Annotated in this window: 42 protein-coding genes and 2 pseudogenes (1 of these 44 running past the window's edge); 16 read left to right on the forward strand and 28 right to left on the reverse strand. The window is 64.1% G+C overall.

Annotated elements, in window-relative coordinates; all coding sequences use genetic code 11:
* Nucleotides 1-212: 212 nt before the first annotated feature.
* From DMX12_RS06625 to DMX12_RS06640, 4 genes are read right to left on the reverse strand one after another with little or no spacing between them, the layout of a single operon-like run.
* Nucleotides 213-2,165: an acetyl/propionyl/methylcrotonyl-CoA carboxylase subunit alpha gene (locus DMX12_RS06625; RefSeq protein WP_110676742.1), complete on the reverse strand. Its 1,953-nt coding sequence runs from the start codon at nt 2,163-2,165 to the stop codon at nt 213-215.
* On the reverse strand, nt 2,162-2,977 hold the full coding sequence (locus DMX12_RS06630; protein WP_110676744.1) for a gamma-carboxygeranoyl-CoA hydratase: 816 nt from the start codon (nt 2,975-2,977) through the stop codon (nt 2,162-2,164). The genes DMX12_RS06625 and DMX12_RS06630 overlap by 4 nt, the downstream gene beginning before the upstream one ends.
* A 4-nt stretch (nt 2,978-2,981) precedes the next feature.
* A complete protein-coding gene (locus tag DMX12_RS06635) occupies nt 2,982-4,589 on the reverse strand; it encodes a carboxyl transferase domain-containing protein (RefSeq protein ID WP_054912215.1) in 1,608 nt (535 codons plus the stop codon).
* Between the two features lie 15 nt (nt 4,590-4,604).
* Nucleotides 4,605-5,768, reverse strand: coding sequence for an isovaleryl-CoA dehydrogenase (locus tag DMX12_RS06640; RefSeq protein WP_029886664.1), 1,164 nt, complete (start codon nt 5,766-5,768; stop codon nt 4,605-4,607).
* A 323-nt stretch (nt 5,769-6,091) separates the two neighbouring features.
* Between DMX12_RS06640 and DMX12_RS06645 the strand changes: the two genes are divergently transcribed.
* The gene (locus DMX12_RS06645; protein ID WP_110676746.1) at nt 6,092-7,774 is read left to right on the forward strand and encodes an AMP-binding protein; all 1,683 of its coding nucleotides are present in this window, start codon (nt 6,092-6,094) and stop codon (nt 7,772-7,774) included.
* 87 nt (nt 7,775-7,861) lie between these two features.
* On the opposite strand, the gene DMX12_RS29415 is transcribed toward DMX12_RS06645, so the two are convergent.
* Entirely contained in the window at nt 7,862-8,023 is a 162-nt protein-coding gene (locus DMX12_RS29415) for a hypothetical protein (RefSeq protein ID WP_009686375.1), read from the reverse strand.
* 142 nt (nt 8,024-8,165) lie between these two features.
* Between DMX12_RS29415 and DMX12_RS06650 the strand changes: the two genes are divergently transcribed.
* The 3 genes from DMX12_RS06650 to glgB all read left to right on the forward strand — a co-directional run bounded on the left by DMX12_RS06650 (nt 8,166) and on the right by glgB (nt 15,814).
* Complete coding sequence (locus DMX12_RS06650; RefSeq protein ID WP_110676749.1) at nt 8,166-10,184, forward strand: alpha-1,4-glucan--maltose-1-phosphate maltosyltransferase; 2,019 nt, start codon at nt 8,166-8,168, stop codon at nt 10,182-10,184.
* A 102-nt stretch (nt 10,185-10,286) separates the two neighbouring features.
* The gene (gene treS, locus DMX12_RS06655; RefSeq protein WP_110676751.1) at nt 10,287-13,607 is read left to right on the forward strand and encodes a maltose alpha-D-glucosyltransferase; all 3,321 of its coding nucleotides are present in this window, start codon (nt 10,287-10,289) and stop codon (nt 13,605-13,607) included.
* A complete protein-coding gene (glgB, locus tag DMX12_RS06660; protein WP_110676753.1) occupies nt 13,604-15,814 on the forward strand; it encodes a 1,4-alpha-glucan branching protein GlgB in 2,211 nt (736 codons plus the stop codon). The genes treS and glgB overlap by 4 nt, the downstream gene beginning before the upstream one ends.
* Before the next feature lie 55 nt (nt 15,815-15,869).
* Here the strand turns inward: glgB and DMX12_RS06665 are convergent, their stop codons facing one another.
* A complete protein-coding gene (locus tag DMX12_RS06665; RefSeq protein WP_110676755.1) occupies nt 15,870-16,778 on the reverse strand; it encodes an autotransporter outer membrane beta-barrel domain-containing protein in 909 nt (302 codons plus the stop codon).
* Between the two features lie 188 nt (nt 16,779-16,966).
* Between DMX12_RS06665 and DMX12_RS29820 the strand changes: the two genes are divergently transcribed.
* Nucleotides 16,967-17,092 (forward strand): hypothetical protein, encoded by a 126-nt coding sequence (locus tag DMX12_RS29820; protein WP_256598404.1) that lies wholly within the window; start codon nt 16,967-16,969, stop codon nt 17,090-17,092.
* 90 nt (nt 17,093-17,182) lie between these two features.
* Here DMX12_RS29820 and glgX read toward each other — a convergent pair whose 3' ends face one another.
* From glgX to DMX12_RS06700, 7 genes are all read right to left on the reverse strand, one after another.
* Nucleotides 17,183-19,336, reverse strand: coding sequence for a glycogen debranching protein GlgX (gene glgX, locus DMX12_RS06670; protein ID WP_110676757.1), 2,154 nt, complete (start codon nt 19,334-19,336; stop codon nt 17,183-17,185).
* Nucleotides 19,337-19,491: 155 nt separating this feature from the next.
* Nucleotides 19,492-19,773, reverse strand: a complete 282-nt coding sequence (locus DMX12_RS06675; protein ID WP_110676759.1) for a DUF2934 domain-containing protein — start codon at nt 19,771-19,773, stop codon at nt 19,492-19,494.
* 17 nt (nt 19,774-19,790) lie between these two features.
* Complete coding sequence (locus DMX12_RS06680; RefSeq protein WP_110676762.1) at nt 19,791-22,565, reverse strand: malto-oligosyltrehalose synthase; 2,775 nt, start codon at nt 22,563-22,565, stop codon at nt 19,791-19,793.
* Nucleotides 22,562-24,643: a 4-alpha-glucanotransferase gene (malQ, locus tag DMX12_RS06685; RefSeq protein WP_110676764.1), complete on the reverse strand. Its 2,082-nt coding sequence runs from the start codon at nt 24,641-24,643 to the stop codon at nt 22,562-22,564. Before malQ ends, DMX12_RS06680 begins: the two co-directional genes overlap by 4 nt.
* Nucleotides 24,640-26,382, reverse strand: a complete 1,743-nt coding sequence (treZ, locus tag DMX12_RS06690; protein WP_110676766.1) for a malto-oligosyltrehalose trehalohydrolase — start codon at nt 26,380-26,382, stop codon at nt 24,640-24,642. The genes malQ and treZ overlap by 4 nt, the downstream gene beginning before the upstream one ends.
* A 14-nt stretch (nt 26,383-26,396) precedes the next feature.
* Nucleotides 26,397-27,956 carry a glycogen synthase GlgA gene (gene glgA, locus DMX12_RS06695; RefSeq protein WP_054912205.1) on the reverse strand — a complete coding sequence of 520 codons (1,560 nt, stop codon included), beginning with the start codon at nt 27,954-27,956 and terminating at the stop codon, nt 26,397-26,399.
* 559 nt (nt 27,957-28,515) lie between these two features.
* Nucleotides 28,516-31,443: an aminotransferase gene (locus DMX12_RS06700; protein ID WP_110676768.1), complete on the reverse strand. Its 2,928-nt coding sequence runs from the start codon at nt 31,441-31,443 to the stop codon at nt 28,516-28,518.
* 315 nt (nt 31,444-31,758) lie between these two features.
* On the opposite strand from DMX12_RS06700, the gene DMX12_RS06705 reads away from it, so the two are divergent.
* The 3 genes and pseudogenes from DMX12_RS06705 to DMX12_RS30245 form a co-directional block, all read left to right on the forward strand.
* Nucleotides 31,759-33,540, forward strand: a complete 1,782-nt coding sequence (locus DMX12_RS06705; RefSeq protein ID WP_110676771.1) for an EAL domain-containing protein — start codon at nt 31,759-31,761, stop codon at nt 33,538-33,540.
* A 220-nt stretch (nt 33,541-33,760) separates the two neighbouring features.
* Nucleotides 33,761-34,153: pseudogene (locus tag DMX12_RS30240) on the forward strand (PAS domain-containing protein); the annotation flags it as partial.
* A gap of 99 nt (nt 34,154-34,252) precedes the next feature.
* Nucleotides 34,253-34,687: pseudogene (locus DMX12_RS30245) on the forward strand (methyl-accepting chemotaxis protein); the annotation flags it as partial.
* Nucleotides 34,688-34,750: 63 nt separating this feature from the next.
* Here the strand turns inward: DMX12_RS30245 and DMX12_RS06715 are convergent.
* From DMX12_RS06715 to gloB, 7 genes are all read right to left on the reverse strand, one after another.
* Nucleotides 34,751-36,358 (reverse strand): ABC transporter ATP-binding protein, encoded by a 1,608-nt coding sequence (locus tag DMX12_RS06715; protein WP_110676775.1) that lies wholly within the window; start codon nt 36,356-36,358, stop codon nt 34,751-34,753.
* A gap of 1 nt (nt 36,359) precedes the next feature.
* Nucleotides 36,360-37,379: an ABC transporter permease gene (locus DMX12_RS06720; protein ID WP_029886648.1), complete on the reverse strand. Its 1,020-nt coding sequence runs from the start codon at nt 37,377-37,379 to the stop codon at nt 36,360-36,362.
* A 1-nt stretch (nt 37,380) separates the two neighbouring features.
* Entirely contained in the window at nt 37,381-38,454 is a 1,074-nt protein-coding gene (locus tag DMX12_RS06725; protein WP_110676777.1) for a microcin C ABC transporter permease YejB, read from the reverse strand.
* Nucleotide 38,455: 1 nt separating this feature from the next.
* Entirely contained in the window at nt 38,456-40,291 is a 1,836-nt protein-coding gene (locus DMX12_RS06730) for an extracellular solute-binding protein (RefSeq protein WP_110676780.1), read from the reverse strand.
* Entirely contained in the window at nt 40,288-42,117 is a 1,830-nt protein-coding gene (locus tag DMX12_RS06735; RefSeq protein WP_218277980.1) for an extracellular solute-binding protein, read from the reverse strand. The genes DMX12_RS06730 and DMX12_RS06735 overlap by 4 nt, the downstream gene beginning before the upstream one ends.
* A 214-nt stretch (nt 42,118-42,331) precedes the next feature.
* Complete coding sequence (locus DMX12_RS06740) at nt 42,332-43,762, reverse strand: lytic transglycosylase domain-containing protein (protein WP_029886645.1); 1,431 nt, start codon at nt 43,760-43,762, stop codon at nt 42,332-42,334.
* A gap of 100 nt (nt 43,763-43,862) precedes the next feature.
* Complete coding sequence (gloB, locus tag DMX12_RS06745) at nt 43,863-44,642, reverse strand: hydroxyacylglutathione hydrolase (protein ID WP_110676784.1); 780 nt, start codon at nt 44,640-44,642, stop codon at nt 43,863-43,865.
* Nucleotides 44,643-44,727: 85 nt separating this feature from the next.
* Between gloB and DMX12_RS06750 the strand changes: the two genes are divergently transcribed.
* The 3 genes from DMX12_RS06750 to dnaQ are packed head-to-tail and all read left to right on the forward strand — an operon-like array spanning nt 44,728 to nt 46,772.
* Nucleotides 44,728-45,501, forward strand: coding sequence for a class I SAM-dependent methyltransferase (locus DMX12_RS06750; RefSeq protein WP_029886643.1), 774 nt, complete (start codon nt 44,728-44,730; stop codon nt 45,499-45,501).
* A 15-nt stretch (nt 45,502-45,516) separates the two neighbouring features.
* The gene (rnhA, locus tag DMX12_RS06755) at nt 45,517-45,963 is read left to right on the forward strand and encodes a ribonuclease HI (RefSeq protein ID WP_029886642.1); all 447 of its coding nucleotides are present in this window, start codon (nt 45,517-45,519) and stop codon (nt 45,961-45,963) included.
* Nucleotides 45,964-46,013: 50 nt separating this feature from the next.
* Nucleotides 46,014-46,772: a DNA polymerase III subunit epsilon gene (dnaQ, locus tag DMX12_RS06760; protein WP_110676786.1), complete on the forward strand. Its 759-nt coding sequence runs from the start codon at nt 46,014-46,016 to the stop codon at nt 46,770-46,772.
* A gap of 61 nt (nt 46,773-46,833) precedes the next feature.
* Here the strand turns inward: dnaQ and DMX12_RS06765 are convergent, their stop codons facing one another.
* Complete coding sequence (locus tag DMX12_RS06765; RefSeq protein WP_009686408.1) at nt 46,834-47,052, reverse strand: hypothetical protein; 219 nt, start codon at nt 47,050-47,052, stop codon at nt 46,834-46,836.
* Nucleotides 47,053-47,208: 156 nt separating this feature from the next.
* On the opposite strand from DMX12_RS06765, the gene DMX12_RS06770 reads away from it, so the two are divergent.
* Nucleotides 47,209-47,769 carry an NADPH-dependent FMN reductase gene (locus DMX12_RS06770; protein WP_009686409.1) on the forward strand — a complete coding sequence of 187 codons (561 nt, stop codon included), beginning with the start codon at nt 47,209-47,211 and terminating at the stop codon, nt 47,767-47,769.
* A 70-nt stretch (nt 47,770-47,839) separates the two neighbouring features.
* Here DMX12_RS06770 and DMX12_RS06775 read toward each other — a convergent pair whose 3' ends face one another.
* Nucleotides 47,840-49,912, reverse strand: coding sequence for a TonB-dependent receptor domain-containing protein (locus tag DMX12_RS06775; protein WP_110676788.1), 2,073 nt, complete (start codon nt 49,910-49,912; stop codon nt 47,840-47,842).
* A gap of 219 nt (nt 49,913-50,131) precedes the next feature.
* Here DMX12_RS06775 and DMX12_RS06780 point away from each other — a divergent pair, with 219 nt between their 5' ends.
* Genes DMX12_RS06780 through DMX12_RS06790 form a run of 3 tightly spaced genes read left to right on the forward strand, consistent with a single transcriptional unit; the run spans nt 50,132 to nt 51,091 of the window.
* A complete protein-coding gene (locus DMX12_RS06780) occupies nt 50,132-50,380 on the forward strand; it encodes a helix-turn-helix transcriptional regulator (protein WP_009686412.1) in 249 nt (82 codons plus the stop codon).
* Between the two features lie 11 nt (nt 50,381-50,391).
* Nucleotides 50,392-50,736, forward strand: coding sequence for a head completion/stabilization protein (locus tag DMX12_RS06785; RefSeq protein WP_009686413.1), 345 nt, complete (start codon nt 50,392-50,394; stop codon nt 50,734-50,736).
* Nucleotides 50,729-51,091, forward strand: coding sequence for a hypothetical protein (locus DMX12_RS06790; RefSeq protein WP_009686414.1), 363 nt, complete (start codon nt 50,729-50,731; stop codon nt 51,089-51,091). The genes DMX12_RS06785 and DMX12_RS06790 overlap by 8 nt, the downstream gene beginning before the upstream one ends.
* On the opposite strand, the gene DMX12_RS06795 is transcribed toward DMX12_RS06790, so the two are convergent.
* Nucleotides 51,088-51,456, reverse strand: coding sequence for a helix-turn-helix domain-containing protein (locus DMX12_RS06795; RefSeq protein WP_110676790.1), 369 nt, complete (start codon nt 51,454-51,456; stop codon nt 51,088-51,090). The two genes, DMX12_RS06790 and DMX12_RS06795, sit on opposite strands and share 4 nt — an antisense overlap.
* Before the next feature lie 200 nt (nt 51,457-51,656).
* Between DMX12_RS06795 and DMX12_RS06800 the strand changes: the two genes are divergently transcribed.
* Complete coding sequence (locus DMX12_RS06800; RefSeq protein ID WP_110676793.1) at nt 51,657-51,920, forward strand: ogr/Delta-like zinc finger family protein; 264 nt, start codon at nt 51,657-51,659, stop codon at nt 51,918-51,920.
* Between the two features lie 78 nt (nt 51,921-51,998).
* Here the strand turns inward: DMX12_RS06800 and nuoN are convergent, their stop codons facing one another.
* The 5 genes in view from nuoN to nuoJ are tightly spaced (at most 49 nt apart) and all read right to left on the reverse strand, a layout consistent with a single transcriptional unit that may run on beyond the window.
* Nucleotides 51,999-53,468, reverse strand: a complete 1,470-nt coding sequence (gene nuoN / locus DMX12_RS06805) for an NADH-quinone oxidoreductase subunit NuoN (protein ID WP_009686417.1) — start codon at nt 53,466-53,468, stop codon at nt 51,999-52,001.
* A 7-nt stretch (nt 53,469-53,475) separates the two neighbouring features.
* Nucleotides 53,476-55,008, reverse strand: a complete 1,533-nt coding sequence (gene nuoM, locus DMX12_RS06810) for an NADH-quinone oxidoreductase subunit M (protein WP_029886633.1) — start codon at nt 55,006-55,008, stop codon at nt 53,476-53,478.
* 49 nt (nt 55,009-55,057) lie between these two features.
* On the reverse strand, nt 55,058-56,911 hold the full coding sequence (gene nuoL, locus DMX12_RS06815) for an NADH-quinone oxidoreductase subunit L (RefSeq protein ID WP_110676795.1): 1,854 nt from the start codon (nt 56,909-56,911) through the stop codon (nt 55,058-55,060).
* Entirely contained in the window at nt 56,908-57,216 is a 309-nt protein-coding gene (gene nuoK, locus DMX12_RS06820; RefSeq protein WP_003251446.1) for an NADH-quinone oxidoreductase subunit NuoK, read from the reverse strand. The genes nuoL and nuoK overlap by 4 nt, the downstream gene beginning before the upstream one ends.
* 3 nt (nt 57,217-57,219) lie before the next feature.
* Nucleotides 57,220-57,671 carry the 3' portion of an NADH-quinone oxidoreductase subunit J gene (gene nuoJ, locus DMX12_RS06825; RefSeq protein WP_009686420.1) on the reverse strand. The gene runs 49 nt beyond the window's last position, so the window shows 452 of its 501 coding nt (coding positions 50-501); its start codon lies off the right edge, out of view — the gene reads right to left on this strand; the stop codon is at nt 57,220-57,222.

Here is a 57,671-nt window from a genome sequence, read left to right on the forward strand (position 1 = left end):
GGCCAGTGAGGCCTGTGAGAGGCGCGCGCGACCGCCTGGTTCATACGACGCGATATTGAGGCATGCGCCAAAGGGTTCGCGCGCAAATCCCCCAGGCATAACTGGCCCGAAACAAACGTAGGAGCGAGCGCAGCTCGCGATGCGCCGCGCGGGCGGCGCTCGGTCTCACAGGCGCTGCAAAGGATATGGCGAACACTCAACCCCCAGCCAACTCACTCCGCCAATTCGACCAGCACCGCCCCTTCGCTGACCATATCCCCTTCCTGGCAAAACAACGCGTTCACCGTGCCATCATGAGGCGCGCGAATGCTGTGCTCCATTTTCATGGCCTCCAACACCACCAGCGCGGTACCGGCTTCCACCCGCTGCCCCGGCGCCACCAGCACCCGCACGATACTGCCGTTCATTGGGGCGCCCAAGCCGCCCTGGTGACCGTGGCTGGCCTCGGCCTCGGCAATCGGGTCGAAGGCTTCGATGGCATGCATCTCGCCGCCCCACTGCAAGTACAGCGTAGCCCCGCGGCGCATCGCCAGGTGCTGGCGACGCACGCCGTCGTGGTCATGCACCAACTGCTCGCCCAGTAACTGCCAGGTGGGCGCCGCACTGTGCTCCAAGCCCACAGCGTGGGCCTGGCCAGCACTGACCAAGTGCAGGCTACTGCGCGCGGGCAGGCCCAGGCGCAGGCCGCTGCGCTCGGCCCATGGCGAACCGGGGTCATCTTCGCGCTGCTGCCCGGCCTGGCCCTGTCGCCAGGCTTCGGCTGCGGCCTCCCAGAAACTGACCGGCAGCGGCTGTGGTGCCGGCAGCAACGCGGCCTGGTGCCGCGCAATGAAGCCGGTATCCAGTTGCGCCGCGGCGAACGCCGGGTGCGCCAGAATGCGCCGCAGGAACGCGAGGTTGGTCTTCACCCCACCAATGGCGAATTCGTCGAGCATCGCCAGCAAGCGCAGGCGTGCCTGCTCGCGGTTGTCACCCCAGGCAATCAGCTTGCCCAGCATCGGGTCGTAGAACGGCGACACCGCATCGCCTTCGCTCACGCCACTGTCCACCCGCCGGCCTTCGCCAGCTGCCGATTCACGGTACAGCGCCAGCGTGCCGGTCGCCGGCAGAAACTCGTTGGCCGGGTCCTCGGCGTACAGGCGAACTTCAATGGCATGGCCGATCAGCGGCACCTGCTCCTGGGTGATCGGCAGGGCCTCGCCGCACGCCACACGAATTTGCCAGGCCACTAGATCCAGGCCGGTAATGGCCTCGGTGACCGGGTGCTCCACCTGTAGGCGGGTATTCATTTCCATGAAGAAGAACGCGCCACGGGCGTCGAGCAGGAATTCCACCGTACCGGCACCGACATAGCCAATCGCTTGCGCCGCCCGTACCGCCGCCTCGCCCATGGCCCGGCGCAGTTCGGCCGACAGGCCGGGGGCGGGAGCTTCTTCGACCACCTTCTGGTGGCGACGCTGGATCGAGCAATCGCGCTCGTTGAGGTACAGGCAATGGCCGTGCTGGTCGGCGAACACCTGGATTTCCACATGGCGCGGCTTGAGCACGTACTTCTCCACCAGCATGCGCGCATCGCCGAACGACGCCTGCGCCTCACGCTGGGCCGACGCCAGGGCATCGGCCAGCTGGCTTTCCTCCTCGACCACCTTCATGCCCTTGCCCCCACCGCCGGCGCTGGCCTTCAGCAGCACCGGGTAGCCGATGCGCCTGGCCGCGTCGCGGAAGGTGTCGAGGTCCTGGGCTTCGCCGTGGTAACCGGGCACCAGGGGCACCCCAGCGGCCTCCATCAACGCCTTGGCCGCCGACTTGCTGCCCATGGCGTCGATGGCGCTGGCCGGTGGGCCGAGGAAGATCAGCCCCGCCTGCTCGATGGCGCGGGCGAAGCCTGCGTTCTCGGACAGGAAGCCGTAACCTGGGTGAATGGCCTGGGCACCGCTGGCCTTGGCAGCAGCCAGCAGCTTGTCGACCAGCAGGTAGCTGTCGGCGGCCTTGGTGCCACCCAGGTCCACGCGGATATCCGCTTCGCGGCTATGCCGCGCGTCACGGTCGATGGCGCTGTGCACGGCGACGGTGGTCAGGCCCATGGCCTTGGCGGTGCGCATCACCCGGCAGGCGATTTCGCCGCGGTTGGCGACCAGCAGGGTGGTCAAAGCGGGGCGGCTCATGGGCGCGGCTCCTTGGTCTCAGCGGTTTGCCAGGCGGGTGGGCGTTTCTCCAGGAAGGCGCGCAGGCCCTCCTGGCCTTCGGCGCTGACGCGGATGCGGGCGATGGTGTTCTCGCAGTAGCGGCGCAGCGCCGGGCTGAGTTCGCCGTCGTCCACTTCACGCAAAAGCTCTTTGGTGGCACGCAGGGCCAGCGGAGCGTTGTGCAGCAAGTTGTTCACCCATAGCGCCACCTGTGCGTCCAGCTCAGTGGCGGGGTACACCTCGGCCAGCAGGCCCAGTTCGCGGGCCCGTATACCGCTGAAGCGCTCGGCAGTCAGGGCATAGCGGCGCGCGGCACGCTCGCCGATGGCCTTGACCACGAACGGGCTGATCACCGCCGGGGCCAGGCCGATGCGCACTTCCGACAGGCACAACTGGGCGTCTTCGGCGCCAATGGCCATGTCACAGCAACTGATCAGGCCCAGTGCGCCGCCAAACGCCGCACCTTGGACCACGGCCAGGGTCGGTACCTTGAGCCGGTGCAGGGCGTACATCAGTTCGCCCAGTTCATGGGCGTCATCCAGGTTGGTGTTGAAATCCAGCTGCGCCGACTGCTGCATCCAGGCCAGGTCGGCACCGGCGCTGAAGTGCCGGCCACGCCCGCGCAACAGTACGAAGCGCAAGCCGGTATCCTCGGCCAGCCGATCGATGGCGACGATCAGCTCGCGGATCATCTGCGCGTTGAACGCGTTGTTCTTGTCCTCGCGGCTAAGCCACAGGGTGGCGAAGCCGCGGGGGTCGCGAATCACTTCGAGGGTGCTGAAATCGCTCATGGGGTCACATCCGGAAAATGCCGAAGCGGCTCGCTTCGATCGGCGCGTTCAGCGCAGCGGACAGTGCCAGGCCCAGGATGTCGCGGGTTTGCGCCGGGTCGATGACGCCGTCGTCCCATAGCCGGGCACTGGAGTAGTAGGGGTGGCCCTGCTGTTCGTACTGGTCGAGAATCGGCTGCTTGAGCCTGGCTTCGTCTTCGGCACTGAACGGCTGGCCACTGCGCTCGCTTTGCTCGCGCTTGACCTGGGCCAGCACACCGGCGGCCTGCTCGGCGCCCATCACACCGATCCGCGCGTTCGGCCACATCCACAAAAAGCGTGGGTCGTAGGCACGGCCGCACATGCCATAGTTGCCGGCACCGAAGCTGCCGCCAATGATCACCGTGAATTTCGGCACCTGGGCGCAGGCCACGGCAGTCACCAGCTTGGCGCCATGCTTGGCGATACCGCCTTCCTCGTACTTCTTGCCCACCATGAACCCGGTGATGTTCTGCAGGAACAGCAGCGGGATACCGCGCTGGCAGGCCAGCTCGATGAAGTGCGCGCCTTTTTGCGCCGCTTCGGCGAACAGGATGCCGTTGTTGGCCAGGATCGCCACCGGGTAGCCATGCAGGTGGGCAAAGCCGCAGACCAGGGTGGTACCGAACAACGCCTTGAATTCGTCGAACAGCGAGCCGTCGACCAACCGGGCGATCACTTCGCGCACATCGAACGGCTGCTTGGCATCGGCGGGCACCACGCCATACAGCTCGTCGGCGGCGTACAGCGGTGCCACCGGGGCCAGGCGTTGCAGCTTGCCCAGCTTGTGCCAGTTGAGGTTGGCCACGCAGCGCCGGGCAATGGCCAGGGCGTGTTCGTCGTTGTCGGCGTAATGGTCGGCCACGCCACTGGTACGGCAGTGCACATCGGCCCCGCCCAGGTCCTCGGCACTGACCACTTCGCCCGTGGCGGCTTTTACCAGCGGCGGGCCGGCGAGGAAAATGGTCGCCTGCTGGCGCACCATGATCGCTTCGTCGGCCATCGCCGGCACGTAGGCCCCACCGGCAGTGCACGAGCCCATCACCACGGCGATCTGCGGGATGCCCTGGGCGCTCATGTTGGCCTGGTTGAAGAAGATCCGACCGAAGTGCTCGCGGTCAGGGAACACCTCGTCCTGGCGGGGCAGGTTGGCACCGCCCGAGTCCACCAGGTAGATGCACGGCAAGCGGTTTTGCTGGGCGATGGCCTGCGCACGCAGGTGCTTTTTCACCGTCAGCGGGTAGTACGAGCCACCTTTGACCGTAGCGTCGTTGGCCACGATCATGCATTCCACGCCTTCTACGCGGCCGATGCCGGCGATCACCCCGGCAGCCGGTACGTCCTCGCCGTAGACCTCGTGGGCCGCCAGCTGGCCGATCTCGAGGAACGGCGAGCCCGGGTCCAGCAGGCGGTCGATGCGCTCGCGTGGCAGCAGTTTGCCGCGGGAGGTGTGCCGTTCCTGAGCCTTGGGCCCGCCGCCCTGGGCGACCTGGGCCAGCAGGCCGCGCAGGGCCTGGACCTGGGCGGCCATGGCGGCATGGCTGTGGGCATAATCCGCCGCCTTGGTATTGAGCTGTGACTTGAGAATCATCATGACCCCTGGCGCAGATCAGCGCGTCTCGTTGAACAGTTCGCGGCCGATCAGCATCCGACGGATTTCGCTGGTGCCGGCACCGATCTCGTAGAGCTTGGCATCGCGCAGCAGGCGGCCAGCCGGGAATTCATTGATATAGCCGTTGCCGCCAAGAATCTGGATGGCTTCCAGGGCCATTTGCGTAGCCCGCTCGGCGGTGTACAGGATGACCCCGGCAGCGTCCTTGCGGGTGGTCTCGCCACGGTCACAGGCCTGGGCCACGGCATACAGGTAGGCGCGGCTGGCATTGAGCTGGGTGTACATGTCGGCGATCTTGCCCTGGATCAGCTGGAACTCGCCGATGCTCTGGCCGAACTGCTTGCGGTCGTGAATGTACGGCACCACCAGGTCCATGCAGCTTTGCATGATGCCGGTCGGCCCGCCCGACAACACCACGCGCTCGTAGTCCAGGCCGCTCATCAACACGCGTACACCGCCGTTCAGCTGGCCGAGAATGTTTTCTTCCGGTACTTCGACGTTGTCGAAGAACAGCTCGCAGGTGTTGGAGCCGCGCATGCCCAGCTTGTCGAACTTGTTGCTGCGGCTGAAGCCTGGCCAGTCGCGCTCGACGATGAACGCGGTGATGCCGTGGGCACCCTTGTCCAGGTCGGTCTTGGCATAGATCACGTAGGTATTGGCGTCGGGGCCGTTGGTGATCCAGGTCTTGCTGCCATTGAGTACGTAGCGGTCGCCGCGCTTTTCTGCGCGCAGCTTCATCGACACCACGTCGGAGCCGGCATTGGGCTCGCTCATGGCCAGCGCGCCAATGTGCTCGCCGCTGATCAGCTTGGGCAGGTACTTGAGTTTCTGTGCGTGGCTGCCGTTGCGGTTGATCTGGTTGACGCACAGGTTGGAGTGGGCACCGTAGGACAGTGCCACCGACGCCGAGGCCCGGCTGATTTCCTCCATGGACACCACGTGGGCCAGGTAGCCGAGGCCGGCGCCGCCATATTCTTCCGACACGGTGATGCCCAACAGGCCCATGTCGCCGAACTTGCGCCACATATCGGCAGGGAACAGGTTGTCGTGGTCGATTTGCGCGGCACGCGGGGCCAGCTCGGCGGCGACGAAGGTGCGCACCTGGTCACGGAGCATGTCGATGGTTTCGCCCAGGGCGAAGTTCAGGGTGGGGTAATGCATGCAGGGGCACCTTGTTGTTCTTGAAATGGGTTACACCGTAGCTCATGGAGCTGTCGCCGGACCCTGTGGGAGCGGGCGTGCCCGCGAATGCATCAGCAGGGCCGCCGTCAATTTCCTGAATGATCGCATTCGCGGGCACGCCCGCTCCCACAAGGTTCGGCTTCACGCCTGAGGATCGGTGTTGTTCATCACCTTTACGTTAACGTAAACCTGGCTTAGGCCGGGTGTCAATCTGATCGTCACCTTTACGTAAACGTAAATCTGCGCCAGAGTATCTCCGCTTGCTTCAGCCGTGCCCAGAACAACCACAAGAAGGGACACCCATGAGTCAACCAAGCTATACCCGCGGCCGCCAGGACCAGCCGTTGCTGACCCAGACCATCGGCCAGGCCTTTGACGCCACCGTGGCGCGTTGCGCCGATGGCCAAGCCCTGGTTTCGCGCCACCAGGGCGTGCGCTACAGCTGGCGGCAACTAGCCGAACAGGTCGACGCGTGTGCCCGCGCCTTGATGGCGCTGGGCCTGAACCGCGGCGACCGGTTGGGCATTTGGTCACCCAACTGCGCCGAATGGTGCGTGTTGCAACTGGCCAGCGCCAAGGTCGGGGGAATCCTGGTCAACATCAACCCGGCCTACCGGGTGGGTGAGCTGGAATACGTGTTGCGCCAGGCCGGGTGCCGTTGGCTGGTCTGCGCCGATGCTTTCAAAAGCTCCGATTATCACGCCATGGTTCAGGCGCTGGTGCCAGAGCTGGCGAGCGCCCCCGCGTGCGCACTGGCCAGCCAGCGCCTACCCGAGCTGCGCGGGGTCATCAGCCTGGCAGCCAACCCGCCGGCTGGTTTCCTGGCATGGCAAGCCCTGGCCGGGCTGGCCGGGCAAACCTCGAGCGAAGCCTACCTGGCCCGCCAAAGCGGGCTGCAGTTCGACCAACCGGTGAATATCCAGTACACCTCCGGCACTACCGGTGCACCCAAGGGCGCCACGTTGAGCCACTACAACATCCTCAACAACGGCTTCATGGTCGGCGAAAGCTTGGGCCTGGGCGAGCGCGACCGCATGGTGATCCCGGTGCCCCTGTACCACTGCTTTGGCATGGTCATGGCCAACCTGGGTTGCATCACCCACGGCAGCACCATGATCTACCCCAGCGATGCCTTCGATGCCGAACTCACCCTGCGTGCGGTGGCCGAGGAGCGTGCCAGCATTCTCTATGGCGTGCCTACCATGTTCATCGCCATGCTCGACCACCCGCTACGCGCCCAGGTGGACCTTTCCAGCCTGCGCAGCGGCATCATGGCAGGGGCGACTTGCCCGATCGAGGTGATGCGCCGGGTGATCGACCAGTTGCACATGGCCGAGGTGCAAATCGCCTATGGCATGACCGAAACCAGCCCGGTTTCGCTGCAAACCGGGCCAGAGGATGAGCTGGAGCTACGGGTTGCCACCGTTGGCCGCACGCAGCCACAGCTGGAAAACAAGCTGGTGGACGCTGACGGCTGCATCGTTCCGCGCGGCGAGATCGGCGAACTGTGCACGCGCGGCTACAGCGTGATGCTCGGCTACTGGGACAACCCCGAGGGTACAGCGGCAGCCATCGACCCGGCCGGCTGGATGCACTCGGGTGACTTGGCGGTGATGGACGAACACGGCTACGTGCGGATCGTGGGGCGCAACAAGGACATGATCATTCGCGGTGGCGAGAACATTTACCCGCGTGAACTGGAAGAATTCTTCTACACCCACCCGGCAGTGGCGGACGCCCAGGTGATCGGTATTCCGTGCAGCCGTTATGGCGAGCAGATCGTCGCATGGGTCAAGTTGCACCCTGGCCACACGGCCACCGCCGAAGAACTGCAATGCTGGTGCAAGGCACGCATAGCCCACTACAAGGTGCCGCGGCATATCCGTTTCGTAGACGAATACCCGATGACGGTAACCGGTAAGGTGCAGAAGTTTCGCATGCGCGAGATCAGCATCGCCGAACTCGGTGTCGATAGCGCGGGTTGACGGACCAGGCTGTCCGGTTTACCCGCACCGGCAGTTGCCCGCCTGCACCGACCTTGCAGGCGGCAAGGTCGGTAACCTGGTCTACCCTTAGGCTTTCACCGGTGGTTCCTGGTTCGGCGGGTCGCCCACCGTCGGCGGTTCGGTTGGCTTGACTGGCAGCTCGTCCGGGTCTTGCTCCGGCACGGGCGGCGGCAAGCTCGGGTCGTCGATGTTCGGATCGGGGGTTTCCGGTGGTGTTGGAATGTTCATGGCCTGACCTCGCGTGGGTGGTTTGAAGAGGTACTGCAGGCTTGGACTTCGGCCAGCTGCGATTCGCTCAGTTTTTTTTGAACCCTCACGCCCGCGCCCGGCTCTGAACCCTTACCGCCACCAGCCTGAGGGAGCAAGGTCGATGTCACGAAACGAGCTTTTTGAAAGCGTGCCAATGGCCAACGATCATCCTGACCAGGCCATCAGCCTGGCCCAGGCGCTGCTGGCCCCTCGCATCGTGATCGAGGACACCCAGCCGGTGCTCGACGCCGGCACCTTCGCCGCCAAGGCCATCAGTGGTCAACCGGTTGCCGTCAGCAGCAAGGTCTACAGCGATGGCCACGATCGCCTGGCCGTGGTGCTCAACTGGCGCCCGGCGCACAGCCAGCGTTGGCAATGCGTGCCGATGCAGTCGGCGGGCAACGACCTGTGGCTGGCCGAGTTCACCCCCACCGAGCTGGGGCCGCATGTGTTCGTTATCCAGGCCTGGATCGACCCGTTCGCCACGTACTGCCACGACCTGGAAAAAAAGTACCATGCTGGCGTCGAGGTCAGGCTGGAGCTGGAAGAGGGGCGGCTGATGCTCGGCCAGGGCATTGCCCTGTGCGATGGCGCCGTGCGCAACGAGCTTGAGGCCGTGCTGCAGCGCCTGGCGGAGGTGGGCAGTGACGACCAGGTGGCGCTGCTGCTGGACCCGCGCACCGCCCGGCTGATGGCCGAGGCCGAGCACCGCAGCTACCTGGCCCGCAGCCGCGAATTCCCGCTCGATGTCGACCGCCCGGCTGCGCAGTTCGCCAGTTGGTACGAACTGTTCCCACGCTCGATCACCGATGACCCGCAGCGCCATGGCACCTTCAACGATGTGCACCAGCGGCTGCCGATGATCCGTGACATGGGCTTCGACGTGCTGTACTTCCCGCCCATTCACCCTATTGGCCTGCAGCACCGCAAGGGGCGCAACAATGCGCTCACGGCCGAGCCGGGTGACCCGGGCAGCCCCTATGCCATCGGCAGTGCAGAGGGTGGCCACGAAGCGATTCACCCGCAGTTGGGCAGCCGCGAAGACTTCCGCCGCCTGGTGGCGGCGGCTGCCGAGCACGGCCTGGAAATTGCCCTCGACTTCGCCATCCAGTGCTCCCAGGACCACCCCTGGCTCAAGCAGCACCCGGGCTGGTTCAGTTGGCGCCCGGACGGCACCATCCGCTATGCCGAGAACCCGCCAAAAAAATACCAGGACATCGTCAACGTCGACTTCTATGCCCCCGAAGCAGTACCCAGCCTTTGGTTGGCGCTGCGCGATGTGGTGGTGGGCTGGGTCGAGGAAGGCGTGAAGACGTTCCGCGTCGATAACCCGCACACCAAGCCGCTGCCATTCTGGCAATGGCTGATCGCCAATGTGCGCAGCCAGTACCCGGAGGTGATCTTCCTCGCTGAGGCGTTCACCAAGCCCGCCATGATGGCGCGCCTGGGCAAGGTCGGCTATGCGCAAAGCTACACCTACTTCACCTGGCGCAACACCAAGCAAGAGCTACGCGAATTTTTCGAGCAACTCAACCAGCCGCCATGGAGCCAGTGCTACCGCCCCAATTTCTTCGTCAATACCCCCGACATCAACCCGTTCTTCCTGCACACCTCCGGCCGTGCCGGTTTCCTCATTCGTGCAGCATTGGCGACCATGGGCTCAGGGTTGTGGGGTATGTATTCCGGTTTCGAACTGTGCGAAAGCGCCGCGTTGCCAGGCAAGGAGGAATACCTGGACTCGGAGAAATACCAGCTGCGCCCGCGCGACTTCAGCCAGCCCGGCAACATCATTGCCGAGATCGCCCAGCTCAATCGCATCCGCCGGCAGAACCCGGCCTTGCAAACCCACCTCGGCGTCGCGTTCTTCAACTGCTGGAACGACAACATCCTGTACTTCGCCAAGCGTACGCCCGAGCGCGACAACTACATCCTCGTGGCAATCAGCCTAGACCCGCACAACGCTCAGGAGGCGCACTTCGAGCTGCCGCTGTGGGAGCTGGGGCTCGATGACAACGCCCAAACCCAGGGTGAAGACCTGATGAATGGTCACCGCTGGTCGTGGTACGGCAAGACCCAGTTCATGCGCATCGAACCTTGGCACCAACCATTCGGCATCTGGCGTATCGAAAAGGCCGGTTAGGGCATAGGTACCGGGCCGCCTTGCGGCCCATCGCCGGCAAATAGGCTGCACGGCAGCCGCAACGCCAGCCAACACGGTCCACAGACATGCAAGGAGTCACCCATGGCCAAGCGGTCCCGCCCGGCAGCCTTCATCGACGACCCGCTGTGGTACAAGGACGCTGTCATCTATCAGTTGCACATCAAGTCGTTCTTCGACTCGAACAACGATGGCATCGGTGATTTCGCCGGCCTGATCAGCAAGCTGGACTACATTGCCGAGCTGGGCGTCAACACCCTGTGGTTGCTGCCGTTCTATCCTTCGCCGCGGCGCGACGACGGCTATGACATCGCCGAGTACAAGGCCGTGCACCCGGACTACGGCAGCATGGCCGATGCCCGTCGCTTCATCGCCGAGGCGCACAAGCGTGGCCTGCGGGTCATCACCGAACTGGTCATCAACCACACCAGCGACCAGCAACCCTGGTTCCAGCGCGCCCGCCACGCCAAGCGTGGCAGCAAGGCGCGCGACTTTTACGTATGGTCCGATGACGACCAGAAGTACGATGGCACCCGCATCATTTTCCTCGACACCGAGAAGTCCAACTGGACCTGGGACCCGGTGGCAGGCCAGTATTTCTGGCACCGCTTCTACTCGCACCAGCCAGACCTCAACTTCGACAACCCGCAGGTGCTCAAGGCGGTAATCGGGGTGATGCGCTTCTGGCTCGACCTGGGCGTGGACGGGCTGCGCCTGGACGCCATCCCTTACCTGATCGAACGCGATGGCACCAACAACGAAAACCTCGCTGAAACCCACGGGGTGCTCAGGGCCATACGCGCCGAGATCGATGCCAACTACCCAGACCGCATGCTGCTTGCCGAAGCCAACCAGTGGCCGGAGGACACCCGCCCGTACTTCGGCGAAGGCGACGGCGACGAATGCCACATGGCCTTTCATTTCCCGCTGATGCCGCGCATGTACATGGCCCTGGCCATGGAAGACCGTTTCCCGATCACCGACATCCTGCGCCAGACCCCGGAGATCCCGGCCAACTGCCAATGGGCGATCTTTCTGCGCAACCACGATGAGCTGACCCTGGAAATGGTCACCGACCGCGAGCGCGACTACCTGTGGAACTACTACGCAGAAGACCGCCGCGCGCGCATCAACCTAGGCATCCGTCGGCGCCTGGCGCCCTTGCTGCAGCGTGACCGCCGGCGCATCGAACTGCTCACCAGCCTGCTGCTGTCGATGCCCGGCACGCCCACGCTGTACTACGGTGACGAGCTGGGCATGGGCGACAACATCTACCTGGGCGACCGCGATGGCGTGCGCACGCCCATGCAATGGTCGCCGGACCGCAATGGCGGTTTTTCCCGCGCCGACCCACAGCGCCTGGTGCTGCCCCCGGTGATGGACCCGTTGTACGGCTACCAGACGGTCAACGTCGAGGCACAAAGCCACGACCCGCACTCGCTGCTCAACTGGACCCGGCGCATGCTGGCGGTGCGCAAGCAACAGAAGGCTTTCGGCCGTGGCACGCTGCGCACGCTGAGCCCCAGCAACCGGCGCATCCTGGCCTACATTCGCGAATACACCGATGCCGATGGCAACACCGAGGTCATCCTTTGCGTGGCCAACGTTTCCCGCGCCGCCCAGGCGGCAGAACTGGAATTGTCACAGTACGCCGACAAAGTACCGGTGGAGATGCTTGGGGGCAGTGCCTTCCCGCCGATCGGTCACCTGCCGTTCCTGCTGACATTGCCACCCTATGCCTTTTACTGGTTCCTGCTGGCATCACACGACCGTATGCCCAGCTGGCACGCCCAGCCCACCGAGGGGTTACCCGAATTGATTACGCTGGTATTGCGCAAACGCATGGAAGAACTGCTGGCGGCGCCTGCCAGCGACACCCTGCAAACCAACATCCTGCCCCAGTACCTGCCGAAACGGCGCTGGTTCGCGGGCAAGGAAGGGCCCATAGACCAGGTACGGCTGTGTTATGGGGTGCGTTTCGGCACCGCCACTACCCCGGTATTGCTCAGCGAGCTCGAAGTGCTCAGTGACGGCGTGGCCACCCGTTATCAATTGCCGTTCGGGCTGCTGCCCGAGGAGCAGATCAACAGTGCGCTGCCACAGCAACTGGCGTTGTCCCGGGTGCGCCGGGCCCATCAGGTGGGTCTGATTACCGATGCGTTCGTGCTTGAGCCGTTCATCCGCGCCGTATTGCGTGCGTGCCAGGAAAGCACGCGGCTGGCGTGCGGCGACGCTGACGGCGAGCTGCGTTTCGACAGCACCGAGCAACTGGCCGGCCTGGGGCTGAATGAAGAAAGCGAGGTGCGCTACCTCAGCGCCGAACAGTCCAACAGCTCGGTGGTCATCGGCGACCGCGTGGTGCTCAAGTTGATCCGCCGGGTCAACCCGGGCATTCACCCGGAGCTTGAAATGAGCGCCTACCTGACCACTGCCGGCTTCGCCAATATTTCACCACTGCTGGCCTGGGTCAGCCGCGTAGATGCGCAGGCAGCCCCGCACCTGCTGATGATCGCCCAAGGCTACCTGAGCAACCAGGGCGATGCCTGGGCCTGGACCCAGAACACCCTGGAGCGCGCCATCCGTGACCAGATGGAGCCCACCCGTTCGGATACCGAGGCACATACCGACGCCCTCGCCGAACTCACAGCCTTCGCCGCCTTGTTCGGCCAGCGCCTGGGCGAGATGCACGTGTTGCTGGCAGCACCCACCGATGACCCGGCCTTCCAGCCGCGGCCCAGCGATGCCCAGGACCGCGAACGCTGGGTGACCCAGATCAGTGCCGAGTTGACCCATGCCCTCGACCTGCTGGCGCAGCACCGCGACCACCTGGACCGCGACAGCCAGGCGCTGGTCGACGACCTGCAGCAACAGCGCGACGGCCTGGTCGAGCATGTTCGCCAGTTGGCCGAGCAGGCCGAGGGCGGCTTGCTGATGCGCGTGCACGGTGACTTGCACCTGGGCCAGGTGCTGGTGGTGCAGGGCGATGCCTACCTGATCGATTTCGAGGGTGAGCCGGCCCGGCCCCTGGAAGAACGCAGGGCCAAACACAGCCCTTACAAAGATGTCAGCGGCGTACTGCGGTCGTTCGACTATGCTGCTGCGATGATCTTGCGCAGCGCGTCTACGGTGGACCTTTCCGAGGCGGCTCGGCAGGCGCGGCAACGGGTGGCCCGGCAGTACCTGCACCAGTCGCGGCATGCCTTCATCGAGGCGTACGGGCTGGCCACCGCTGCCATGCCCCATGCCTGGCAGCAGGCGGAAGGCGAGCGTGCTGCACTGGAGCTTTTCTGCCTGGAAAAGGCCGCCTACGAAATTACTTATGAAGCCGAGAACCGGCCGAGTTGGCTGGCCGTGCCTTTGCATGGCTTGCATGGACTGATCAGTACCTGGGGAGAGTCAGAATGAACGTAACAACGCGTGAAAACGGCGGCCTTCGGCAACGGGACCTCGACGCCCTGGCCCGCGCCGAACACGCCGATCCATTTGCGGTACTCGGCCCCCATGACGACGGCGCTGGCGGGCAGGTGGTCAACGCCTTCCTCCCCGGCGCCCTGAATGTGCGCATTCTTGCCCGCGAAGACGGGCGCATCCTTACCGAAATGGCGCAGGGCAGCCTGCCAGGCTTGTTCACCGCGCACCTCGATACAGCACAGCCTTACCTGCTGCAGATCGGCTGGGCTGGTGGCGAGCAGGTGACCGAGGACCCGTATAGCTTCGGTCCGCAATTAGGCGACATGGACCTGCACCTGTTTGCCGAGGGCAACCACCGCGACCTGTCCGGGCGTTTCGGCGCGCAGCCGGTGCAGGTCGAGGGCGTCGACGGGGTGTGCTTTTCGGTGTGGGCCCCCAACGCCCGGCGGGTATCGGTGGTGGGCGACTTCAACAACTGGGATGGGCGCCGCCACCTGATGCGCCTGCGCCATGGTGCCGGGGTGTGGGAGCTGTTCATCCCACGGCTGGGCGTGGGTGAAACCTACAAGTTCGAAGTGCTCGGCAAGGATGGCATCCTGCCGTTGAAGGCCGACCCCCTGGCCCGCGCTACCGAATTGCCGCCCAGCACGGCGTCCAAGGTAGCGGGTGAGCTGGGCCATGCCTGGCAAGACCACGACTGGATGGCGCAACGGGCGCAGCGCCATGCGTACAACGCGCCATTGTCGATCTATGAGCTGCACCCCGGCTCCTGGCGCTGCGAAATGGACGAGGCCGGCGAAGTCGGGCGCTACTACAACTGGCGGGAACTGGCCGAGCGCCTGGTGCCGTATGTGCAGGCGCTGGGCTTCACCCATATTGAACTGCTGCCGATCATGGAGCACCCGTTCGGTGGTTCCTGGGGCTACCAGCCACTGTCGATGTTCGCCCCCACCTCGCGCTATGGCAGTGCCGAGGACTTCGCCGCCTTCATCGATGCCTGCCACCAGGGCGGCATCGGGGTATTGCTCGACTGGGTACCGGCGCACTTCCCCACAGACGAACATGGCCTGGCGCGCTTCGACGGCACGGCCCTGTACGAGTACGACAACCCGCTGGAAGGCTACCACCAGGACTGGAACACGCTGATCTACAACCTGGGCCGCAATGAGGTGCGCGGGTTCATGATGGCCTCTGCGCTGCATTGGTTGAAGCATTTCCACATCGACGGGCTGCGCGTCGATGCGGTGGCCTCGATGCTGTACCGGGACTATTCGCGCAAGGCCGGCGAGTGGGTGCCCAACCGCCACGGCGGGCGCGAAAACCTCGAGGCCATCGACTTCATTCGCCACCTCAACGGTGTGGCGGCCCATGAGGCGCCGGGGGCGTTGATCATCGCCGAGGAGTCCACCGCCTGGCCCGGGGTCAGCCAGCCGATCGAACAGGGCGGGCTGGGCTTTGCCTACAAGTGGAACATGGGCTGGATGCACGACACCCTGCACTATATCCAGAACGACCCGGTCCACCGTGCCCACCACCACAACGAGATGAGCTTTGGCCTGGTGTATGCCTACTCCGAGCATTTCATCCTGCCCATTTCCCATGACGAAGTGGTACACGGCAAGCACTCGCTGATCGACAAGATGCCCGGCGACCGCTGGCAGAAGTTCGCCAACCTGCGCGCTTACCTGGCCTTCATGTGGGCCCACCCCGGCAAGAAGCTGCTGTTCATGGGCTGCGAATTTGGCCAGTGGCGGGAGTGGAACCACGATAGCCAGCTGGACTGGTACCTGCTGCAGTACCCTGAGCACCAAGGCGTGCAGCGCCTGGTGAGTGACCTCAACCGGCTCTACCGCGAGGTGCCTGCGTTGCATGAGCAGGACTGCCAGCCACAGGGCTTCCAGTGGCTGATCGGTGACGATGCGCAGAACAGCGTGTTTGCCTGGCTGCGCTGGAGCAGCAGTGGCGAACCCGTGCTGGTGGTCGCCAACTTCACCCCGGTTCCGCGTGAGGGTTACCGCATTGGCGTGCCGTTCGGCGAGCGCTGGCAGGAGCTGTTGAACAGCGATGCCGAGATGTACGCCGGCTCCAATGTCGGCAACCTTGGGCTGGTGCACAGCGAAGACATCGCCAGCCACGGCCAGCCGCAGTCGTTGGCCCTGAACCTGCCCCCGCTGGGTGTGCTGGTGATGAAGCCCGCCTGATGCATCAGCTGTGCTGGCCCTGCCGCTGGTTTGCCGGCGCCAGGGCCAGCGCAGGCTACCACCGCATGCGCACCCCAAGGCTGCCAATCAGCCCATTGAGGTCATTGCCATCCACATCGCTGCTGTAGTCGGCACTGACGAACATGGCCACCGAGGGCGTTACCCGCGCCACCAGCCCCAGGCCCAGTTCCACTGTTGTCGAAAAGCGCGAACTGGAGATCTTGTCGACCTGTTCCAGCTTCACTTCGTCAGGGTTGCTGAAGTCATACCACACGTTGGTCCGCACATAAGGCTCCAGGGGCATGCCGCGCATTTCATAGCGCCCGGACAATGTGGCGCCGACGCGGCCGCTCCAGCTGGGCTGGCTGTCGAAGGCCTGCCGGGTTGCGTGCTGCCCTTGGCTGCCGGGGAAGAACTGCTGGTTCATCAATTGCGCCTGGGGTTCGATCACCCAACTGCCAGCCAGGGGGATCGGATAGCCGCCCTCCACCGAGAAAGTCATCGCGTGGCCGCTGTCGCCCGGCCGTTGGCCGGTGTCACCCCGGCCATCCACCTCGATGCGCGAACCCACGGCCACGGCATCCAGGTGCCAGCCCTGCGCGTGGGCCATGCTCCAGTACATGCCCTGGCTTTCCCCGCTCAGTTGCGTAGCATTGCGCGGCTTGTCGCCCAACAGCGGGCGCATACCATTGAAGCTGCTTTGCAGGTTGTTGTGGCCGACCACCCTCCCGGCGCGTTGCACATCGCCTTCTGGCGTTGCACGCACGAACAGCTCGGGGCCGGTCATCAGCTGCTGGTCGGGCGCTGCGAGCGGTTCGGGCGCTTGCGTGCCGTTGCGGGGTAGGGGCGGATAAAGCTGTGACCACTCATACGCGAACGTTTCCACCGGGGTTGCCAGAAGCAGCGACGTGGAAACCGCGTAGAAAAGACGGTCGATGCGCACGGGGCTCGAAGTGGTTTTCATGGCGGGTCTCCTTTGCTCTTGTGAAGTACAGCTTGAGGACCTGGTCTGTTGTCACAGGCTGTACGGCAAAACAGAGGGCGACCCAAACCAGCACGCCCGCTTCGGCACACGCGCCCAAAGGCGCACGCTAGAGGCTCGGCGCGAGATTTTTACTGCTCGATAATCTTCAGCTAAGGAGAGGGGAGGGCTTGCGTCAAGAAAACGTGAAAGGCCCGTTCACCTTTTTTGGGGGTGACCAAGGCGCTGATTCAAAAGAAAAACCGTGCGGCTATAGCGGCGTTTGCTATTTCCCGCACGGGCGCTATGAAGAATGATTGCTAGCGCCACGCTTCGACAGTGGCGGCGTTCGATCTCACAGGCACTGAAGAGGCCGCGGCGGGCACTGCCCACCGCGCCTACCCGGTTCACTCGTCTTCGCGTTGCAACACCATCAACACCATCGAGCGCCCCTTCACCTCGAAGGTGCTGTCGAACTGCAGGTGCTGGCCCTTGCGCAGTTCGGGCCGGTCAGTGTCGATCAGGCAGTTCCAGTGGTCGCCATCCGGTACTGTCGGCAGCTTGAACGGCACCACATCATGGTGCGAGTTGACGATCAGCAGCACGGTTGCCTCGGCGCCGGGCCGGGCAATACCGCTGACCTGCGCGCGGCCATCGATCAGCATGCCCAGGCAGCGGCCGTGCGGGTCTTCCCACTGCTCCACGGTCATCTCGCCGCCATCCGGCGCCAGCCAGGTCACGTCCTTGACCCCGATCGCTTCATTGTAATCGCCGACCAGGAACCGCGAGCGGCGCAGTACCGGGTAGGTGAGGCGCAGGCGAGTCAGGCGCTTGACGAAGGCCAGCAGCTCTTTGCCTTCCTCGTCGAGGTCCCAGTTGATCCAGCCGATCTCACTGTCCTGGCAGTAGGCGTTGTTGTTGCCGTGCTGGGTGCGGCTGAACTCGTCGCCCGCCACGATCATCGGCGTGCCCTGGGCCAGCAGCAAAGTGGCGAAGAAGTTGCGCATCTGGCGCATGCGCAGGGCGTTCACGGCCGGGTCTTCGGTCGGCCCTTCGGCGCCGCAGTTCCACGACAGGTTGTTGTCGGTACCGTCCTGGTTGTTCTCGTCGTTGTCTTCGTTGTGCTTGTGGTTGTACGACACCAGGTCGCGCAAGGTAAAACCGTCGTGCGCGGTGATGAAGTTCACCGAGGAGTACGGCCGGCGGCCGCGGTTGTTGAACATGTCGCCCGAGGCCGTCATGCGCGCGGCAAAGTCGGCCAGCTGGCCTTCATCGCCTTTCCAGAAGGCGCGCACGGTGTCGCGGAAGCGGTCGTTCCATTCGGCCCAGCCGGGGGCGAAGTTGCCCACCTGGTAGCCGCCCGGCCCGCAGTCCCACGGCTCGGCAATCAGTTTGACCTGGCTCAGCATCGGGTCCTGGCGGCAGGCCACGAGGAAGCCGTGGCGCTCGCTATAGCCGTCATGGTACCGGCCAAGGATGGTCGCCAGGTCGAAGCGGAAGCCGTCCACGTGCATTTCGCCAGCCCAGTAGCGCAGCGAATCGGTGACCAGTTGCAGCACGCTGGGGTGGCTCAGGTCGAGGGTGTTGCCGGTGCCGGAGTCGTTGATGTAGTAGCGCTTGTCATCGGGCATCAGGCGGTAGTACGAGGCGTTGTCGATACCGCGCATCGACAGGGTCGGGCCGCGTTCGTTGCCCTCGGCGGTGTGGTTGTAGACCACATCGAGAATCACCTCCAGCCCGGCGTCGTGCAGGTGCGCGACCATCTCCTTGAACTCGGCGATCTTGCCGCTGGCCAGGTAGCGCGGGTGGGGCGCGAAAAAGGCGATGCTGTTGTAGCCCCAGTAGTTGTTCAGGCCTTTGTCCAGCAGGTGCTGGTCGTTGACGAACGCGTGAATCGGCAGCAACTCGATACTGGAAACACCCAGGTCCTTGATGTGCTTGAGCAATTCGTCGTTGGCCAAGCCGGCGAAGGTACCGCGCAGCTCCTCCGGCACGGCGGGGTGGCGCATGCTGATGCCGCGGGTGTGCGCCTCGTAGAGGATGGTGCGCTCCCAAGGTACTTGTACGCGCTCGTCACGGCCCCAGGTGAACGCCGGGTCGATCACCTTGCACTTGGGCACGAAGGGCGCGCTGTCACGTTCATCGAACGACAGGTCGTCGTCGGGGTGGCCGATGGTGTAGCCAAACAGTGCCTCGGACCACTTGAGTTCGCCGACCAGCTGCTTGGCATAAGGGTCGATCAGCAGTTTGTTGGGGTTGAAGCGGTGACCGTTTTGCGGCTCGTACGGGCCATAGACGCGGTAGCCATACACCAGGCCAGGGTGCGCATCGGGCAGGTAGCCATGGTAGATCTCGTCCGTGTATTCGGGCAGCTCGATGCGTTCGAGCTCATGCTCGCCGGTGGCGTCGAACAAGCACAGCTCGACCTTGGTGGCATTGGCCGAAAACAGGGCGAAGTTGACGCCCAGCCCATCCCAGGTGGCGCCTAGGGGAAAGGGTTGGCCTTCGCGGATGCGGGTTGGGGCAACCGAGCGGGTTTTCTTCGGGGTACGGGGGCTCATGGCAATCCTCAAATGGCCGTGGTGGAAGGTATGGAAGTGATGCAGTGCTGCCCAGGTGCCCTCTCGGTGGCGCCCGGTCCCCTGAAGCAACCACGACCGCCAGCCGTGTGGCGATCATGGGGGGGCGGGCAGGCCGCGAAGTGGCCGAAACCGGTTTAACCGGCAGTTGGCTTTTTGACCGCCCGTGGTTTCTTCGCCGCCGCGGGTTTTACCCCCGGCAGTGCCGCGACCTTGGGTTCGGCCGGCGGCTTGGGCTCGGCTGCCGACTTGGGTTTGGCAGGGGCCCGCTTGCGCGGTGCGGCTTTTGGCGCCAGGGCCTCGGCCTCGGCCAGCTTGCGGGCCATTTCCCAGTGGCGGTCTTCTTGGCCGGCGGGTTTACCTTCTGACTCCCAGATCTGGTAGGCAAATTCGCGAATACGCTTTTCATCGACACTCATCGAAACGCTCCTGATGCTCAAGATTGTTGGATCAACAGGTTGACCGGAAACTCCGCCAGCACGGCGCTCAACATCAGCTCCCTTGATGAGCTGACCGCCGCGCATGGGAAAAGTCCCGTGGAATTGGCAGGTGATACGGCAAACGGTAAAACCAGCCGGGTGTCGTCCCAGTTCTGTGCCGGGATCAACGGTGTTGGCGCGCTGCCGAGCAGGCTGCTGGCCAGGCGCGGGGCCACGACGATGGCGCGTTCGCCTTCACCCAGCCGGGCGAAGGCGATGACCTTGTCGGCATGCCGGCCCTGTACCGTCAGCGGCAGGTAGGCACCGCGGCGGAACAGCTCGGCATGTGCCTGGCGGCAGTCCAGTACACGGGCGACCAAGGCCTGCTTGAGGCGGCCATCGCGCCAGTGCGACAGCAGCTCGGCCACGGGGGTGGCGCTTTCCAGGGTGGCACGCCGCAAAGCGTAGTCCACGGCGCGGCGGTTGTCCGGGTCGACCAGGCTCAGGTCCCAGTATTCGTTGCCCTGGTACAGGTCGGGCACGCCCGGGGTGGTCATGCGCAGCAGGGCCTGCACCAGGCCATTGAGGGCGCCGGGGCAGGCGAGCAGTTGTGCGGCATCGGCCACCGATTGGCGCAACTGCTGGTTTTCACTGCCCAGCAGCAAACCGTCCAGGTAGCGGGCACAGGCCGCCTCGTAGGCTTCGTTCGGTGCGTTCCAGCTGCTGCGCAGCTTGGCCTCGCGCAGGGCCTTCTGCTGCCACTGGCGCACGCGTTCGGCGTATTGGCGCAAGGCATTGGCGTCGTGCAGGTCAAGGTCCAGCGGCCAACTGCCGAGCAGCGTCTGCAACAGCATCAGCTCGTCGCCGGGGCTGGGCGCCAGGCCGTCCTCCAGCGGCGCACGCAGCGGCGCCGCCAGCTCGCGCCAGTGCTCCACGCGGCTGGCCAGCCACGGCCCACGCTCGCTGAGCACGGCCAGGCGGGCGCGTGTGTCTTCGCCACGCTTGTGGTCATGGGTGGCGGTGGCCAGCAGGTTGTCGGGGAAGTCGCGCAGGCGCCGTTGCGCTTCGTTGTGGAAGTGCGCCAGCGGGGCACTGAAGCGCTCGGCCTCGAAGCCCACATCGTTGCGCGACAGCAGCCGCGCGCTGCGGTAGAAGGCCGTGTCCTCCACCGCCTTGGCGGCACTGGGCGCGGTCAGTTGCTGGAAGCGTACGCAGGCATGGCGCAACTGCTTGCGCGCGCGCCCCGGCGGCAATTGCCGCCAGCCTTGGCCACCCAGCCACTGTTCCAGTTGGTCGAGCAGCGGCCAGTCGGCTTCGGCCAGGTCCTGGCGGGCATTGGTCAGGGCTTGCTGGAAAAACCCTTCGTCTTCAGCCGGGCGCCCGCAAGCATTGAAGTAGGTGCGGTACACCGGATAGTGCGCCACCAGCGCCTGCAAGGCACGGCGGATGGCGCCCAAGGTCAGGTCGCGGGTCATCAGGTCGTTGCGGGCGACCTGCAACAGCGCCTGGGCTACCGACTCGCAGTCGCCTGCCAGGCTGGCGTTGAGCACCAGGTGGCGCGCCTGGCGCACTTCTTCAGCAAAGGCCGGGCGCTCGCTGACGTTGGCCCACAACTCGGTCAGCGGTGCTTCGCCGGCCGGGTCGTGCTGCAGCAGCGATACCTGGTTCATGAACTCGTAGCCAGTGGTGCCGTCGGTGTGCCAGTCGAGGTGCAGGTGTTCGCCGCTGCCGAGAATCTTTTCCACGTAGATCGGGAAGTGTTCGACCGCGGCGTTCAGCGGCCGACTGGCCAGCAGGCCGTCGACGCGCCGGCGCAGCTTGCGGCAATAGCCGCGCGGGTCGGCCAGGCCGTCGATATGGTCAATGCGCAGGCCGTCCACCAGGCCGCGTTCCATCAGCTCGAAGAGCTTGGCGTGGGTCGCCTCGAACACCACCGCGCGCTCGACCCGCAGGCCACCCAGTTCGTTGATGTCGAAGAAGCGCCGCCAGTTGATATCGTCGGCGGCGGTGCGCCAGCTGGCCAGCCGGTAAGTCTGGCGCTCCAGCAGCAGGTGCAGGCGCTTGAAGCCGCTTTCGGCACGGCTGTCGAACGCCACCAGGGCCGATTCGAGGTCGGCACCCTGCTGCACCAGGCGCGCCAGTTCGGCGTGCAGGGGCAGGGCGTCAGCCAATGGTGTGGCCGCTTCGCCCAGCGCCGTGAAATGTTCTGCCAGGGCCTGCAAGGCGGGGTCCGGGCTCAGGGCCAGGATCCAGCCGTAGTCGATCGGGCAAATCGGGAAACGGTGCTGGTAGTGGGCGACTTGCAGCACGCCTCGGTCCTTGTCGAACTCCAGCGGAAGTTCGCCGTTTTTCAAGCACACGCCATAGTCGTTGCCCAGGAACGGCAACAGCAATTGCCCGGCCAACAGCGGATCGCTGGAATGCCACTGGATGTCGAAGAATTCTGCGTACGGGCTACGCCGGCCCCAGGCCAGCAGGCATTGCCACCACGGGTTGTCCGCGCCGCCTACGGCCATGTGGTTGGACACGGTGTCGAGGATCAGCCCCATGCCATGCTGGCGCAAGGCCGCGACCAGGCGCTGCAACGCCGCCTCGCCGCCCAGCTCGGGGTTGACCTGGGTCGGGTCGACCACGTCGTAGCCGTGGCGTGAACCGGCACGGGCCTTGAGGATGGGTGAGGCATACAGGTGGCTGATGCCCAGTTGGGCGAAGTAGGGCACCAGCGGCACGGCGTGGTCGAGGGTGAAGTCACTGTGGAACTGCAGGCGCAAGGTGGCGCTCAAGGGCTTCATCGGTCACGCTCCCAGGCTTGTTCGCGGGCTTGGGCAAGCAGCTCCAGGCGCCGCGCGGCATCGTCGTCATTGAGCAGTTCATGCACCGGGCGGGCGAAGCGCCGGCGCCAGTTGGGGTGGCCGGTGGTGGTGCCTGGCAGGTTGGGTTGCTCGTCGCAGCCCAACAGGTCTTCCAGCGGTATTAGCACCAGGGGCGCCCGGGTATGGCCCACGTAGCGGATGGCGGCATCGATCACGGCGTCATCGTCCTTGAGCACGCCATAGTTGGCCTGCAAGGTGCGGCGCAGGCCGTCGTGTTGTTTCTGGCGGTCGTGGCGCCAGTGCAGTTCGGTGGCAGCGTCAATGAGTTGCAAGCGGTGGCTCCAGTCGATGTCGCGGTTTTTCAGCCAGCCGGCCAGGGGCGCCAGGTCGTGTGTACCGGTAGTGGCCAGGGCGTTGTCGGGCCAGTCCAGTATCGGCGTGAACTGCCCAGGCTGGCGCTGCTCGAAAGGCAGCACGCGCATGCCCAGCACGGCTTTCTCGGCCAGGGCTTCGCGCAGGCCGGCGGGCACCGTGCCCAGGTCTTCGCCAAGGATGATGGCCTGGTGGCGGTGCGATTCCAGCGCCAGCAGCCGCAGCAGGTCCTCCAGCGGGTAGTTGAGGTAGGCACCTTCGCTGGGCTCGGCACCTTGTGGTATCAGCCACAGCCGGCGCAGGCCCATGACGTGGTCGATGCGCAGGCCGCCGGCATGCGCCAGGTTGGCCCGCAACATTTCGATGAACGCGCGGTAGCCGTTGCGCTTGAGGCCTTCGGGCGAAAAGGCGCAAATGCCCCAGTTCTGTCCGGCCCGGTTGAGAATGTCGGGCGGTGCGCCCACATTCAGGCCCGACAGCAATTCGTCCTGGCGGCTCCAGGCCTGGCTGCCGGCACCGTCGGCGCCAACTGCCAGGTCGGCGATCAGGCCCACCCTCATGCCGTTGCCGCGGGCGGCCTCGTGGGCGCGTTGCAGGCCACGCTCGGTGAGCCATTGGCAGAACGCGTGGAATTCCACCTTGGCCGGGTAGGCCTCGGCGATGGCCTGGACTTGCGGGTGACAGGGGTCTTGCCAGGGCTTGGGCCAGTGCCGCCAGTCGGCGCCCAGGCCGTGCTCCACGGCATGGGCCTGCAGCACTTCGAAGCGGCAGTGATGCTCCAGCGCTTCACCGGCGGCTTCGCGGAAGCTGTCGAAGTCCTCGCGCAGCGGGTGGCTGCCTTGGCTGAACCCCTGGTACAGCGCCTCCAGCACACGCAGCTGGGCGCTGGCGGCACGTGGCCAGTCAACCAGCGGGCGCTGCTGCAGGTCTTCCAGCTGTTGCTCCAGGCCGCAGGCTTCGATGGCCATGCGCACTTCCCGTTCACCCAGCAGGGCGGCGGGGCTGGCGTACAAGGTATTGAGCAGCAGGCGGCTGGAGGGCGAGTAGGGGCTGTAATGTTCCTGGTCGATGGCCGACAGGGCATGAATCGGGCTGATGGCCAAGGCATCGGCGCCGCGCTCTGCGGCCGAGCGGGCCAGTTGTTCAAGGGCCAGGCAGTCGCCATAACCGCCGTCGCCAGGGCGGCGCAGGCTGTACAGCTGAACCGCCAGCCCCCAGCAGCGCGCGGGTGTTTGCTGCGCGCTTTGCTCAAGGCTGTCTTCAAGGCTATGGCAACGGGGCGGCGCTACGGCCACCGTGAAACGGCGGCTGTCGATTTCGACCTGGTGGTAGCCGACAGGCAGTTCACCGGGCAGGCGGGCCTGCCGGTCAAGTTCCAGCACACGCGTGGCGCTGTCCTCGAGGGTGCAATGGGCGACGCTGGCCGCGCTGAAATAGCGTGACAGGTCCAGCGGCTGGCCCTGGTCGGCCGTCAACAAGGGCGGTAGGTGCTCACTGTCGTCAGCGGTTTCCAGGGCCTGCAGGCTTGCGGCGATTGCCGCATCGTCGCCGGCCGGGTGGCCCAGGCTTTCGAGCAGGTTGCGCAGCACGTGGTCGCTCACGCGCTGAGGGCGGTCATTGGCGTCGATCCAGTCGCGGCTAAGCCCGACGCGGTTCGCCAAGCGGTGCAGGGCGGTTTCGCTCATGGGCGCTCCTGGGTAGGGGGAAGCAGGCTGACCACGCAGCTGTACGCCGCCAGTTGGCTGTCGGGGTGGCGAGCATCGCCGCTGTCGAACAACCGCAAGGGCGGTGGCGGCAGCTCGACCGGCTGCGGGCTGTCGGCCAGATTCAGGTCGATGCGCAAGGTGTGGCCATTGCCCAGCTGCCAGCGTGCGGTGACTGCCTTGTCACCGTGCACCTCGGCGCCCAGCGCACAGCTGCCAGGCAGGTGCGGGATCACATGGTGGCGGCGCAGGTCGAGCAACTGCTGATACAGGCCGTGCCAGCCGGCCAGCACCTGCTTGCTGTAAGGGCGCGATGCGGCATAGGTCTGTTCGGCGTTGGGATCGGGAATGTGCTCGCGCTGCTCGGGGTCAGCGAAGGCCTTGAAATGGGCGAACTCGCCACGGCGGCCTTCGCGCACTGCATCGGCCAGTTCGTCGTGGAAGTCGGTAAAGAACAGGAAGGGCTGGCAACTGCCTTCTTCGTCACCCATGAACAGCAGGGGGATCATCGGTGCCATCAGGAGCAAGGTGGTGGCAGCGCGCAGCGCCGGCGGTGGGCACAGGCGGGTCAGGCGCTCGCCCAGTGCGCGGTTGCCCACCTGATCGTGGTTCTGCAAGAACAGTACGAAGGCACTGGGTGGCAGATGCGCACTGGGTTCGCCGCGCGGCGTTCCGTGGCGGTTGGCCTGGCCCTGGAACACGAAGCCTTCGGCCAGGCAGCGTGCCAGCTGGTCGATGGGGCGGTCCTTGTAGTCGGCATAATAGCCTTCGGTCTCGCCGGTGAGCAGCACATGCAGGGCGTTGTGGCCGTCATCGTTCCACTGCGCGTCGAAACCCTGTTGCAACAGGGTGGCCTGGTTGTGCTCGTTCTCCAGCACCAGCCACACGTGGCGCCCGGGCTCCACTGCGGCACGCACGCGCTCGGCCAGTTCCACCAGAAAATCGGGCTGGTCGATGGCATGTACGGCATCCAGGCGCAGGCCGTCGCAGCGGTAGTCGCACAGCCACATCAGTGCGTTCTGGATAAAGTATTCGCGCACCTGCGGGCGGCGGAAGTCGATGGCCGCGCCCCAGGGCGTCTGCCGGTCTTCCCGGAAGAACGGGCTGGCATACTGGTGCAGGTAATTGCCGTCGGGGCCGAAGTGGTTGTACACCACGTCCACCAGTACCATCAGCTTTTCACCATGGGCCTGGTCGACCAGCGCGCACAGTTGCTCAGGGCTGCCGTAGGTGTGCTGCGGGGCGTAGGGCAATACACCGTCGTAGCCCCAGTTGCGCTCGCCCGGGAACTGCCCCAGGGGCATCAGCTCTATTGCGCTGATACCCAGCGCGGCCAGCTTCGGCAGTTGCCGGGCTACGCCCTGGTAGCCATCGAGCAGGCCTACGTGCAGCTCCTGAATGACCGCCTCGTGCCAGGGGCGGCCTAGCCACGGGTGCTGCCAGGGGTAGCTGGCCACATCCACCACCTGGCTGGGGCCGTGCACGCCAGTGGGCTGGTAGCGCGACGCCGGGTCGGCCACCTGCAGTTCATCATCAATTCGAAAGTGGTAACGGTCGCCGGCCCGGCAGGGCGCCACGCCGCTGAACCAACCGTCTTCATCGGGCTGCAGGGCGATAGCCGGCTGCTGCTCCATTTCCACGCTCACGCTGCGCGCATCGGGTGCCCAGAGGGCGAAGCGCGCCGACGTGGCGTCCAGCAAGTGTGCGCCATGCCTGTGCATCTTACTGCCCTCGCTCAGTAGTGGCTCAGTTGTGCTTGCTTGACCAGGTCTTCGTACAGCCGGGCGTAGGGTTCCACCGCCTGGCACCAGTTGAACGGCTGGGTCATCGACAGGCAGCGCATGGCGTTGAGCAGGTCCTTCTTGCCATAAACATAGAAGGCGCGGCCAAGCGCTTCGCGGTAGCTGTCGACGGTCGACTCGTTGAACAGGAAGCCCGTGACCCCACACTCGATGGTGTCAGCCAGGCCGCCGGTATTGCGCGCCACTGGCAGGGAGCCAAAGCGCTGGGCATACATCTGGCTGAGCCCGCAGGGCTCGTAGCGCGAGGGCATCAGCAGGAAATCACTGCCGGCGAACATGCGCCGGGCGTCGGTTTCGTTGAAGCCGATGCGTACCCCGATACGGCCTGGGTGGCGCAGCGCCAGTTCGCGCATGGCCTGTTCTTCCTCGGGCTCGCCACGGCCGATGATCGCGATCTGCCCGCCTTGTTCGACGATGTAGTCGGCCACGCCCAAGGTCAGGTCCAGGCCTTTCTGGTAAACCAGGCGCGAAACCACTGCGAACAGTGGGCCGTCGGAGTCGTCCAGGCCGAACAGTTGGCGTACTTCGTGGGTATTGCGTGCCTTGCCTTCCCAGTCATTGATGCTGAAGTTGTGCTGCAGGTGCTTGTCGGTGGCCGAGTCCCAGCTTTCGTCGATACCGTTGGGTATGCCGCCAAGCAGGCCTTGCTGGGCTTTGCTGGCGAGGAAACCATCCAGGCCGCAGCCGAATTCCGGGGTGGTGATTTCCCGGGCATAGGTGGCGCTGACCGTGGTGATGTGGCTGGAGTAGGCAAGGCCGGCCTTGAGGAACGATAGCTTGCCGTAGAATTCCATGCCTTCCTGCTGCATGGCGTGTTCCGGGATGGCCAGTTCGGGGCTGCAACCACGGCTGTACACACCTTGATAGGCCAGGTTGTGGATGGTGAACAGGGTTGGCGTGTTGAGGCCGCGCCAGTGCATGTAGGCTGGCGCCAGGCCGGCAGGCCAGTCATGCGCATGCACCACTTCGGGCTTCCAGTGGATCATGCCTTCGCCGGCTGCGATTTCCGCCGCGGCCAGGCCCAGGCGAGCGAAACGGATGTGGTTGTCTGGCCAGTCGCGACCGTTGTTGGCGCCGTAGGGGGTGCCGTCGCGCTGGTACAGTTCGGGGCAGATGAGCACATAGATGACCAGGCCGTCGGGCATGTCCATGCGGCCGATCTTGCATGGCGGCAGGGCTGCGTGGCCGCCCAGTTCGCCGACGATATGGATCGGGTTGTCGCTTTCGACCACCTGCGGGTAGCCCGGGATCAACACCCGAACATCGTGCAGGTGCGCCAGGGCGCGCGGCAGGGCTGCAGACACGTCACCCAGGCCGCCCGTCTTGACCAGGTCGGCGATTTCCGAGGTCACGAACAGAATCTTGCGCTTGTTGGGGTTGTGCTGGCGCTGGGCGCCGGGTGCCTTGGCTGTCGTGGCGAAATCCGGGGTGAGCGGTTCGCGCTTCTCGGTGGTGAACGTGTTTACGTGTGGCTCGACAGCGGCACTGATCATACTTCTCTCCGTCCCTATGCTTGCCGGGTGCTGGCACCCGTGGCGTTGTTTCGTGCTAATTCTCTCTGCTTGCTGAATACGTACTGCTTTCCATGCCCCAAGGTCGTGCGCACAGGCACCGCGCTCCCGGCGTTCCGGCCGAAGGCGTTTGAGCGGGTAGGGGTGGTGGCCGAAGCTGGGAGATCCCGTTGCGTTTGGCCTACTTAGTTCCTGACCTGCCCGCGTTCCGTAAAGTTCGACTTATTTTCGTCACTCTTCCATTGAGCAAATCGCGGGCCGAAAACCGAGTGTAGGAGAGAAAAGGCAGAGAAGGTGACCCACTGGTCACATTTGAGAGCACGCGGGCTAGACGCAAACGTTGGCGTTTGTGAGTGGATGTGAACAAGCATGAAGCGGGGTGGGTAATTGCGTGCTGATGCCGCGCCTTTTTGTGGCGCTATGGAGGGCATGCGCCATGTTGGTGCGCTTGTGCTCGCCCGACAAAGGGCCGCCGGGTGGGCGTGGGGTTTATCCGCGAAGCGCCGCTCGCGCGGCGCTCGATCTGGCAGAAGGTGAGCCGCTACAGCCCTTCACCCAGCACCCGGTCGATGCTGTCGACGAAGTAATCCACGCTGGCCCGGCTGGTGCACATTGGCGGCTTGATCTTGAGAATGTTCAGGTGATCCCCTGTGGGTTGCATGAAGATGCCCAATTCCCGCAGCCTGTCGCAGAGCAGCTGGGTTTCCTGCGTGGCGGGCTCCAGTGTTTCGCGGTCACGCACCAGTTGAAGGCCCAGGTGGAAGCCCGAGCCATGCGCGGCGCCGGCCAGCGGGTGCTTGTCGACCAGCGCCTGCAGGCGCGCCTTGAAATAGCGCCCGGTGTCGCGGGCGTTGTCCCACAGGCCTTCTTCCTGCATCACGTCCAGTACTGCCATGCCAATGCGGCAACTGACCGGGCTGCCACCGGCAGACGAGAAGAAATAACCCTCGGCCTCCAGTGCTTCGGCAATGTCGCGGCGGGTAATGACCACCCCCAGCGGCTGGCCGTTACCCATGCCCTTGGCCATGGTGATGATGTCGGGCACCACGCCTTGCTGCTCGAAGCCCCAGAAGTATTCACCCAGGCGGCCATAACCGACTTGCACCTCGTCGGCGATGCACACGCCGCCCCTGGCCCGGACCTTGGCATAGGCCTCGCGCAGGTAGCCCGCTGGCAGCGCGATGCCACCGGCATTGCCGTACACCGGTTCGCAGATGATGCCGGCCAGCTGTCGGCCGCGGGCATCGAGGTCGGCCAGCTTGGCGTCGACATCGCGCAGGTAGTCTGCTGCGCAGTCGGCGCCACGGTAGCGGCCGCGGAAGGTATTCGGCGCCTCGACCGGGTGCACCCAGTCCGGGCGGGTGTGCAACGCTTGCGGGTTGTCGGCGATCGACGTGGAGATGGCATCGGTGGCCACCGACCAGCCGTGGTAGGCCTCCAGCACGCTGAGCAGGTCGCGCCCGCCGCTGTAGGCCCAGGCCAGCCGTATCGCCAGGTCGTTGGCTTCGGTACCGCTGTTGACCATGAAAACCCGGTCGAAGCCTTCGGGTACCAGCTTCAGCAAACGCTCGGAGAATTCGGTGACGGCCGCGTAGTGAAAGCGCGAGTTGGTATTGAGCAACGACCACTGCCGCGCCGACTCGGCGACCATGCGCGGGTGGCCATGGCCCAGTACCGCAACGTTGTTGAGCATGTCGAGGTAAGCGCGGCCTTGCATGTCGAACAGGTAGTTGCGCCAGCCACGTTCGATGTGGGGTGGCTGCGCGTAGTAGTGTTTCTGCGAGCGCGCGAAGCTGGCGTCGCGACGCGCCAACAGGGCCTGTGGGTCAGGCAGTGGCTCGGCATCGCAGTCCAGGCCCAGCAGCGGCGCGGGAGAAGGGCACAGGGCCAGCCAGGCATCGGCATGGGACGGGGGGGCGAAGAACGGTGGCTGGGTGTCGGTGCCCAGGCACACTTGCACGCGAAGCACGCCGCAACTACGGCCCAGCGCCTGGCCCTGGGCCACGGCCTGGCCATCGGCTGGCGCATCCTGCAGCCCCTGTAGCCACAGGGCCCAGTGCGCAGTACGCAGGCAACCGCCAGCATCGCCATGGCGCTGCCAGGTGCCTGCCGCCGGTGCCTGGAGCAGGCTTGCGTGCGGCACATGCAGTTCAACGCCGAGGGCGCAAGTGGCCGGTTCTGCGGCGCGGTCGATATGGGTTTGCGACAGGCGATACTGCCCGTACAGGGTGCAGGCAGGGGCAGGTTGCCGGGTGAGCAGGTGCTGGTCGAAGCCAGGTTGCTCCCAGTTGCCCGCCTCATAGTGCGCACTGAGCACGCCGAGGTCGAGCCGGTGCACCGCCTGCCCATGCAGTTCGGGAAGCAGCGGCGCGCAGCCGCTCATGTCTGGCGTGGCGACCGGCAACCCCGCAGCCCGCAGGATCGCTGCCTGCATCAAGGCGAAGGGCACGGCGGTGGCGGTGTCGAAAATTTCCCACTCATGGGCGACATTGTCGCGGGTGTACTGGTTGCCTGGGTCCACCGCCAACTGCTGTGCGCTGCTCAGCACCAGTACTGCGGCGCGGTTCAGCACCAGTGGCCACAAGGCCCGTAGCTCTGCCTCCGTGAGTGGGTTGTGGGCCTGGTAGGCGCGGATCGCCGGGAGGATCCGCAGCGGGTCGCCTTCGGCGTGGTGCAGCAGCGCCGCACAGGTTACCGACAGGTCGGCGATGCGCCAGGTACGTAGCAGGTCGCCGAAGTCGATCAGCCCTCGCAATTGCCATTGGCGCTGGTCGTCGCGCGCCCACACGGTGTTGTCGTCGGTGATGTCCAGGTGCACGGCTTGGCTTGGCAGGCTGCCGATCAGGGGTGCCAGGTGGTGGGCAGCGACCGCGGTGGCCTGTGTGATGCGGCGGCGCTGGTCGGCATCGTGCAGCACAGGGAGCAGGTGCTCTATCAGCGTTTGCGCATGCTTGGGGTCCCATTGCAGGGTGCGCCCGAGGCCAGGGTGGTCGAAACCGGCCAAGGCCCGATCAAGCTTTGCGCAAAGCCCGCCCAGTTCGGCCATCAGTTGCGCCGGGAGGTGGGCAAGGCGCGTCAGCGGTTGACCCTCGATGTATTCCAGCAGGCGGACCCGCAATGGCTGGTCTGCGACGTCCAGGGCCAGCAAGGCTTCGCCACTGAGTGCCGGGCGCACGCCTGGCACGGGCAGGCCATGCTCGCGCAGGTAGGCGAGGGCCGCATGCTGGGCCTCCAGTTCGACCTGGGCGTAGCTGCCATGGCATGCCTTGAGCACGAAGCTGCCTTGCGGCGCGACCACACGCAGGTTCAGGTCCTGCTGGCTGCCCAAGGCCGACAACTCACCGGTGAGGCCGTAGTGGGCCTGCAGCAGGCCTTGCGCCTGGGGGGCGCTGAGCACAGGGCCTGGCAAGCTGGAACGCTGGACCAGCGCGTGGAGGGCAGGGGAGGCAGTTTGGGGGTGACTGGACATGGGCTCTACCGTTGAGGCGGGTGGACGGAGCGACTTTATGCCCTACCTAGCTGATGACTAAAGACGATCGTCATCAGATTTTCTGATGACTGGTGCAGTGGCTGTTACACACTGAAACGGTACGTGTGTGCCCGTGAAACCGGGGGTTGGTGAACTTCCTTCGTGGGCCGATCTCTTACTAGGCAGGTGATGTTGCATCACCGTCTGTCGAAATTTAATGCGAAAAGTTGTACAAAAATTTCTCTCTGTACAAGTATTGATGTAGCGTAGTGCTATTACTCTATGCTTGGGTCCGCGTGGGACAGGTGAGATGCCATGAAAGTTGCCCCCGTTCCGCCCAATGAACCCCACCGTTTGGCGAAGATCGCCGAATGGTGCGTACTGCATCAGCCGCAGAGCAGCGAACTGGCTGCGCTGGTCGAGATGGCCCGCCGCTACTTTTCCATGCCGATCTGCCTGGTTTCGATCGTAGGGGAGTGTGAGCAATGGTTCATGGCCAAGGGCGGGCTGGCCGCTGATGCCACCCCCCGGGATGTTTCATTCTGTGCCCACACCATTCTCCAGGCACAGCCACTGGAAGTGCTGGACGCTGCCCTGGACCCGCGCTTTGCCGACAACCCTCTGGTCACGGGTGAGCCTGGCATTCGTTATTACTGCGGGGCCCCGCTGCTGGTAGACAGCCAGGTGGCCATCGGCAGCTTCTGCATCATCGATACTGCACCACGGCCCGCCCTGGATGAGGCGCAACGGTCGATGCTGACGTGCTTCAGCGAAATGGCCATGCACATCATCGCCGGCATGCGCCGCAACAATTTTCACGACCAGGCCACCGGCCTGTTCAACCGCCTGAAGCTCGAGTGTGATGTGGTGGCGGGCCTGGACCGGGGTAAGTCGCTGACCCTGTTGGCGGTGGACATCATGGCCGCCGAGGCCCTCAGCGATATCATCCGCGGCCTGGGTTACAACTTCGCCCACGACCTGACGTTGCAGGCCAAGGCGCGCATCGCCAGCCAGCTGGATAACGGCTTGTCGTTGTACAAGATCAGCCCGACCCGCTTCGGTGTGCTGCTGGAAGACGCAGCCGACGTACAGCCTTTGTGCGAGCGGATTGTCGACGCCCTGCAGGCGCCTGCGCAATGCCACCAGATTCCGGTGTTGCTGGACGCCGGTATCGGCATCGCCCCCATCACGCAGCAGTGCGAAGACCGTGACGGCATGGAGTGGATGCGCCGGGCAGTCGCGGCAGCGGATACCGCGCGGCGCAGGCCTGGCCGGCATGGGTGGTACGAGCCGGACGTGGACGCTGCGCAACGCCGTGCGTTTCTGTTGCTGGCGTCGTTGGCCCAGGCGCTGCAGAGCGACGATGAACTGAGCCTGCACCTGCAACCGCGGATCGAGCTGCCTTCGGGCCGATGCTGTTCTGCCGAAGCCTTGCTGCGTTGGCGCCACCCGTTACTGGGCGATGTCGCCCCGGCGGAGTTCATCCCTTTGGCTGAAAAAACGGCGCTTATGGCCAGCCTCAGCCTTTGGGTGATGCGCGCAGCCTTGCGGGTGCTGGCCTGTACCCGGGACCTGGATTTCAGTCTCAGCTTCAACGTCACCGCGCGCGACCTGGAAAGCGCAGGGTTCATGGATGCACTGCTGCACAGCTTGCAGGCCCAGGCCATCGAGCCGCAGCGGGTACAGCTCGAATTCACCGAGAGTGTCTTGATCGAACAGCCCGAAGAAGTGCTGCAGCAACTGCTGCGTGCGCACCAGGCAGGCATCGCCATTGCCATCGATGACTTCGGCACGGGCTACAGCAACTGGGTTTACCTGACGCAAATCCCCGCCAGCATCGTCAAGCTCGACAGGTCGCTGGTGCACCGTGCCGCTTCGGGTACGCGTGAAGCATTGCTGGTGCAGTCGGTGGTAGGGCTGGCCAACGAACTCGGTTATCAGGTGGCCGCCGAAGGGATCGAAACCGCCGAACAGCTGGTCCAGGCCTGCGCCTGGGGCTGTGTTGAAGCGCAGGGCTATTTCATCGCCAGACCGATGCCTGTAGCCGTTTTCAAGGAGTGGTTTCACGACACTCAACAGAAAGTGTCTGTTGTCTGACTTCCCATCATGATGCATAACATCGCAGGTCTTATTGATGTTTAATCGCCACCTCAAAACTGCACTGGCAGCGCAACAGACCGAGCTCGTGCAACTGCGTCAGCGGCTGGCCGAACTCGAGCAGGGTGCCATGCTGCGTCTGGACGGGCAGAACCGTATCGCGGAGTGCACCGCGGGTTTTGCCCAGGCACTCGGCGCCGCGCCGGGCAATGTCGTGGGCATGCCCCTGCAACAGTGGCTGGCCGCGCCTGGGCTGGAGAGCCAGGCGTTGCTCGAGGCCTTGCTGCGTTCCACGGCGATGATCCAGTTTGGCCTGGACGGCAGGGTGCAAGCTGCCAACCCGATGTTTCTCGCCGCCATGGGCTACCGCCTGGAGCAGCTGGTCGGCCAGCACCATCGAATTTTCTGTGATGCCAAGGAAACCGCCAGTGCCGAGTACACGGCGTTCTGGCGCACGCTCAATGCTGGCCGGTACGTGACCGGGCGATTCCGGCGTATTGACAGCCAAGGGCGCGAGATCTGGCTGGAGGCCAGCTACAACCCGGTCCATGATGCCAGTGGCAAGCTGGTGAAAGTGGTCAAGTTCGCCACGGTGGTGACCGCCCAGGTCGAGCGTGAACAGGCGGTAAGGCAGGCGGCCAACATGGCGCTGGACATTTCCCGGCGCACGGACGCCAGTGCCAGCGATGGTGTCACGGTGATGCAGGGCATGCAGCAGGCCATGCAGAACGTGGCGAGCCAATTACACTGCGCTGGCGATACCATTGCTGCCCTGGGCCAGCAGTCCACGGTCATCAGTACGATCGTGCAGACCATTGGGGCCATTGCGTCGCAGACCAACCTGCTGGCCCTGAATGCCGCGATCGAAGCTGCGCGCGCCGGCGACCAGGGGCGGGGCTTCGCCGTGGTGGCCGATGAAGTGCGCAAACTGGCGGGGCGCACCAGCACCGCCACGGCCGAGATCGATGCGGTGGTCGCGCACAATCATCTGCTGGCCAACCAGGCGGTCAGCGAGGTCGAGCGCAGCCGCCAGGAAGCGGCCAATGCGGTGGATTTCGTTACCCAGGCGAGTACGGCCATAGGCGGTATTCAGGCCGGTGCCAGGCAAGTGGTGGCGGCCGTTGGCCGGGTGAGCGAAGACCTGTAGCCAGGCAGCGGGCAACGCGCCGCCCAGGCTCGCATCACCCCAGCAAACTGTCCGGGCGCGGCTTCACGAAGGCTCCACCTCCAGAAACGCCGCCTCCAGTAGCTGCCGGGTATACGGATGTTGCGGGGCATGGAAGATTGCCTGCGCATCCCCCTGTTCAACCACCTGCCCATGCTTGATCACCATCAACTGATGGCTCAGTGCTCTGACCACCGCCAGGTCATGGCTGATGAACAGGTAAGTGAGGTTGTATTTTTGCTGCAGATTACGCAGCAACTCGACCACCTGGCGCTGCACCGTGCGGTCCAGCGCCGAGGTCGGCTCATCCAGCAGAATCAGCGCCGGCTTGAGCACCAGCGCCCGGGCGATGGCAATGCGCTGGCGCTGCCCACCCGAAAACTCATGCGGGTAGCGGTGCCGGGTGCCCGGGTCGAGCCCTACCTCCTCCAGCGCCGCAATGATGGCCGCCTCCTGCTCCTGGGCATTGCCGATACCGTGAATGCGCAAGCCCTCCCCAACGATGTCTGCCACGCACATGCGCGGGCTGAGGCTGCCGAAGGGGTCCTGGAACACCACCTGCATCTCGCGCCGTAACGGGCGCACGGCTTTCTGGTTCATCCCCTGCAGGTCTTGCCCGTGGAAGCGGATACCCCCCTGGCTGGAAATCAGCCGCAGGATCGCCAGGCCCAATGTCGACTTGCCCGACCCGGACTCCCCGACGATGCCCAGCGTTTGCCCCTGCGGCAAACTGAAGTTGACCCCGTTCACCGCCTTGACATGGTCGACAGTACGCCGCAGCAGGCCTTTCTTGATCGGGAACCAGACCTTGAGCTCATCGACTTGCAGCAGCGGCGCGCCTACCGGGTTGTGCGCCGGCAGCCCGCTGGGCTCGGCATTGATCAGCATCTGCGTGTAGGGGTGTTGCGGCGCAATGAACAGGGCCGCGCAGTCTGCCTGCTCGACAATCTGCCCGCGCTGCATCACGCACACACGGTGGGCAATGCGCCGCACCAGGTTCAGGTCATGGCTGATCAGCAGCAGCGCCATGCCCAGGCGTGCCTGCAGTTCCTTGAGCAGGTCGAGAATTTTCAGCTGCACGGTCACATCCAGCGCCGTGGTCGGTTCGTCGGCAATCAGCAGTTCCGGCTCGTTGGCCAGGGCCATGGCGATCATCACCCGCTGGCGTTGCCCGCCGGACAGCTCGTGGGGCAGGGCCTTGAGGCGTTTGCGCGGCTCCGGGATGCCGACCATTTCCAGCAGCTCCAGGGTGCGCGCAGTGGCTTGCTTGCCGGTCAGGCCCTTGTGCAGCAGAAGGATTTCATTGATCTGCTTTTCGACGCAGTGCAGCGGGTTCAGCGACGTCATCGGCTCCTGGAAGATCATCGCAATGCGGTTGCCGCGAATGCGCTGCAGGGTTTTTTCGTTCTGCTGCAGCAAGTCCTTGCCTTCATGGCGGATGCTGCCGCGGGGGTGCTGGGCCAAGGGGTAGGGCAGCAGGCGCAGGATCGAGTGCGCAGTCACCGACTTGCCCGAGCCGCTTTCACCGACCAGCGCCAGCGTCTCGCCTTTGCGGATGTCGAAACTGATGCCATCGACCACCCGGTTGACTTGGTCGCCGGTTACAAACTCGACGACCAGGTCGCGCACTTCGATCAGGTTCTGTTCACTCATGTCACTTCCTCGGGTCGAAGGCGTCGCGGGCGGATTCGCCGATGAATACCAGCAGGCTCAGCATCAGCGCCAGCACCGCGAAGGCGCTGATGCCCAGCCAGGGTGCCTGCAGGTTGGACTTGCCCTGGGCCACCAGCTCGCCCAGCGAGGGCGAACCGGCGGGCAGGCCGAAGCCGAGGAAGTCCAGGGCCGTGAGGGTACCGATGGCGCCGGTGAGAATGAACGGCATGAAGGTCATGGTCGAGATCATGGCGTTGGGCAGGATGTGCCGGTACATGATTGCGCCGTTGCGCATGCCCAGGGCTCGGGCGGCACGCACGTACTCCAGGTTGCGGCCGCGCAGGAACTCGGCGCGCACCACGTCGACCAGGCTCATCCAGGAAAACAGCAGCATGATGCCCAGCAGCCACCAGAAGTTCGGCTGCACGAAACTGGCAAGAATGATCAGCAGGTACAGCACCGGCAGCCCCGACCAGATTTCCAGAAAGCGTTGCCCGGCCAGGTCGACCCAACCGCCATAAAACCCCTGCAAGGCACCCGCGAGGACGCCGATGATGGAGCTGGCCACGGTCAGGGTCAGGGCGAACAGCACCGATATGCGGAAGCCGTAGATCACCCGCGCCAGCACATCGCGGCCTTGGTCGTCGGTGCCTAGCCAGTTGTCCGCCGAGGGCGGTGCCGGGGCCGGAACACGCAGGTCGTAGTTGATGCTCTGGTAGCTGAACGGGATCGGCGCCCACAGCACGAAGCTGTCTTTCTTGGCCAGCAGCTCGCGGATGTAGGGGCTCTTGTAGTTGGCTTCCAGCGGGAACTCGCCGCCGAACGTGGTTTCCGGATAGCGCTTGAAGGCGGGGAAGTACCACTGGCCGTCGTAGCGCACGGCAATCGGTTTGTCGTTGGCGATCAGTTCGGCACCCAGGCTGAGGCCGAACAGGATCAGGAACAGCCACAGCGACCACCAGCCACGGCGGTTGGCCTTGAAGCGCTCGAAGCGCCGTCGGTTGAGGGGGGACAAGGCCATGTCAGTGCTCCCGGCTGGCAAAGTCGATGCGTGGATCGACCAGGGTGTAGGTCAGGTCGCCGATCAGTTTCACCACCAGCCCCAGCAGGGTGAAGATGAACAGGGTGCCGAAGACCACCGGGTAGTCGCGGTTGATGGCCGCCTCGAAGCTCATCAGGCCCAGGCCGTCGAGGCTGAAGATCACCTCGATCAGCAGGGAGCCGGTGAAGAAGATACCGATGAACGCCGAAGGGAAGCCGGCAATCACCAGCAGCATGGCGTTGCGGAACACATGGCCATACAGCACCCGTGGCTGGCTCAGGCCTTTGGCCTTGGCGGTCACCACGTATTGTTTGTTGATTTCGTCGAGGAAGCTGTTCTTGGTCAGCAGGGTCATGGTCGCGAAGTTGCCGATGACCAGCGCGGTGATTGGCAGCACCAGGTGCCAGAAGTAGTCCAGCACCTTGCCGGTGGTGCTCAGCTCATCGAAGTTGTTGGAGGTGAGGCCGCGCAGCGGGAACCAGTCGAAGTAGCTGCCGCCGGCGAACAGCACGATCAGCAGGATGGCGAACAGGAAGGCGGGGATCGCATAGCCGACGATGATCGCCGAACTGGTCCACACGTCGAAGTGGCTGCCATGGCGTACCGCCTTGGCGATGCCCAGCGGGATCGACACCAGGTACATGATCAGGGTGCTCCACAGCCCCAGCGAGATCGACACCGGCATCTTTTCGATGATCAGGTCGATGACCTTGGCATCGCGGAAGAAGCTGTCGCCGAAATCCAGTCGGGCGTAGTTCTTGATCATGATCCACAGGCGTTCGGGCGGCGATTTGTCGAACCCGTACATGCGCTCGATTTCGGCGATCAGCGCCGGGTCCAGGCCTTGGGCGCCACGGTAGTTGGAGCCCGCCACGGACACCTCGGCACCGCCACCGGCAATGCGGCTGGTGGCGCCCTCGAAGCCTTCGAGCTTGGCGATCATCTGTTCGACCGGGCCACCAGGGGCAGCCTGGACGATGATGAAGTTGATGATGAGGATGCCGAACAGGGTCGGGATGATCAGCAGCAGGCGGCGCAGGATGTAGGCCAGCATCTCAGTTGGCCTCGTCCGCAGGGGCTGCGCTGACGGCCGGGCTTACCCCGGGCTTGATCCACCAGGTGTCGATGCCGATGTCGTACTTGGGCGACACTTTCGGGTGCCCGATGTGGTTCCAGTAGGCGACCCGCCAGGTCTTGATGTGCCAGTTGGGGATGACGTAATAGCCCCACAGCAATACCCGGTCGAGGGCGCGGCAATGGTCGATCAGGCTTTGGCGCGAGTCGGCATTGATCAGCTGGTCGACCAGCTGGTCGATGGCCGGGTCGCGCAGGCCGATGAAGTTGCGGCTGCCGGGGTTGTCGGCGGCGGCACTGGACCAGAATTCGCGCTGCTCGTTGCCAGGCGAGTTGGACTGCGGATAGCCCCCGACGATCATGTCGAAATCGCGCGAGCGCAGGCGGGTGATGTACTGCGAAACATCGACCCGGCGGATGTTCAGCTCGATACCCAGGTCAGCCAGGTTGCGCTTGAACGGCAGCAGGATGCGTTCGAACTCGGTCTGCGCCAGCAGGAACTCGATGCTTACCGGCTTGCCCTGGGCATCGACCATCTTGTCGTCGACGATTTTCCAGCCGGCCTCCTGCAGCAGCTTGTAGGCCTGGCGCTGCTGCTCGCGGATCATGCCGCTGCCGTCGCTGACCGGGTTGTGGAAGGCCTCGGTGAACACCTGGTCGGGTACTTTGCCGCGCAGCGGCTCGAGGATCTTCAGTTCGCTGGCGCTGGGCAAGCCACGGGCGGCCATTTCCGAGTTTTCGAAGTAACTGCCGGTACGGGTGTAGGCACCGTTGAACAGTTGCTTGTTGGTCCATTCGTAGTCCAGCAGCAGGCTCAACGCGTGGCGTACGCGCACATCCTGGAATACCGGCCGGCGGATGTTGAAAATGAAGCCCTGCATGCCAGTGGGGTTGCCGTTGGGCAGCTCTTCCTTGATCAGCCGGCCTTCGCGCACGGCGGGCACGTCGTAGGCGGTGGCCCAGTTTTTCGCGCTGACTTCCAGGCCATAGTCGAACGCCCCGGCCTTGAGCGCTTGCAGGGCTACGGTAGTGTCACGGTAGGCGTCGAAGGTCATGACATCGAAGTTGTAGAACCCGCGGTTGATCGGCAGGTCCTTGGCCCAGTAGTCCTTGACCCGCTCGTAGCGCACCGAGCGCCCGGCCTTGACCTCGGCCACCTTGTACGGGCCGCTGCCCAGTGGAATTTCCAGGTTGCCGCGGTTGAAGTCGCGGTTTTCGTACCAGTGCTTGGGCAGCACCGGCAACTGGCCGAGGATCAGCGGCAGCTCACGGTTGTTCTGGTGCTTGAACTTGAACAGCACTTTCAACGGGTCTTCGGCGACCACCTCGGCGACGTCGGCATAGTACTGACGATACAGCGGCGCACCATCCTTGATCAGGGCGTTGAAGGTAAACACCACGTCGTCGGCACGCATGGGGTGGCCATCGTGGAAACGTGCTTCGGGGCGCAGGTAGAAGCGCACCCAGCTGTTGTCCGGGGCTTTCTCGATCTTGCCGGCGACCAGGCCATATTCGGTGAAGGGTTCGTCCTGGCTCTGGCGCATCAGGGTGTCGTAGATGATGCTGATGTTTTCGGCCGGCACGCCCTTGTTGATGAACGGGTTGAGGCTGTCGAACCCGCCGAAACTGGACTGGCGGAAGGTGCCACCCTTGGGCGCCTCGGGGTTCACGTAGTCGAAGTGCTTGAAGTCGGCAGGGTATTTGGGCGGCTCGTCGTACAGGGTGAGCGCATGTTGCGGTGCGGCCAGGGCGGGAAGGCTCAGGCAGGCGAGCAACAGGCTGCCAGCCAGCCGGCGCAGGCGGTGCGTTGGCATCATTGGGCTTTCTCCGAAGTCTTTATCCACCAGCTGTTCAGCCCAAGGGTATAGGGCGGTGTGGTGACGAAGGCGTACCGGTTGCGGTAGGCCAGGCGATGGTTGTCCAGGTACCAGTTGGGGATCATGTAGTACTGCCATGAGAGGACGCGGTCCAGGGCGCGGGCGGCAGCCACCTGGTCGTCGCGGGTGCGTGCGGCCAACAGGGTGTCGAGCAGGTGGTCGACCACCGGGTCCTTGACCCCTGCATAGTTCTTGCTGCCCTTGGTGCCGGCCTGGCTCGAATGGAAGTACAACCACTGCTCCAGGCCGGGGCTCAGGGTCTGATTGAGGGTCATCAGAATCATGTCGAAATCGAACTGGTCCAGGCGTTGTTTGTACTGGGCACGGTCCACGGTGCGCAAGCGCGCATCGATACCGATGCTGGACAGATTTTCGACATAAGGTTGCAGGATGCGTTCAAGGTTGGGGTTTACCAGCAACAGCTCCATGCGCAACTGCTGGCCTTTGCTGTCGACCAGGTGCTGGCCGTTCAGCTTCCACCCCGCCTCGGCGAGCAGGGCCAGTGCCTGGCGCAAGGTTTCGCGGCTGACGCCACGGCCGGCGGTGTGGCTGACCTGGTACGGTTCGCTGAACAGTTTGGCGGGTAACTGGTCACGGAATGGGGCCAGCAGCAGCCATTCCTTGCCGGTGGGCACACCGTTGGCGGCGAACTCACTGTTGGGGTAGTAGCTGGTCGAGCGCCGGTAGGCGTTGCTGAACAGGGCGCGGTTGGTCCACTCGAAGTCGAGCATCAGCCCCAGTGCCTGGCGTACCCGCGGGTCGCTGAAGGTCGCCCGGCGGCTGTTCATGAACAGGCCCTGGGTTTGCGTGGGGATGCGGTGCGGGATCTGCGCCTTGATCACCTCGCCACGGCGCACGGCCGGGAAGTTGTAGCCGTTGGCCCAGTTCTTCGCCTGGTGTTCGATATAGATGTCGAATTCACCGGCCTTGAACGCTTCGAAGGCCACGGTGGCATCACGGTAGAATTCGTACTCCACGCGATCGAAGTTGTACTTGCCTCGGTTGACGGCCAGGTCCTTGCCCCAGTAACGCTTGACGCGCTCGAACACCAGCCGGCGCCCCGGCTGCACCTCGGTGATGCGGTACGGGCCACTGCCCAATGGCGGCTCGAAGGTAGTGGCCTTGAAGTCACGGTGCTGCCAGTAGTGCTTGGGCAGCACGGGCATCTCGCCCAGGCGCAGGATGAGCAGTGGGTTGCCAGCGCGTTTGAACACGAAGCGGATGCGCAGCGGGCCGAGGATGTCGACCCGTTGCACCTCTTGCAGGTTGGTGCGGTAGATCGGGTGGCCGTCCTTGAGCAGCGTGCGGTAGGAGAAGGCCACGTCTGCCGCGGTGATCGGCTTGCCGTCATGCCAGCGGGCTTCCGGGCGCAGGTTGAACACCACCCAGCTACGGTCCTCGCTGTATTCCACCGAGCGGGCGATGAGGCCGTAGCTGGAGGTGGGCTCGTCGCCGGACGGGTCGTATTGGCCGGTACCGACCATCAGCGGCTCGTTGAGCTCGCTGATGCCGTACTGTTGGAAGTTGGGCGTGGTCACCGGGCTCGACCCCTTGAAGGTATAGGGGTTGAGGGTGTCGAAGGTGCCAAAGGCCATTGCCCGCAACGTGCCGCCTTTGGGCGCTTGCGGGTTGACCCAGTCGAAGTGGGTGAACGTGGCTGGGTACTTGAGCGTGTCGAACTGCGCGTATCCGTGGCTTTCGCTCACCATCGCGACTGCGGGAAAGCTCAAGGCCAGGCTGATTGACAGCAGGAGGGGACGTATCAAGTCGGCATCCGATCCAGAGGCGTTGGGCTTTTGTCGGCGTACAGTAACAGCTTGGGGGGGTGGGAAAAAGAGAGCTGCAAGCTTGAAGCTTCAAGCTTCAAGCTTCAAGCTTCAAGCTTCAAGCTTCAAGAAAAAGCGGCGGTGTACGCGCATTGCTTTTTTCTTGCTGCTTGCAACTTGCAACTTGCAGCTTGCAGCTTGCAGCTTGCGACTTTCAATGCCCGACGTAGACGGTCAGGGTCTGCCCAGGCTTGAGGGCATGACCGCTGCGCGGGTTCCAGCGCTTGAGGTGCTTCATTTCCACGTTGAAGCGCTTGGCCACCAGGTACAGCGAGTCACCCTTGCGCACCTTGTACTGGGTAGAGCGCTGCGCCGACGCCGCTACGCGATTGCCGGCGGCGCTCGGGGCGTTGCCGCCGCGCAGGGCCAGGACCTGGCCAGCGCGCAGGTTGTTGCCGGACAGGCGGTTCCAGCGCTTGATGTCCTTGATCGATACGCGGTTGGCCTTGGCAATGGCGCCCAGGTTGTCGCCACGCTTGACCCGGTAGCTGCGTGCAGCCGCCGGTGCCCTGGTTTCGGCCACGGCACGGGCGAACACGGCCTTGTTCGGTTGCAGGGCGACCAGCTGCTCGGGGTTGAGGTTGGACAGGCTGTTGCTCAGCAATTGTGCCTTGGCGGTCGGCACCAGCAATTGCTTGGGCCCGTCCACGGTCATGCGTTTCTTGAAGGCGGGGTTGAGCTGGATCAGCTCGTCTTCGTCGATGTTGGCAAAGGCCGCCACCCGCGACAGGTCGAGCCGATCATTGATGGCCACGGCTTCGAAGTAGGGTTCGTTGGCGATCGGGTTCAGGTTCACGCCGTAGGCTTCAGGGGTAAGCACCACTTGCGACAGGGCCAGCAGCTTGGGCACGTAGTCGCGGGTTTCCTGGGGCAGCGGCAGGTTCCAGTAGTCGGTTGGCAGGCCCAGGCGCTCGTTACGTTCGATGGCGCGGCTGACCGTGCCTTCGCCGGCGTTGTAGGCGGCCAGGGCCAGCAGCCAGTCGCCGTTGAACATGTCATGCAGGCGGGTCAGGTAGTCCAGCGCGGCATTGGTCGAGGCGGTGATGTCGCGGCGGCCGTCATAAAAATTGGTCTGGCGCAGGTTGAAGTGGCGACCGGTTGCCGGCATGAACTGCCACATGCCTGCGGCGCTGGCCCGCGAATACGCCATCGGGTTGTAGGCGCTTTCGATGGCTGGCAGCAGCGCCAGCTCCAGGGGCATGTCACGCTCCTCGAGGCGCTCGACGATGTAGTGCAGGTACAGGCTGCCGCGCTCGCCGGCGCTTTCGATGAAGGTGGGGTTGCTGGCGAACCACAGGCGCTGCTGCTCGATGCGCGGGTTGACGTCGATGCTGTCCTGCAGGGCAAAGCCCTGGCGCATGCGCTCCCACACGTCCTGTGGCGCCTGCTCGGCCGGCTTGACCAGCAGCGGCGCGGGCTTGTGCTTGATCCGCGCCTGGTAATTGTGCGCGCGAACGCTATCGGATTCGTCGAGCTGACGGGTGCTCTGGCAACCCACCAGAGTGGCGGCCAGAGCCAGCGCACTGATTTGGGCCAGGCGCGTCAGGGCGACTGAATGAGAGGTTCTGCGGCTACGGGAAGACATCGGCTGAGACAGGTATCCGGGCAAAAAATTTCGGCGATTCTAGAAACCGCTCCGGGCCGGGTCAACCGTTGAACACAGATTGCGATATATCTTGCGGTTATCAGAAGGTGTCTTTCCAAGACCTCAAGGCAGCAAAAACAGCGACATGCGTAGCGTTTGAATGTCCCTTCCATTCGTCTGCTTTTTGTTTAACTAATGTTTCAGAGGTGCGCAAAAAAGGGTTGGTCAGGCGCTCCAGGCCAATCGTCGACGGCAATGTGATGCGCTGGTCGGCGCGCAACCGGGTCACCTCGTCGAAGCGCTGCTGCACGTGCCGGTTGTCGGGCTCGACGGCCTTGGCGAAGCGCAGGTTGGCAAGCGTGTATTCGTGGGCGCAGTACACCTGGGTGTGCGCGGGCAGGGCCGCCAGGCGGGCCAGGGCAGGTTGCATCTGCTCGGGCGTGCCCTCGAACATGCGCCCGCAACCGGCCGCGAACAGGGTATCGCCGCTGAACAGGAGCGGGGTTGCCGGCTGGTCACTGAAGAAAGCGATATGGCCCAGGGTGTGGCCGGGCACCGCCAGCACTTGGAATACCACGCCCAGCACTTCCACCTCGGCGCCCTCGTCCAGCGCCAGGTCACGGCAGGGAATCTGCTCGTTGGCCGGGCCACAGACCCGCGCGCCGGTCAGTTGCTTGAGCCGTGCCACGCCGCCGACGTGGTCGTTGTGGTGGTGGGTTATGAGGATGTCGCTCAGCGCCCAGCCGGGGTTGGCGGCCAGCCAACGCTCCACCGGGCCGGCGTCGCCGGGGTCGACCACCGCACAACGGCGTTTGGCAGTATCCTGTAACAACCAGATGTAGTTGTCGGAGAAAGCGGGAAGAGCATCGATCTGTATCATGGTGCGGATCCGATTCACCTAGCGTGGCACATGAAGGCATCTTAGCCGCGATGGCGCGGCGGGAGAACCTTCGAGGGAGAGCGCAATGACCGACCAAGCCTTTGCCCAGGCCGATCCGGACTGGGTCGAGCTGATCAGCCTGGCCCGTGAGTGGTTCAATGGCCCACTCGGCCAACTGATGCTCAAGGAAGAAGACCAACTGCTGGAGGAAGAGCTGGGGCGCTTTTTTGGCGGTTACCTGGTGCATTACGGGCCCTGCGCCGAAGCACCGCCCCAGGCACCCCAGGTGCAGCGCAATGTGCGCCTTGGTGCGCCGTTGCCGGGGGTTGAAATTGTCTGCGAGGAACAGGCCTGGCCGCTGAGCGAGCATGCTGCCGACGTGGTGGTGCTGCAGCATGGCCTGGACTTCTGCCTGTCGCCGCATGGCCTGCTGCGCGAGGCAGCCAGTGCCGTGCGCCCGGGTGGGCACTTGCTGATCGTGGGCATCAACCCGTGGAGCAGTTGGGGCATGCGCCATTTCTTCAGCCATGGCGCCTTGCGCAAGGCGCGCTGCATCTCGCCGTCGCGGGTTGGCGACTGGCTCAACCTGCTGGGCTTCGCGCTGGAGAAACGCCGCTTCGGGTGCTATCGTCCGCCGCTTGCCTCACCGGCCTGGCAGCAGCGCCTGCAAGGCTGGGAGCGGCTGGCCGGCGGCTGGCAAGGTGCCGGTGGTGGGGTCTACCTGCTGGTGGCGCGCAAGATGGTGGTAGGGCTGCGGCCCCTGCGTCAGCAGCGTCGCGAGCCCATGGGCAAGCTGCTGCCGCTGCCGCTGGCCAAGGTCAACCGCACGGCAGCCAACCCTGAAACTGACAAGCACTGAATTCAAGAGTGGTACATGAGCGATAGCGTCGAAATGTTTACCGATGGTGCCTGCAAGGGCAACCCTGGCCCGGGTGGCTGGGGGGTGCTGATGATCTACAAGGGCGTCGAGAAGGAACTGTGGGGCGGCGAACGTGAAACGACCAACAACCGCATGGAGCTGATGGCGGCGATCCAGGGGCTGATGTCGCTCAAGCGTGAATGCGAAGTCGTGCTGACCACCGACTCGCAATATGTGATGAAGGGCATCAACGAGTGGATGGTCAACTGGAAGAAGCGCGGCTGGAAAACCGCGGCCAAGGAGCCGGTAAAAAACGCCGACCTGTGGCAACTGCTCGATGAGCAGGTCAACCGCCACAAGGTCACCTGGAAGTGGGTACGCGGGCACATCGGCCACCCCGGCAACGAACGGGCCGACCAGTTGGCCAACCGTGGGGTCGATGAGGTGCGCGCCCAGCGTTGAGCTGGGGTACAATCGCCGCTTTGTAACTGATGCAAGTTGGAGCGCCCGGCGTGGAGCAGCAGCAAGATAAACGGTACGTGATTCTCGATACCGAGACCACGGGTATGCCGGTTGGCGAAGGTCACCGGATCATCGAAATCGGCTGTGTCGAGGTGATCGGCCGGCGGCTGACCGGGCGGCATTTCCATGTCTACCTGCAGCCGGACCGCGAAAGTGACGAGGGGGCGATCAACGTCCACGGCATCACCGACGCGTTTCTGGTCGGCAAGCCGCGCTTCGCCGATGTAGCCGATGAATTCTTCGAGTTCATCCAGGGCGCCACGCTGGTCATCCACAACGCGGCGTTCGACGTAGGCTTCATCAACAACGAATTCGCCTTGCTGGGCCAGCAGCATCGCGCGGACGTGTCCCAGTACTGCACCGTTCTCGACACCTTGCTGCTGGCGCGTTCGCGCCACCCGGGGCAGCGCAACAGCCTCGATGCGCTGTGCAAACGCTACGATATCGACAACTCAGGCCGCGAGCTGCACGGCGCACTGCTCGACTCGGAACTGCTGGCCGACGTCTACCTGGCGATGACCGGTGGCCAGACCAGCCTGTCGCTGGCCGGTCATGGGGCGGATGCCGAGGGTGACGGGCAGGCTGGCGGCGGTAGCGAAATCCGCCGGATCACCGGGCGAGCGCCGGGGCGCGTGATCATGGCCAATGCCCAAGAGCTGGAAGCGCATGCCGAACGGTTGGCAGCCATAGCCAAATCGGCAGGCGGGCCTTCGATGTGGCAGGTGCTGACCGAGGCATCTGCCGGCTGATTGTGGCTAGCAGTCATGCTGCTGCCGGTCATCCATCACCGGCCATGCGCCACGGCTTGCTTCACGGAATGCGGATGAGCTCGACACCGCTGCGCGCCAGCTCGAAGCGGTTTTCACCCAGGTAATTGACCTTGTCGCCGATGGCCAGGCGGTAGGTGGTGATGGGGGCGCCCAGTGTGCTGCCGTCAAGTTGCAGGGTCGACTCCTGAAACTCGTGCACGGGGTAGATGCGGCCTTCGGCGTCACGGGCGTGGAATTGGCCGACCATTACTGCTGCCATTTGGGTGGAAACCTCTGAAATACGTAGGAAATGTCTGTAGTCATAGACCGTGCAGGAGGGCTGGAAGTTTTCGCGTCGATGAAAAAAAACCAAAGCGGCGAGAAACGGTCATCTATAACTACATCGTCCTTTAACCCGTATAGGTAGGAAATTGCCATGAGCCAGGTGTATTCGGTTGCGGTTGTTGTCGGTAGCTTGCGCAAGGAGTCCTACAACCGTAAGGTCGCCCGCGCACTTGCGGAGCTGGCATCGTCCAGCCTTGCCCTGAAAATCGTCGAAATTGGCGATCTGCCGCTGTACAACGAGGATGTCGAGGCCGAGGGTGCTCCCGAGTCCTGGAAACGGTTTCGCGATGAAATTCGCCGCAGCGATGCCGTGCTGTTCGTCACCCCTGAATACAACCGCTCGGTTCCCGGCTGCCTGAAGAACGCCATTGACGTTGGCTCCCGGCCTTACGGGCACAGTGCCTGGAGCGGCAAGCCCACTGCGGTGGTGAGCGTTTCGCCAGGGGCTATCGGCGGCTTTGGTGCCAACCATGCCGTGCGCCAGGCGCTGGTATTTCTGGACATGCCGTGCATGCAGATGCCCGAAGCCTACATTGGCGGTGCCGCCAACCTGTTCGACGAGTCGGGCAAGCTCAACGACAAGACCCGGCCATTCCTGCAGGCCTTCATCGACAAGTTTGCTTCATGGGTAAAGCTGAACCGGTCGGTCTGAACCGCCAACCCACTCGTGGGATGCCCCTTGCCGCAGTGGCCTGGCCCGCTGCTGCAAGGGGCGCCATGCGTCAGCGGAAGCTGTAGGAAACCCCGGCGTATACGCTGAAGCCTTCGCCCGGGGTGGAGCGCGCATTGTCATTACCGGCATCGTTGTAGGCGGGCGTCACCGTCGCTGCATAACGCTGGTTGGTGAGGTTGCGCAGGTCCAGCCAGGTTTGCCAGTCCTGGCGGGGTGAATCCCAACCGATACGCGCGCCGAGCAGGGCATATTCATCAGCGTGGTAGCTGTTGGCGTAGTCCACCTGAACCTTGGATGCCAGCTGGGTATTCACCCCGGCATGGAAACCGTTCGGCCAGTCGTAGCGCAGCTCGGCCTGGTAATAGTGCATGGGGATGCCAGGCAGGCGATTGTCACCGAACGCCTCGTCATCGCGGTAGTGGAAATCACTGAATGTATAGGCCTGGCGCAGGCTCAACTTGCCCGTGCCTGCGCGTTCCCACAACGTGCTGACGAGGCCGGCTTCCACACCTTGGTGCACTGTGGCGCTGGCATTGAACTCGGAGGTGAAGTTCGGCACCACTTCCACGGCGAGCAGTTTGTGGCGCACCTGTGCGTAGTACCAGGCCAGGTCCCAGCGGCCGATGGCCGAATCGCCACGTGCGCCCACTTCCAGGGTGGTTGCAGTCTGGTTCTGCATTTCGATCGGCTGGATCTGTTTGCCGCCAGTACTCGGTGCGCTCCAGATCAGCGACCAGGGGTGTGGCGGCTCGACCGAACGGCTGAGGTTGCCATACACCTGCAGGTCCGGCCGAAGGTCGTAGCGCAAGCCCACACGGGGGGCGTAATCCCAGTCATGCATGCTCACTTTGCCGCCCTCGGCAGGGTAGGTGACGTCGCTTTCACGCCGGGTGTAGATCATGGCCAGGCCGGTGGTCAGCCACAGGTTGGGCACCAGTTCCAGGTCATTGCCGGCATGCAGCACGGTATCGGAGCCCTGGTAGGTGAAGTCCCGCGTTCTTGCACCGAACACGTCGCCAGTGCGGGCGAACTGCGAGGCGCCGCTGTTTGGCAGGTGTTTGGTGGTGCGCCAGCCGAGAGTGGTCTTGCTCTCGTGGCCGTACAGGCTGTCGCGGCGCGAATAGTTGAGCGTGCCGCTGACGTCGGTATAGGCCACCTTCAGGCGCATCGGCCCTTCGCGCAGATCCATGGGGTAGTCGTGGTAGACCAGGCCGGCTTCCACCCGCGCGTCATCGTCGAGGTAGAAGGTAGTCTTGTTGCCTACCCAGGTGCTGCCCGGTTGCGGGCGGCTATCGTCACGGGCCAGGTAGGCAGGGTTAGCCGCCCGAGGGTGGTGCTTGATCTGGTCCTTGGTCAGGCGCCCGGCCAGTTCGTTCTCGGTTTCCCGGTAGCGCAGGTAGAAGCGCGTTTCGAGGTTGGGGTTGAAGCGGTAGCCGACATTGGCAGCCACGCCCTTGGCACTGCCGCTGCTGTGAGCCTGGTAACCGTCGTATTCGGCATCGGTCAACGCGACGTAGTAGTCGAGGTCGCCCAGCACCTGGCCCGAGCTGATATGCCGATGCTGGTAGCCGCGGCTGCCCACCTCGTAGCGCACCTGCAGCGGTGCAGCGTCATAGCCGGTGTGGGTGACGTAGTTGATCGCGCCACCCAGTGCCAGCGCGCCCTGATCGAAGCCGTTGGCGCCGCGCAACACTTCCGCGCGGCTTAGCCACAAGGGTTCGAACAGCTCGTAGGGGGTGCCCCCCGGGCCGGTCAATGGCAGCCCGTCGAACATCGTGTAGATGCCAGAGCCATGTGCCCCCGGGGCACGATTGAGGCCTGAGCCGCGGATCGACAACTTGATCCCGTCGTTGCCTGCCGATTGTGCGAACACACCGGGCTGGTAGGCCAGCACGTCCTGGTTGCTGGCCACCCGGCCTTGGCCGACGCGTTGCATGTCCACCATGTTGCTGGCGCCCGGTATTTCGCGCAGGCGCTGGGTGGCGGCCGTCAGTTCGGTCTGCTCCTCGTCGGTGATCAGCACCTGGTCGAGCTCGACCGAGGGTGCCGCCACGACGGGCTGGGTGGCGCCCATGGCAGCCAGCAAGCCCAGGCAGGATGACAGGGGCATAACGCGACGCATTGTACGACTCCAGGCGAAAAGCGAATGGACAACGGCGTTGAGACGAGCGAAATGCCGCCGGGAGCACGAAGAAAAGCACTCATTTTCCCGCTGCTTTCGTCAGACGCTTTTGTACGAAAGTTCTTTACAAGCGGCGGCGATGGAGGCTACCGCACGGGCTTCGTAAGGTGAACGCAGATCGGCAAGCGTGCCGTGCTCACTCACCCGCGGAGTTCAAACATGACCGACAACGCTCGACATTCGCAGCACCCTCTGGCGGACGCCCCGGTGCGCCTGACACCACGTGAACAGCAGGTGCTGCTGTGGTGCGCCTATGGCAAGAGTTCCTGGGAAATCGGGCAGATCCTGGCGTGCAAGGAGTCGACCGTGAATTTCCACGTGTCCAACATCCTGCGCAAATTCGATGTGCCCACCCGGGTAGCTGCAGTGATCAAGGCTATTCGTTACGGCATGCTGGCCGAGCAATGAGGAGGTGACGCATGAGTACCGATCGCCTACCACGCATTGCCGATAGCCACGACCCGTTCTGGCCGCGGGTGGACTTGGGCAGGTTGCATGAACGGCTGAAGCTCCAGCAGCCAGTCAGTGATGCGGCGCTGGAGGTGGCCGCGCGCTGTGCCGTGATTGCCGCGGCAAGCGAGTTCGCCCGCTGGCGAGCGGCGCTGCGTGAGCGGGGCTACCAACGCCTCGAGGACGTGGCCGGGCATGACCATGGGCGCGCCTTGCATGTGTGTTACACCCGTTTTGTCGAAGCCGCGATCCTGCATACCTTGGGTTCCGCGCCTTGCCTGGCTGGACCGCGACGAGGGCTGAAACATGCCTGAACAATGGTTCTGCGACCACTTGGGTTCAACCCTGGCGCAGATGCTGGGGGTGGATGGCAATGTGTTGTTCGCCGCGCTGCTGGGGGCGTTGCTGGTCAGTGCCGCACGCGACCGGTTGATCACCAACACCGCCAAGCGGCTGACACTGGCCAAGAAACTCTTGCTGGTGTTCGTCACCGTAGGCGTGGGCCATTTGTTCGAGCCGCTGATTTCGGAGTCGGTGCCCTTGCTGTCACGTGGCATGGCCGGTTTTGTGGCAGCGGTAATCGTCATTCCGGTCAGCCTGAAGGTCATGGTGCTGGTCGACACCCTCGACCCGCGTGAACTGATCCAGCGCTGGCGTAAGCGGGGTTAACCTGCCAGCTCGCTCAACCGCTGTTCCAGTTGCCGGATTCGCTGCTTGTCTTCGATGAACAGCAAGATGGCTTGGCGGTCGCTGGGCGACAAGGTGCGCAGGCGCTCGAGCACATCGGCTTCCCAACCCGTCAGGCCCCGGCTTGCCGGGGCCTGCTCGCCATGGCCGAGCAGAAGCCAGTCCAGCGAGCAGGCATGTTGCTTGGCGATCTCGATGCAAAGGGAATAGGGAATGCTATCGCGCACTTTCCAGCTGCTGAGCGTCTGCGGGCTCACCGACAGTGCGCGCGAAAGATCGGCGTCGGACTGCGCGCCAGTTAGAAGCTTGAGCCGCGTGAGCACCGCAGCCAGTACGTGAGTACTCATAACAAATATCCATGACTGGTTTAATGATATTCCATGGGCTTAAACTACTCGTTATGAATACAGCCCTGCGTTTTAAGGAGCATTTCTGCAATGAGAAACACCAAACTGAAGAATAGTCCCGATTTTGTGGCCAATACTGACACACTCTCGCGAGCATTCTCACTGAAGTTGAACCTGAACAGTGCTTGCAGGTACTTGCCGTGAGTACTTACAAGCTTGTCTGCCCGCACTGCCACAGCAGGATGCGCATCCGCACCAGTGAAGGTCGCCATATTTTCCTGCGCATTGCTTATTTGCAATGCACAACCGAGGCCTGTGGCTGGTCGGTACGTGCCGAATTCGAAATGACCCATGAACTGTCGCCCAGCGGCATGCCCAACCCGGAAGTCTACCTGCCTTCAGCCAATGGTGATTTGCGCAAGGCGGCCCTGCCTGGCGCAGGGCTGGGTAGCCCTGGTGAATGAGCTGGCATGCTCAGCAACCTAAAACACGCACATAAAAAAACACCCCGCATCAGCGGGGTGTTTTCATTGCCAGGGCAATCAGCCGATCAGTTGCAGGCCGGCTTGCTGGACCATTTCCAGCAGGGGTTGCGGGTACACACCCAGTACGAAAGCAAGAATGGCGATGGCCAGCAGCATGACGCCACCGGTGCGCTGCTCCCACTTCAGCGGTGCGTCGTGGCGACGCAGGTTCGGCTCGACCAGGTACAGGGTGACCATGACACGCAGGTAGTAGTACACGCCAATGGCGCTGCCGATCACCAGGGCACCAACCAGCCACCACAGGTGCGACTCGACACCGGTGGCGATGATGTAGAACTTGCCGATGAAACCGGCGGTCAGCGGGATGCCCGCCAGCGACAGCATCATCACGGTCAGCACTGCAGTCAGGTACGGGCGGCGCCAGAACAGGCCGCGGTATTCGTACAGGGCATCGGCGTCACGGCCGCCATAGGGCGAGGACATCAGGGTGATGACCCCGAAGGCGCCCAGGCTGGTGATCACGTAGGTGACCAGGTACACGCCCATGGCTTCCAGGGCCAGGCCCTTGCTGGCGATCAGGGCGATGAGCAGGTAACCGAAGTGGGCGATGGACGAGTAACCGAGCAGGCGCTTGAGGTTGCTCTGGGTCAGCGCCAGCAGGTTACCGACCAGGATGGAGGCAACGGCGATGACCGCCAGTACGGTGCTCAGCACGCCGCTGCTGGCAGCAGGGGAGAGCATGAACAGGCGCACGACCACGGCGAACACCGCGACCTTGCTGGCGGTTGCCAGGAACGCGGCAACCGGCGCCGGGGCGCCTTCGTACACGTCCGGGGTCCACAGGTGGAAAGGTACCAGCGACAGCTTGAAGGCCAGGCCGACCAGCATCATGCCCAGGCCCAGTTGGGCCACCAGGCTTGGCATGCTGGTAGCCGCCAGGGCCTTGCCGATCTGGTCGAAGCTCAGGCTGCCGGCGTCGGCGTACAGCAAGGCCATGCCGAACAGCAGGAACGCTGACCCGGCGGCCGACAGCACCATGTACTTGATACCGGCTTCCAGCGAGCGTTTGTTGAAGAACGCATAGGCCACCAGGCCGTAGACCGGCACCGACAGCAGCTCCAGGCCGATGAACAGCCCCGCCAGGTGGTTGGCGCTGACCAGCACCAGGCCACCGAGTGCCGACATCAGCAGCAGCAGGTAGAGCTCTTCACGGTTGCCCGGGAAGCCTTTGGAGCCTTCGCCCAGGTAGGCGTGGGCCAGGGTGACGCAAGCCAGCGTGGCCACCAGGATGATCGCCATGTACAGGCAGGCGAACTTGTCGATGGTCAGCAGCGGGGTGACCGCCAACGGTGCCACCTTCAGCACCGGCAGGATCGACAGCAGCGCCAGGTTCAGGCCCACGGTGGACAGCAGGAAGGTTTGCGAGTGGTTGCGCTTCCAGGCGATCGCCAGCATCACCACCACCGTGGTGATGGTGGTGATCAGCATCGGCGCCAATGCGATGAAGTGTTGAGTGGTGAATTCCATAGCGCTCTTACCGGGCCGAAGCGAGTTGAGTGAAAGCGGAGCCGAGCCACTGCTGCACACCACTCATGGTGGCGGCAGAGGTGTCGAGGAATGGCTGCGGATACACGCCCAGCAGGATCAGCAGGACCGCAAGGCCCAGCACCATGATCAGCTCGCGACCGTCCATGCCGGCCAGTACGGTGTCGCTCTTGGCCGGGCCGAAGTAGGCGCGGTGGATCATGATCAGCGAGTACACCGAGCCAAATACCAGGCCGGTGGTGGCGATCACGGTGATCCACGGTACATGCACGAAGCTGCCGAGCAGGATCAGGAACTCGCCGACGAAGTTGCCGGTGCCGGGCAGGCCCAGCGAGGCAGCGGCGAAGAACAGGCTGATGGCGGGCAGGTAGGCGATACGGTGCCACAGGCCGCCCATCTGGCGCATGTCACGGGTGTGCAGGCGCTCGTACAGCTGGCCCGACAGGATGAACAGCGCGGCAGCCGACAGGCCGTGGGCCAGCATCTGGATCACCGCGCCTTGCAGGGCCTGCTGGCTGCCGGAGTAGATACCGATCAGCACGAAGCCCATGTGCGAGACGCTGGAGAAGGCGATCAGGCGCTTGATGTCGGTTTGCGCGAAAGCCAGGAACGCACCGTAGAAGATGCCGATCAGGCCCAGGGTCATGGCAATCGGCGCGAACTCGGCCGAGGCGTTCGGGAACAGCGGCAGGGCGAAGCGCAGCAGGCCATAGGCCGCAGTCTTCAGCAGGATACCGGCTAGGTCCACGGAACCTGCAGTGGGCGCCTGGGCGTGAGCGTCAGGCAACCAGGAGTGGAACGGCACCACCGGCAGCTTCACCGCAAAGGCGATGAAGAAGCCCAGCATCAGCAGGTATTCCACGCCCGCAGGCAACTGGGCCTTGAGCAGGTCGCTATAGTTGAAGGTGAGCACGCCGGTGGTGTTGTAGTTGACCAGGACCAGGCCAAGGATCGCCACCAGCATGATCAGGCCGCTGGCCTGGGTGAAGATGAAGAACTTGGTCGCCGCGTAGATCCGGGTCTTCTTGCCATCTGCCGAGCTGTGACCCCAGAGCGCGATGAGGAAGTACATCGGCACCAGCATCATTTCCCAGAAGAAGAAGAACAGGAACAGGTCCAGTGCCAGGAACACACCGACCACGCCGCCCAGGATCCACATCAGGTTGAGGTGGAAGAAGCCGACGTGACGCTGGATTTCTTTCCACGAGCACAGGACCGACAGCACACCGAGCAGGCCGGTAAGCAGGATCATCAGCAGCGACAGGCCATCGAGGGCCAGGTGGATGCTGATGCCGAAGCGCTGGATCCACTGGACTTTGTATTCCAGGGCCCAGGCCGGTTCGGCGCCAGGTGCGGGGGCGAGGGTGTAATCGCCGTGAGCCCACAGCCACAGGCCGATGCCTAGCAGCAGGGACATGGTCAGCAGCGCGATCCAGCGCGGCAGGGTGGCGCCGAAGCGCTCACCCAGCCAGCACAGGAAGCCGCCGATGAAGGGGATCAGGATCAGCCAAGGCAAAATCATGACGGGTTCGTTTCCTTTTGCAGGGTCGCAAGGTTCGCAAAGTTCATGGTCATACCGCAGCCACTACCACAGCGCCGAGTACCAGCACTGCGCCAACGGCGATCGAGGCGGTGTACCAGCGCAGTTGGCCTGTCTCGGTCTTGCTCATGGCGACGTGGCCGCCGCGAGCCAGGCGAGGGATGAGGCCAATGCCGCGGTCAACCGGATCCTTGCGCAGCATGTGGCTGATCAGCAGGTAAGGTTTGACGAACAGCTTGTCGTAGATCCAGTCGAAGCCCCAGGCAGCGAACCACCAGGCCGAAAGCACGCGGCCGATGCTGCTGTTGGCCACCGCACTGACGAAGCTGCGCTTGCCCAGGAACAGCAGGGCTGCCAGCAGGATACCGGCAATGGCGATCGACCCCGAGGTGATTTCCAGCGCGTGCTTGGCGGCGCCACCGGCATGGCCGGCGCTTTCAGGCAGCACGCCGGCCAGCGGTGGGGTGATCCAGGCACCGATGAAGGTCGACAGCACGATCAGTACGCCCAGCGGCAGCCAGTGGCTGATGCCGTGGCCGGCATGCGCTTCGGTCTTGGCTTCGCCATGGAAGGCGATGAAGATCAGGCGGAAGGTGTACAGCGAGGTCATGAACGCGCCCACCAGGCCGGCGTACAGCAGGCCGGTGTTGCCGCTGGCGAAGGCTCCCCAGAGGATCTCGTCCTTGGAGTAGAAGCCTACCGTCACGATCGGCAGTGCGGCCAGGGCCGCGCCACCGACCACGAAGCTGGCATAGGCCAGGGGCAGTTTCTTCCACAGGCCGCCCATCTTGAAGATGTTCTGCTCGTGGTGGCAGGCCACGATCACCGCACCGGAGGCCAGGAACAGCAGTGCCTTGAAGAACGCGTGGGTCATCAGGTGGAAGATCGCCGCGTCCCAGGCACCGACGCCCAGGGCCAGGAACATGTAGCCGATCTGGCTCATGGTCGAGTAGGCGAGGATACGCTTGATGTCGGTTTGCACCAGCGCGGCGAAGCCGGCCAGTACCAGGGTCACGCCACCGACTACGCCTACCAGGTGCAGGATGTCGGGTGCCAGCAGGAACAGGCCGTTGGTACGGGCGATCAGGTACACGCCCGCAGTCACCATGGTCGCGGCGTGGATCAGTGCCGAAACCGGGGTCGGGCCGGCCATCGCGTCCGCCAGCCAGGTCTGCAGTGGCAGCTGGGCCGATTTACCCACCGCACCGCCCAGCAGCATCAGCGTTGCCAGCACCATCCAGGTGTCGCCCGCCTGGAATTTCTGTGGTGCCAGCACCAGCAGCTCCTGCACGTTCAAAGTACCCAGCTGGGCGAACAGGATGAACAGGCCGATGGCCATGAACACGTCGCCGATGCGGGTGACGATGAATGCCTTGAGCGCGGCATTACCGTTGTTGCGGTTGCTGTAGTAGAAGCCGATCAACAGGTACGAGCACAGGCCCACGCCTTCCCAGCCGAAGTAGATGAACAGCAGGTTATCGCCAAGGATCAGGAACAGCATGCTGGCGATGAACAGGTTGGTGTACGAGAAGAAGCGCGAGTAGCCGGCTTCGCCACGCATGTACCAGGAGGCGAACAGGTGGATCAGGAAGCCGACACCGGTGACCACGCCGAGCATGGTGACCGACAGGCCGTCCAGGTACAGGGTGAAGTTCGGCGCGAAGCCGTCCACCGACATCCACTGCCACAGCAACTGGCTGTAAGCGCCGCCTTCAGGTGGGGCGACGTTGAATTGCCAGATGACGTAGGCGGCCGTGGCCGCCGACAGGCCTACCGAGCCGACGCCGATCAGCGCGGACAGGTTCTCCGAGAACCGTCCGCGCGAGAACGACAGCAGCAGGAAGCCGATGAGGGGGAAGACGAAAGTCAGGAAGAGAAGGTTCATCCGCGCATCTCACTGGCAGCATCGATGTCGAGAGTGTGGAACCGGCGGTACAGCTGCAGCAGGATGGCCAGGCCAATGCTGGCCTCGGCAGCTGCCAGGCTGATCACCAGAATGAACATCACCTGGCCGTCGGGCTGGACCCAACGGGCCCCGGCGACGACGAACGCCAGGGCAGAGGCGTTCATCATGACTTCCAGGCTCATGAGCACGAAGAGGATGTTGCGGCGGACCATCAGGCCAACCAGACCTAAGCAGAACAGGATGCCGGCGACTGCCAGGCCATGTTCGAGAGGGATAGCACCCATGATTTACTCCTTCGCCTCGTTGCGGCCCAGGTGGAAGGCGGTCACAGCTGCCGCCAGCAGCAGCATCGACGCCAGTTCGACCACCAGCAGGTAGGGGCCGAACAGGCTGACCCCCACGGCTTTCGGGCCCACGGTGGTACCGCTGATGCCGGCGCCGCTCGGGGTGACGAACAGCACGTACAGCAGCTCTGCCAGCAGCAGGGCGCCAAGGATGACCGGCCCGGCCCAGATGCCGGGCTTGAGCCAGCCGCGCTCCTGGGCCACCGAAGCCGGCCCGAGGTTGAGCATCATCACCACGAACACGAACAGCACCATGATGGCGCCGGCGTAGGCGATCACTTCCAGGGCACCGGCGAACGGTGCACCCAGGGAGAAGAAGATCATGGCCACGGAAATCAGCGAAATGATCAGGTAAAGCAGGGCGTGCACGGGGTTGGTGCCGGTCACCACCCGAA

Source organism: Pseudomonas sp. MB-090624, from assembly GCF_003205245.1.
GTDB classification, from domain to species: Bacteria; Pseudomonadota; Gammaproteobacteria; order Pseudomonadales; family Pseudomonadaceae; genus Aquipseudomonas; species Aquipseudomonas juntendi.

Bases quoted from the DNA above. Each gene is read 5' to 3' on its own strand.
- DMX12_RS06750 (WP_029886643.1), top strand. From the start codon at position 44,728: ATGACCGACCAAGCCTTTGCCCAGGCCGATCCGGACTGGGTCGAGCTG.
- DMX12_RS06700 (WP_110676768.1), bottom strand. From the start codon at position 31,443: ATGTCCAGTCACCCCCAAACTGCCTCCCCTGCCCTCCACGCGCTGGTC.
- DMX12_RS06705 (WP_110676771.1), top strand. From the start codon at position 31,759: ATGAAAGTTGCCCCCGTTCCGCCCAATGAACCCCACCGTTTGGCGAAG.
- nuoK (WP_003251446.1), bottom strand. From the start codon at position 57,216: ATGGGTGCTATCCCTCTCGAACATGGCCTGGCAGTCGCCGGCATCCTG.
- treZ (WP_110676766.1), bottom strand. From the start codon at position 26,382: ATGCACAGGCATGGCGCACACTTGCTGGACGCCACGTCGGCGCGCTTC.
- nuoN (WP_009686417.1), bottom strand. From the start codon at position 53,468: ATGGAATTCACCACTCAACACTTCATCGCATTGGCGCCGATGCTGATC.
- glgX (WP_110676757.1), bottom strand. From the start codon at position 19,336: ATGAGCCCCCGTACCCCGAAGAAAACCCGCTCGGTTGCCCCAACCCGC.
- rnhA (WP_029886642.1), top strand. From the start codon at position 45,517: ATGAGCGATAGCGTCGAAATGTTTACCGATGGTGCCTGCAAGGGCAAC.
- DMX12_RS06765 (WP_009686408.1), bottom strand. From the start codon at position 47,052: ATGGCAGCAGTAATGGTCGGCCAATTCCACGCCCGTGACGCCGAAGGC.
- DMX12_RS06645 (WP_110676746.1), top strand. From the start codon at position 6,092: ATGAGTCAACCAAGCTATACCCGCGGCCGCCAGGACCAGCCGTTGCTG.
- DMX12_RS29415 (WP_009686375.1), bottom strand. From the start codon at position 8,023: ATGAACATTCCAACACCACCGGAAACCCCCGATCCGAACATCGACGAC.
- DMX12_RS06665 (WP_110676755.1), bottom strand. From the start codon at position 16,778: ATGAAAACCACTTCGAGCCCCGTGCGCATCGACCGTCTTTTCTACGCG.
- DMX12_RS06780 (WP_009686412.1), top strand. From the start codon at position 50,132: ATGACCGACAACGCTCGACATTCGCAGCACCCTCTGGCGGACGCCCCG.
- malQ (WP_110676764.1), bottom strand. From the start codon at position 24,643: ATGAGCGAAACCGCCCTGCACCGCTTGGCGAACCGCGTCGGGCTTAGC.
- nuoM (WP_029886633.1), bottom strand. From the start codon at position 55,008: ATGATTTTGCCTTGGCTGATCCTGATCCCCTTCATCGGCGGCTTCCTG.
- DMX12_RS06725 (WP_110676777.1), bottom strand. From the start codon at position 38,454: ATGCTGGCCTACATCCTGCGCCGCCTGCTGCTGATCATCCCGACCCTG.
- DMX12_RS06715 (WP_110676775.1), bottom strand. From the start codon at position 36,358: ATGAGTGAACAGAACCTGATCGAAGTGCGCGACCTGGTCGTCGAGTTT.
- DMX12_RS06650 (WP_110676749.1), top strand. From the start codon at position 8,166: ATGTCACGAAACGAGCTTTTTGAAAGCGTGCCAATGGCCAACGATCAT.
- DMX12_RS06680 (WP_110676762.1), bottom strand. From the start codon at position 22,565: ATGAAGCCCTTGAGCGCCACCTTGCGCCTGCAGTTCCACAGTGACTTC.
- DMX12_RS06790 (WP_009686414.1), top strand. From the start codon at position 50,729: ATGCCTGAACAATGGTTCTGCGACCACTTGGGTTCAACCCTGGCGCAG.
- DMX12_RS06625 (WP_110676742.1), bottom strand. From the start codon at position 2,165: ATGAGCCGCCCCGCTTTGACCACCCTGCTGGTCGCCAACCGCGGCGAA.
- treS (WP_110676751.1), top strand. From the start codon at position 10,287: ATGGCCAAGCGGTCCCGCCCGGCAGCCTTCATCGACGACCCGCTGTGG.
- DMX12_RS06720 (WP_029886648.1), bottom strand. From the start codon at position 37,379: ATGGCCTTGTCCCCCCTCAACCGACGGCGCTTCGAGCGCTTCAAGGCC.
- glgA (WP_054912205.1), bottom strand. From the start codon at position 27,956: ATGATCAGTGCCGCTGTCGAGCCACACGTAAACACGTTCACCACCGAG.
- DMX12_RS06630 (WP_110676744.1), bottom strand. From the start codon at position 2,977: ATGAGCGATTTCAGCACCCTCGAAGTGATTCGCGACCCCCGCGGCTTC.
- DMX12_RS06775 (WP_110676788.1), bottom strand. From the start codon at position 49,912: ATGCGTCGCGTTATGCCCCTGTCATCCTGCCTGGGCTTGCTGGCTGCC.
- gloB (WP_110676784.1), bottom strand. From the start codon at position 44,642: ATGATACAGATCGATGCTCTTCCCGCTTTCTCCGACAACTACATCTGG.
- DMX12_RS06795 (WP_110676790.1), bottom strand. From the start codon at position 51,456: ATGAGTACTCACGTACTGGCTGCGGTGCTCACGCGGCTCAAGCTTCTA.
- DMX12_RS06770 (WP_009686409.1), top strand. From the start codon at position 47,209: ATGAGCCAGGTGTATTCGGTTGCGGTTGTTGTCGGTAGCTTGCGCAAG.
- glgB (WP_110676753.1), top strand. From the start codon at position 13,604: ATGAACGTAACAACGCGTGAAAACGGCGGCCTTCGGCAACGGGACCTC.
- DMX12_RS06785 (WP_009686413.1), top strand. From the start codon at position 50,392: ATGAGTACCGATCGCCTACCACGCATTGCCGATAGCCACGACCCGTTC.
- DMX12_RS06740 (WP_029886645.1), bottom strand. From the start codon at position 43,762: ATGTCTTCCCGTAGCCGCAGAACCTCTCATTCAGTCGCCCTGACGCGC.
- DMX12_RS06635 (WP_054912215.1), bottom strand. From the start codon at position 4,589: ATGATGATTCTCAAGTCACAGCTCAATACCAAGGCGGCGGATTATGCC.
- nuoL (WP_110676795.1), bottom strand. From the start codon at position 56,911: ATGAACCTTCTCTTCCTGACTTTCGTCTTCCCCCTCATCGGCTTCCTG.
- DMX12_RS06640 (WP_029886664.1), bottom strand. From the start codon at position 5,768: ATGCATTACCCCACCCTGAACTTCGCCCTGGGCGAAACCATCGACATG.
- DMX12_RS06730 (WP_110676780.1), bottom strand. From the start codon at position 40,291: ATGATGCCAACGCACCGCCTGCGCCGGCTGGCTGGCAGCCTGTTGCTC.
- DMX12_RS06675 (WP_110676759.1), bottom strand. From the start codon at position 19,773: ATGAGTGTCGATGAAAAGCGTATTCGCGAATTTGCCTACCAGATCTGG.